At 72.6% G+C, this 56,200-nt stretch carries 48 protein-coding genes and 3 riboswitches; of the genes, 17 read left to right on the top strand and 31 right to left on the bottom strand.

Going from position 1 to position 56,200, the window contains the following annotated elements:
- Positions 1-481: 481 nt before the first annotated feature.
- Positions 482-547, top strand: a riboswitch (guanidine-III (ykkC-III) riboswitch).
- A gap of 18 nt (positions 548-565) precedes the next feature.
- Both AB0G16_RS28255 and AB0G16_RS28260 read left to right on the top strand, forming a co-directional pair.
- Positions 566-889: a multidrug efflux SMR transporter gene (locus tag AB0G16_RS28255; RefSeq protein WP_362811318.1), complete on the top strand. Its 324-nt coding sequence runs from the start codon at positions 566-568 to the stop codon at positions 887-889.
- A gap of 125 nt (positions 890-1,014) precedes the next feature.
- Positions 1,015-1,482, top strand: a complete 468-nt coding sequence (locus AB0G16_RS28260; protein ID WP_362811321.1) for an NUDIX domain-containing protein — start codon at positions 1,015-1,017, stop codon at positions 1,480-1,482.
- A gap of 259 nt (positions 1,483-1,741) precedes the next feature.
- Here the strand turns inward: AB0G16_RS28260 and AB0G16_RS28265 are convergent, their stop codons facing one another.
- Positions 1,742-3,115 (bottom strand): ricin-type beta-trefoil lectin domain protein, encoded by a 1,374-nt coding sequence (locus AB0G16_RS28265; protein ID WP_362811324.1) that lies wholly within the window; start codon positions 3,113-3,115, stop codon positions 1,742-1,744.
- Between the two features lie 1,363 nt (positions 3,116-4,478).
- Between AB0G16_RS28265 and AB0G16_RS28270 the strand changes: the two genes are divergently transcribed.
- Positions 4,479-4,976 carry a replication initiator gene (locus AB0G16_RS28270; protein ID WP_362811451.1) on the top strand — a complete coding sequence of 166 codons (498 nt, stop codon included), beginning with the start codon at positions 4,479-4,481 and terminating at the stop codon, positions 4,974-4,976.
- 454 nt (positions 4,977-5,430) lie between these two features.
- Here the strand turns inward: AB0G16_RS28270 and AB0G16_RS28275 are convergent, their stop codons facing one another.
- The 5 genes from AB0G16_RS28275 to AB0G16_RS28295 all read right to left on the bottom strand — a co-directional run bounded on the left by AB0G16_RS28275 (position 5,431) and on the right by AB0G16_RS28295 (position 10,655).
- Complete coding sequence (locus AB0G16_RS28275; protein WP_362811328.1) at positions 5,431-6,213, bottom strand: ABC transporter ATP-binding protein; 783 nt, start codon at positions 6,211-6,213, stop codon at positions 5,431-5,433.
- Complete coding sequence (locus tag AB0G16_RS28280) at positions 6,210-7,271, bottom strand: iron ABC transporter permease (protein ID WP_362811330.1); 1,062 nt, start codon at positions 7,269-7,271, stop codon at positions 6,210-6,212. Before AB0G16_RS28280 ends, AB0G16_RS28275 begins: the two co-directional genes overlap by 4 nt.
- A gap of 41 nt (positions 7,272-7,312) precedes the next feature.
- Entirely contained in the window at positions 7,313-8,308 is a 996-nt protein-coding gene (locus AB0G16_RS28285; protein ID WP_362811333.1) for an ABC transporter substrate-binding protein, read from the bottom strand.
- Between the two features lie 150 nt (positions 8,309-8,458).
- A riboswitch (cobalamin riboswitch) is annotated at positions 8,459-8,621 on the bottom strand.
- Positions 8,622-8,721: 100 nt separating this feature from the next.
- Positions 8,722-9,105, bottom strand: coding sequence for a (2Fe-2S) ferredoxin domain-containing protein (locus tag AB0G16_RS28290; protein ID WP_362811335.1), 384 nt, complete (start codon positions 9,103-9,105; stop codon positions 8,722-8,724).
- A 446-nt stretch (positions 9,106-9,551) separates the two neighbouring features.
- Positions 9,552-9,679: riboswitch (cobalamin riboswitch) on the bottom strand.
- Positions 9,680-9,743: 64 nt separating this feature from the next.
- On the bottom strand, positions 9,744-10,655 hold the full coding sequence (locus AB0G16_RS28295) for a cobalamin-binding protein (RefSeq protein ID WP_362811337.1): 912 nt from the start codon (positions 10,653-10,655) through the stop codon (positions 9,744-9,746).
- A gap of 279 nt (positions 10,656-10,934) precedes the next feature.
- On the opposite strand from AB0G16_RS28295, the gene AB0G16_RS28300 reads away from it, so the two are divergent.
- The 3 genes from AB0G16_RS28300 to AB0G16_RS28310 all read left to right on the top strand — a co-directional run bounded on the left by AB0G16_RS28300 (position 10,935) and on the right by AB0G16_RS28310 (position 13,821).
- Positions 10,935-11,507 carry a helix-turn-helix domain-containing protein gene (locus AB0G16_RS28300; RefSeq protein ID WP_362811340.1) on the top strand — a complete coding sequence of 191 codons (573 nt, stop codon included), beginning with the start codon at positions 10,935-10,937 and terminating at the stop codon, positions 11,505-11,507.
- Between the two features lie 295 nt (positions 11,508-11,802).
- The gene (gene nhaA / locus AB0G16_RS28305) at positions 11,803-13,170 is read left to right on the top strand and encodes a Na+/H+ antiporter NhaA (RefSeq protein ID WP_362811343.1); all 1,368 of its coding nucleotides are present in this window, start codon (positions 11,803-11,805) and stop codon (positions 13,168-13,170) included.
- A gap of 9 nt (positions 13,171-13,179) precedes the next feature.
- Positions 13,180-13,821, top strand: coding sequence for a response regulator transcription factor (locus AB0G16_RS28310; RefSeq protein WP_362811345.1), 642 nt, complete (start codon positions 13,180-13,182; stop codon positions 13,819-13,821).
- 142 nt (positions 13,822-13,963) lie between these two features.
- On the opposite strand, the gene AB0G16_RS28315 is transcribed toward AB0G16_RS28310, so the two are convergent.
- The 3 genes from AB0G16_RS28315 to AB0G16_RS28325 form a co-directional block, all read right to left on the bottom strand.
- Positions 13,964-15,505, bottom strand: coding sequence for an arabinofuranosidase catalytic domain-containing protein (locus tag AB0G16_RS28315; RefSeq protein WP_362811348.1), 1,542 nt, complete (start codon positions 15,503-15,505; stop codon positions 13,964-13,966).
- Between the two features lie 941 nt (positions 15,506-16,446).
- Positions 16,447-17,028, bottom strand: a complete 582-nt coding sequence (locus AB0G16_RS28320; protein WP_362811351.1) for a ClpX C4-type zinc finger protein — start codon at positions 17,026-17,028, stop codon at positions 16,447-16,449.
- A 130-nt stretch (positions 17,029-17,158) separates the two neighbouring features.
- Positions 17,159-18,442 carry a cytochrome P450 gene (locus AB0G16_RS28325; RefSeq protein ID WP_362811354.1) on the bottom strand — a complete coding sequence of 428 codons (1,284 nt, stop codon included), beginning with the start codon at positions 18,440-18,442 and terminating at the stop codon, positions 17,159-17,161.
- Positions 18,443-18,542: 100 nt separating this feature from the next.
- Here AB0G16_RS28325 and AB0G16_RS28330 point away from each other — a divergent pair, with 100 nt between their 5' ends.
- The gene (locus AB0G16_RS28330; protein WP_362811356.1) at positions 18,543-19,709 is read left to right on the top strand and encodes a TetR/AcrR family transcriptional regulator; all 1,167 of its coding nucleotides are present in this window, start codon (positions 18,543-18,545) and stop codon (positions 19,707-19,709) included.
- Positions 19,710-19,742: 33 nt separating this feature from the next.
- On the opposite strand, the gene AB0G16_RS28335 is transcribed toward AB0G16_RS28330, so the two are convergent.
- Positions 19,743-21,449 (bottom strand): GAF domain-containing protein, encoded by a 1,707-nt coding sequence (locus AB0G16_RS28335; protein ID WP_362811358.1) that lies wholly within the window; start codon positions 21,447-21,449, stop codon positions 19,743-19,745.
- 153 nt (positions 21,450-21,602) lie between these two features.
- Positions 21,603-22,313 carry a CBS domain-containing protein gene (locus AB0G16_RS28340; RefSeq protein WP_362811362.1) on the bottom strand — a complete coding sequence of 237 codons (711 nt, stop codon included), beginning with the start codon at positions 22,311-22,313 and terminating at the stop codon, positions 21,603-21,605.
- A 302-nt stretch (positions 22,314-22,615) separates the two neighbouring features.
- Here AB0G16_RS28340 and AB0G16_RS28345 point away from each other — a divergent pair, with 302 nt between their 5' ends.
- Positions 22,616-23,077, top strand: a complete 462-nt coding sequence (locus AB0G16_RS28345) for a pyridoxamine 5'-phosphate oxidase family protein (protein ID WP_362811365.1) — start codon at positions 22,616-22,618, stop codon at positions 23,075-23,077.
- A gap of 220 nt (positions 23,078-23,297) precedes the next feature.
- Here AB0G16_RS28345 and AB0G16_RS28350 read toward each other — a convergent pair whose 3' ends face one another.
- Both AB0G16_RS28350 and AB0G16_RS28355 read right to left on the bottom strand, forming a co-directional pair.
- Entirely contained in the window at positions 23,298-24,125 is an 828-nt protein-coding gene (locus tag AB0G16_RS28350; RefSeq protein WP_362811368.1) for a putative protein N(5)-glutamine methyltransferase, read from the bottom strand.
- 697 nt (positions 24,126-24,822) lie between these two features.
- Positions 24,823-25,470 carry a disulfide bond formation protein DsbA gene (locus AB0G16_RS28355; protein ID WP_362811371.1) on the bottom strand — a complete coding sequence of 216 codons (648 nt, stop codon included), beginning with the start codon at positions 25,468-25,470 and terminating at the stop codon, positions 24,823-24,825.
- Positions 25,471-25,695: 225 nt separating this feature from the next.
- Here AB0G16_RS28355 and AB0G16_RS28360 point away from each other — a divergent pair, with 225 nt between their 5' ends.
- Positions 25,696-25,899, top strand: a complete 204-nt coding sequence (locus AB0G16_RS28360) for a DUF5999 family protein (protein ID WP_362811373.1) — start codon at positions 25,696-25,698, stop codon at positions 25,897-25,899.
- Between the two features lie 113 nt (positions 25,900-26,012).
- Here AB0G16_RS28360 and AB0G16_RS28365 read toward each other — a convergent pair whose 3' ends face one another.
- From AB0G16_RS28365 to AB0G16_RS28375, 3 genes are all read right to left on the bottom strand, one after another.
- On the bottom strand, positions 26,013-26,624 hold the full coding sequence (locus AB0G16_RS28365; RefSeq protein ID WP_362811375.1) for a dihydrofolate reductase family protein: 612 nt from the start codon (positions 26,622-26,624) through the stop codon (positions 26,013-26,015).
- 249 nt (positions 26,625-26,873) lie between these two features.
- Positions 26,874-27,065: a DUF6203 family protein gene (locus tag AB0G16_RS28370; RefSeq protein ID WP_362811377.1), complete on the bottom strand. Its 192-nt coding sequence runs from the start codon at positions 27,063-27,065 to the stop codon at positions 26,874-26,876.
- Between the two features lie 65 nt (positions 27,066-27,130).
- Complete coding sequence (locus tag AB0G16_RS28375) at positions 27,131-27,958, bottom strand: TetR/AcrR family transcriptional regulator (RefSeq protein ID WP_362811380.1); 828 nt, start codon at positions 27,956-27,958, stop codon at positions 27,131-27,133.
- A 63-nt stretch (positions 27,959-28,021) separates the two neighbouring features.
- On the opposite strand from AB0G16_RS28375, the gene AB0G16_RS28380 reads away from it, so the two are divergent.
- A complete protein-coding gene (locus AB0G16_RS28380) occupies positions 28,022-30,361 on the top strand; it encodes an excinuclease ABC subunit UvrA (protein ID WP_362811383.1) in 2,340 nt (779 codons plus the stop codon).
- A gap of 172 nt (positions 30,362-30,533) precedes the next feature.
- Here the strand turns inward: AB0G16_RS28380 and efeB are convergent, their stop codons facing one another.
- From efeB to AB0G16_RS28420, 8 genes are all read right to left on the bottom strand, one after another.
- A complete protein-coding gene (gene efeB / locus AB0G16_RS28385) occupies positions 30,534-31,808 on the bottom strand; it encodes an iron uptake transporter deferrochelatase/peroxidase subunit (RefSeq protein WP_362811387.1) in 1,275 nt (424 codons plus the stop codon).
- Positions 31,809-31,910: 102 nt separating this feature from the next.
- The gene (gene efeO, locus AB0G16_RS28390) at positions 31,911-33,080 is read right to left on the bottom strand and encodes an iron uptake system protein EfeO (protein WP_362811390.1); all 1,170 of its coding nucleotides are present in this window, start codon (positions 33,078-33,080) and stop codon (positions 31,911-31,913) included.
- Positions 33,081-33,100: 20 nt separating this feature from the next.
- Positions 33,101-33,958 (bottom strand): iron uptake transporter permease EfeU, encoded by an 858-nt coding sequence (efeU, locus tag AB0G16_RS28395; protein ID WP_362811393.1) that lies wholly within the window; start codon positions 33,956-33,958, stop codon positions 33,101-33,103.
- Positions 33,959-34,116: 158 nt separating this feature from the next.
- Positions 34,117-35,391: a lysine N(6)-hydroxylase/L-ornithine N(5)-oxygenase family protein gene (locus AB0G16_RS28400; RefSeq protein WP_362811396.1), complete on the bottom strand. Its 1,275-nt coding sequence runs from the start codon at positions 35,389-35,391 to the stop codon at positions 34,117-34,119.
- Positions 35,392-35,561: 170 nt separating this feature from the next.
- Complete coding sequence (locus AB0G16_RS28405) at positions 35,562-36,596, bottom strand: iron-siderophore ABC transporter substrate-binding protein (RefSeq protein ID WP_362811399.1); 1,035 nt, start codon at positions 36,594-36,596, stop codon at positions 35,562-35,564.
- Between the two features lie 247 nt (positions 36,597-36,843).
- Complete coding sequence (locus AB0G16_RS28410) at positions 36,844-37,872, bottom strand: iron chelate uptake ABC transporter family permease subunit (RefSeq protein ID WP_362811402.1); 1,029 nt, start codon at positions 37,870-37,872, stop codon at positions 36,844-36,846.
- Positions 37,869-38,876 carry an iron chelate uptake ABC transporter family permease subunit gene (locus AB0G16_RS28415; RefSeq protein WP_362811405.1) on the bottom strand — a complete coding sequence of 336 codons (1,008 nt, stop codon included), beginning with the start codon at positions 38,874-38,876 and terminating at the stop codon, positions 37,869-37,871. The genes AB0G16_RS28410 and AB0G16_RS28415 overlap by 4 nt, the downstream gene beginning before the upstream one ends.
- A gap of 137 nt (positions 38,877-39,013) precedes the next feature.
- Complete coding sequence (locus AB0G16_RS28420) at positions 39,014-40,603, bottom strand: helix-turn-helix domain-containing protein (protein WP_362811408.1); 1,590 nt, start codon at positions 40,601-40,603, stop codon at positions 39,014-39,016.
- 540 nt (positions 40,604-41,143) lie between these two features.
- Between AB0G16_RS28420 and AB0G16_RS28425 the strand changes: the two genes are divergently transcribed.
- Positions 41,144-42,490 (top strand): cation:proton antiporter, encoded by a 1,347-nt coding sequence (locus tag AB0G16_RS28425; RefSeq protein WP_362811411.1) that lies wholly within the window; start codon positions 41,144-41,146, stop codon positions 42,488-42,490.
- Between the two features lie 161 nt (positions 42,491-42,651).
- On the opposite strand, the gene AB0G16_RS28430 is transcribed toward AB0G16_RS28425, so the two are convergent.
- The 3 genes from AB0G16_RS28430 to AB0G16_RS28440 all read right to left on the bottom strand — a co-directional run bounded on the left by AB0G16_RS28430 (position 42,652) and on the right by AB0G16_RS28440 (position 44,945).
- Entirely contained in the window at positions 42,652-43,398 is a 747-nt protein-coding gene (locus AB0G16_RS28430) for an SRPBCC domain-containing protein (RefSeq protein ID WP_362811415.1), read from the bottom strand.
- Positions 43,395-44,225 (bottom strand): winged helix-turn-helix domain-containing protein, encoded by an 831-nt coding sequence (locus tag AB0G16_RS28435; protein WP_362811418.1) that lies wholly within the window; start codon positions 44,223-44,225, stop codon positions 43,395-43,397. The genes AB0G16_RS28430 and AB0G16_RS28435 overlap by 4 nt, the downstream gene beginning before the upstream one ends.
- Positions 44,226-44,381: 156 nt before the next feature.
- Positions 44,382-44,945 carry a hypothetical protein gene (locus tag AB0G16_RS28440; protein ID WP_362811421.1) on the bottom strand — a complete coding sequence of 188 codons (564 nt, stop codon included), beginning with the start codon at positions 44,943-44,945 and terminating at the stop codon, positions 44,382-44,384.
- Between the two features lie 58 nt (positions 44,946-45,003).
- Between AB0G16_RS28440 and AB0G16_RS28445 the strand changes: the two genes are divergently transcribed.
- Together AB0G16_RS28445 and AB0G16_RS28450 are read left to right on the top strand one after the other, a co-directional pair.
- Positions 45,004-45,450 carry a MarR family transcriptional regulator gene (locus tag AB0G16_RS28445; RefSeq protein ID WP_362811424.1) on the top strand — a complete coding sequence of 149 codons (447 nt, stop codon included), beginning with the start codon at positions 45,004-45,006 and terminating at the stop codon, positions 45,448-45,450.
- Positions 45,447-46,076 carry a hypothetical protein gene (locus tag AB0G16_RS28450; RefSeq protein ID WP_362811426.1) on the top strand — a complete coding sequence of 210 codons (630 nt, stop codon included), beginning with the start codon at positions 45,447-45,449 and terminating at the stop codon, positions 46,074-46,076. The genes AB0G16_RS28445 and AB0G16_RS28450 overlap by 4 nt, the downstream gene beginning before the upstream one ends.
- A 16-nt stretch (positions 46,077-46,092) precedes the next feature.
- Here AB0G16_RS28450 and AB0G16_RS28455 read toward each other — a convergent pair whose 3' ends face one another.
- Both AB0G16_RS28455 and AB0G16_RS28460 read right to left on the bottom strand, forming a co-directional pair.
- Positions 46,093-46,503: a RidA family protein gene (locus AB0G16_RS28455; RefSeq protein ID WP_362811429.1), complete on the bottom strand. Its 411-nt coding sequence runs from the start codon at positions 46,501-46,503 to the stop codon at positions 46,093-46,095.
- A gap of 166 nt (positions 46,504-46,669) precedes the next feature.
- Positions 46,670-47,701: a LacI family DNA-binding transcriptional regulator gene (locus AB0G16_RS28460; protein ID WP_362811432.1), complete on the bottom strand. Its 1,032-nt coding sequence runs from the start codon at positions 47,699-47,701 to the stop codon at positions 46,670-46,672.
- A 253-nt stretch (positions 47,702-47,954) separates the two neighbouring features.
- Between AB0G16_RS28460 and AB0G16_RS28465 the strand changes: the two genes are divergently transcribed.
- From AB0G16_RS28465 to AB0G16_RS28480, 4 genes are all read left to right on the top strand, one after another.
- Positions 47,955-49,445: an alpha-N-arabinofuranosidase gene (locus tag AB0G16_RS28465; protein ID WP_362811435.1), complete on the top strand. Its 1,491-nt coding sequence runs from the start codon at positions 47,955-47,957 to the stop codon at positions 49,443-49,445.
- Between the two features lie 130 nt (positions 49,446-49,575).
- On the top strand, positions 49,576-50,394 hold the full coding sequence (locus tag AB0G16_RS28470; RefSeq protein ID WP_362811438.1) for a pyridoxamine 5'-phosphate oxidase family protein: 819 nt from the start codon (positions 49,576-49,578) through the stop codon (positions 50,392-50,394).
- A 399-nt stretch (positions 50,395-50,793) separates the two neighbouring features.
- A complete protein-coding gene (locus AB0G16_RS28475; protein WP_362811441.1) occupies positions 50,794-52,737 on the top strand; it encodes a serine/threonine-protein kinase in 1,944 nt (647 codons plus the stop codon).
- On the top strand, positions 52,734-54,692 hold the full coding sequence (locus AB0G16_RS28480; RefSeq protein WP_362811444.1) for a serine/threonine-protein kinase: 1,959 nt from the start codon (positions 52,734-52,736) through the stop codon (positions 54,690-54,692). The genes AB0G16_RS28475 and AB0G16_RS28480 overlap by 4 nt, the downstream gene beginning before the upstream one ends.
- Positions 54,693-54,702: 10 nt before the next feature.
- Here the strand turns inward: AB0G16_RS28480 and AB0G16_RS28485 are convergent, their stop codons facing one another.
- Both AB0G16_RS28485 and AB0G16_RS28490 read right to left on the bottom strand, forming a co-directional pair.
- Positions 54,703-55,785 (bottom strand): hypothetical protein, encoded by a 1,083-nt coding sequence (locus AB0G16_RS28485; RefSeq protein WP_362811446.1) that lies wholly within the window; start codon positions 55,783-55,785, stop codon positions 54,703-54,705.
- An 8-nt stretch (positions 55,786-55,793) separates the two neighbouring features.
- A complete protein-coding gene (locus AB0G16_RS28490) occupies positions 55,794-56,003 on the bottom strand; it encodes a hypothetical protein (RefSeq protein WP_362811448.1) in 210 nt (69 codons plus the stop codon).
- Between the last annotated feature and the right edge of the window lie 197 nt (positions 56,004-56,200).

Consider the following 56,200-nt stretch of genomic DNA (forward strand, 5'->3'; position numbering starts at 1 on the left):
AGATGAAGCCCAGCCCGATCCGGGTGATCGCCCAGACGTAGGCCGCCGGACGCCGGTCGGCCGAAGCGGGGGTGCCACGCCGGTCGGCCGAAGCGGGGGTGCCCTCCATGACCGGCCCGATGTGAGCGCCCTGTGCGCGAGTGGTGGCCATGACGGCTCCCCTTTCGTGGTGATTCGCGGTTTCTCGTACGTCCTCATTCCATCGCCCGGCCGCGTGCCGCCCACAGTGCCGTACGGCATCCCGCGCGGCCCCGAAGGTCCCGCCCCGGTGGGACCTTCGTCCCTGGGTCACCCCGTACGGGCCGGGTTCGCCCCGGTCCCGGTGACACCGGTGACACTGGTGACACCGAGGACACCGAGGACACCGAGGACACCGACGGCACCGACGGCGAGGGCCTCGCAGGGCACCCGGCCGCACCCCTCGGGGAGCCCCGCCTCCGGCGCGGCGGGAATCAGAACGGGACGGCCGCCGTTGTCGCGAATGCGGCTCCGGACGGGATCCGCCCGGACGAGACGCGCCGTACCCGGCCTGAAAAGACGACGCTCCTTGCCGGAGGGAGCCGTCATGGCCTGGATCATGATCATTGTCGCGGGGCTGTTCGAGGTCGTCATGGCCTACTCGCTCAAGCTCAGCGACGGGTTCTCCGTACCGCTGCCGAGCGCCGGTTTCGTCGTCTCGGCCGTTCTCAGCTTCGGCCTCCTCGCGCTCGCCCTCAAGAGCCTCGACGTCGGTACGGCCTACGCCGTCTGGACGGGCATCGGCGCCGTCGGCACCGCGACCCTGGGCATGATCCTCCTGGGCGAGGACGCGTCCCCCATCAAGATCGTCTCGATTCTCCTGATCCTCAGCGGGGTGGTCGGCCTCAACCTGGCGGGCGGCGGTCACTGACCGGCGCCGTCACATCCGTGGCGTAGCCCCGCCGGGGCCGGCGCGGCGAGATCAACTCATCGGCGGTCGAACCCCGTGCCCCTCGCGTAAAGTGATCATCCATGACGGACGCGCACACGCCTGACGTGAAATCCTGCATCACCCGGGGCGGCCGACCGGCCTTCGTGGTGAACGTCGAGGTCTTCCTGAACAGGGACGGCCGCTGGCTGCTCATCAGACGGGGCGCGCGGGAGGCGCACGCCCCCGGCACGCTCGCCGGTGTCGGCGGCAAGGTCGAGCCCGAGGGCGCCGGGGCCGATGCGCTGGAGGAGACCGCCCGCCGGGAGGTCATGGAGGAGGTCGGCGTCGACCTGACGGGGACCGAGCTCACCTACGTGGAGAGCGGTTTCTTCGTGACCGACGACGGCGATCCGGTGATCAACGTGGTGTTCTCGGGCCGGATCCCGGCTCACGTCCAGCCGGTCGCCGCCTCCGCCGAGGAGGTCGCGGGGATCGTCTGGCTCACCACCGCCGAGGCCGAAGCCGATCCGGACTGCCCGCCGTGGATTCTGCGCCCCCTTCGGCGCATGACGTCCAGCGTGTCCGACACGTGATCTCGGTGGTGCGGTGCTCTGCCGGACTCAAGCGGTGGCGAGCCGTCGCGGCCCGCTGCGACAAGCTCGCCGACCGCTACCTCGCGGGCGTCACCGTCGCCTCCCTGCTGCCCTGACTCCGCCACACCGAATCGCCGGACACGCCTCAGGGCGGGCAGACATGCGAAAACGGCCCCGCCGTTGAAGGCGATCCCCCACCGGGACGGTCACTTTCCCCGGTGAGGGATCCCGAAGGTGTCTCAGAGCTCGGAAAAGAGGATCAGCTCCTGGTCCAGCGCTGGTTGCCGGTCCCCAGGCAGGTCCAGATGTGGACCTTGGTGCCGTTGGCGGTGCCGTTGCCGGACACGTCCAGGCACTTGCCGCTGCCGATCGCGGTGATGCTGCCGTCGGTGTTCAGGCGCCACTTCTGGTTGTTCTGGCCGTTGCAGTCCCAGATGAGCACCGCGGTGCCGTTGGCGGTCCCGGCCCCGTTGACGTCCAGGCACTTGTTGCCGTAGACCCGTAGTTCCTGCGCGGCGGTGGAGGTCCACCGCTGGTTGGCCTGCCCGTTGCAGTCCCAGATCTGGGCCAGCGCGCCGTTGGCCTGGGAGGCGCCGTTGACGTCCAGGCACCGGTTCGACCCCCCGCCCCGCAGGGCACTCGTGCTCCCCGGCGTCGCAGAGGGCGACGGGGTGACCGAGGGGGTCGGCGTCGGCGTCGGGTTCGTGCCCCCGAACTGCGAGAAGAAGTTGTACACCACCGGCCCGGTCCAGGACCTCTCGTGGGGGTTGTAGTCGCCGGGGGACCCGTCCCAGGGACCAGGGGTGTGACCTGCGTCGAAAGCGGCCCATGCGACCGGATACCCGGCCCGGCACCCCGAGTAGTAGGTGACGATGTGCGTCAGACTGCCCTGCGCCGGCTCCGGTGGGTTCTGGGGGGTGCAGCCGTTGTTCCTGACGAACCTGTCACGCAGCGACCGGCCCGAGGAGATGTTGAGCGGGTCCCTGAGGCCGTGCAGGCCGATGTACGCGATGGGTTCGGTGCCGCCGCTACATCCGCTGAGCTGCGCGCCGGCGTAGACCGCGACCGCGCGGAAGGTCGTCGCCCGGGCACACGCGAGCGCGTAGCTCATGCCACCGCCGTAGCTGAAGCCCATGGCGAAGCGCTGGGAGGTGTCGACACACAGATCGGCGTCGATCCGCCGGATGATGTCGTCGACGAAGGTGACGTCCTCACCGCCGGAGTTGGCCCAGCCGTTGTTGAGGCCCTGGGGCGCGACGAAGATCGCGTTGCTGTTCGCCAGCGCCCTCTGCCCGTAGTAGGACCAGGGGTATCCGCTGGTTCCGCCCGAGTCGACGTCGCCGGCGGTGCCACCGTTCCAGTGGAACCCGAAGAACACCCGGTAGGGGGTGGTGTTGTTGTAGTTGTCGGGAAGCCTGAGGATGTAGCTGCGATTCTTCCCGCCGGTCGTGATCGACTGCGAACCGCTTCTCAGCGTCGGGGTCTTGCCGCACCCCGCGGTGGGTGCGAGGGCGCCGGCACCCGTGGACGACGTGGTTCCGCCGAGGCTGTTGCTCAGCGCCGCGTGACCCGTGGACAGGACGAGAAGTGCCGCGACCGCGATCGCCCCGAAGAGGGATCCCTTCTTCGACATCACGCGACTCCCTCTGCGGTTCGAACATCGACACGTCTGAATGGGGACACCACTTGGTTCTCCTTCATCGGGGGGTGGGAACCTCAGCCGGCCGGTGTGGCGGCTCGACACCGCTTCGTTGGTCTCCGCGCTGACCACCACGTCCGGCCGGTTCTTGCCGGTGTTGCCGGACAACCGCCGTTGCCGGACAACCGCGTCCTGGTTCGAGGCGGCCGGAACCGTTCGCGTCACCGTCGTGGACGACGATGTCCGGCCTGGCCTCCGTGGCCTCCGGCCTCCGTGGCCTCGGCCGGTACGGCTCAGCCGTGAGCCGCCTGGTGAAGTTCACCTGCGCGATCGGCCTGCCGTCACTGATCCGCGTGGCCATCCTGAAGCCGCCCTCACGGCGGTGGCAGGGCCGGCGAGTACCGTCCCGCACTCGGCACCGGCAGCCGGTGACTCCGGCGCGGGTCGCGTTCGCGTAGCTCGTTCCGATCGCTCACATGATTCTCCAGACATACCGCGGTGTCCGGCGAATGGCACCACGGGGGGATCCTGGGGGACTGCGTGAGTCGAGGCGGCCAGGCCACGACGCACGACCGCCACGGAGTGCCCCACTCCGGACGCGGCCCAGCCGAGGAGACCTCCAACAGGAGGCATCCCGGAGACTTAGCTACTAGTTACGTTCCTCACGCTGAGGCGCGTCAAGGCTTTAAGCCTACTTATTTCTGACTCCTCATCGGGGGTGCCTTGTCAGAGTGAGAGCTCTTCCGAGCATAACTGCAGCTAGGCGGCTCCATCTTTCCCTCCGCCGGTTCAAGGATCCGGCCGGTTCGCCAGATGTATAGCATTCATTTCCGGGCGGAAAGCAGAGATTGATGCTGGTGCCACCCTCAGCTGGTCGTACTCCCCGTGAGCGGAGTGCGCGGGTGGCGCGGACGCGGCGCCGCCAGGACACGCCCGACGCCGTCGCACCGGTCGCCCGCGGCGGCCGGCATGAGCCCCTCGTGCGCCGGCAACGCCCTGCTCGGGAGGGAAGAGAGAGGGGCCGCCCGACCGCCGCAGGAGGGTCACGGGTGAAAGTTTCACCGCGCCGCGCTCCTGGGAAGCAGCGAACACGCTTGGGCGAAAGCAGCTGGGACCCGGTCGTCGAACAGTGGCCCGGGATGCAGGACCCGCCGATTCTTGACAGGCATTCCTGGCTTCGTGTCTACTCTGCCGCACCACCCACAGCCAAGCCCGCCGGGCAGAGGACACGCCTTGATGAACGTATGTGAGCGTTAACAAAGACACTCGACGCGAGCGTCCCGCCCCAGACGCTCTGTCCAGTCCGTTTGACGTAGGAACGTGAGCGTTACCGTCACCGGAAGCACTCCCCGCTGTCCTGGCTCGACAGCTCGACGCGCCTCGTGCTCACCTGCGTGAGGTGTCTGCACCTGTCGTATGCCAGGTCGCCGAGTACCAGGCGCGCGGCCTGGTCCACTTCCACGCGGTGATCCGCCTCGACGGCCCGGACGGCCCTGCCTCCCCTGCCCCGGGCCGGGCGACCGTCCCGCTGCTGGACACCGCGATCCGGCAGGCCGCCGCACAGGTCGTGGTGCCCGCCTCCAAGCAGTCGCCGGACGCTCCTCCGTCGGTCCTGCTGCGCTGGGGTGACCAACTCGACGTGCGACCGGTCTACCTCTCCACCGACCTTGACGGCGTCGGTGACCAGCGAGTGAGATTTTCTCAGGCCGAACGAAGTGGGCGACAGCAGACCTGCGCTACCAGCCAAGACATCTCGGCGAACTTATGGACGGTCCGCCGTTGGCCAGAAATGGGCGTGGAGCCCCCGGTAGATGAGGTCTCATCACAAGATCTTCCGAGACCGGGAACCACGTGATCGCCTACCCTGCCACGCTCGGCGTTTCTCGTGAACTGGTTCGCCACGTCGGAGGACTGCTCTGCAACGAGCGGCTACGTCGCGGCACCCCCACGGGCACCCGACGCCCGACCTGCTTCTACCAAGCACTTTCGCGCTGGTCTGGCTCCGCTGCAAGCCCGACATTCGTCCGCACGGCATCGCCTTCGGATGGTCACGGGTCACCGCCTACCGCTACCTGCACGAGGCCATCGACGTCCTGGCCGACCAATCCCCCGGCCTGCACCAGACCCTGCAGAAAGCCAGAGCCGTCGACATACCCCACCTCATCCTGGACGCTCGTCCTCGTACATTTCGAGCACGGCCGAATCAATTGAGATTCAGTGAGAAAACGTCATCACACGGGAGCTCCGTTCGTGAAAAGCGCACGGCGAGCGAACCGGATGGCGGGTCCGGCCTTTCATGCGAAGGGGGTTCAGTTCGTGAGGCGGCTCCCTCCGGTTCGCAGGCTCACCTGCGGCACCCCCGTCTCCGGGTGGATCGCCACCTCGGCGTCGACCCGGTAGACCTCGGCGAGCAGGGCGGGGGTCAGCACGTCGGCGGGGGTGCCGAGCGCGACGACGCGGCCGGCGTCCATGACGCAGACGCGGTCGCAGAACGCGGCGGCCATGTTGAGGTCGTGCAGGGCGACCACGGCGGTGACGCCGAGGCCGCGCACCAGGTTCAGCGCGTCGAGCTGGTGGCGCAGGTCCAGGTGGTTGGTCGGCTCGTCCAGCACCATCGTGGCCGGTCGCTGGGCCAGCGCCCGCGCGATCAGCGCCCGCTGCTTCTCCCCGCCGGAGAGGCGGTCGAAGGGCGCGTACGCCAGGCCTGCCAGGTCGAGGCGTTCCAGCGCGTCGGCGACGATCGCCCTGTCGGTCGCGTCGTCACCGTCGAAGGCCCGTTTGTGGGGGGTGCGGCCCATGGCGACGACGTCGTACACCGACAGCTCGAAGTCTCCGCCGCTCTCCTGCAGGACGGCGGCCAGCCGGCGGGCCAGGCGGCGGGCGGGCATGCGCCACACGTCCTCGCCGTCCAGCAGCACCCGGCCGCCGGTCGGCCTGCGCGCCCGGTAGAGGGTGCGCAGCAGCGTCGACTTGCCCGCGCCGTTGGGTCCGGCCAGGGCGAGCATCTCCCCCTCGGCGACCTCCAGCGAGACCCGGTGGACCAGGTCACGGCCGCCGACGCGGACCGACACGTCCTCCACGGTCACTGTCATGTGGAGCGCCTCCGCATCAGCCACAGGAAGAACGGCCCGCCGACCAGCGCGGTGACGATGCCCACGGGGACCTCCTCCGGCGCGATCAGGGTGCGGGCGGCCAGGTCGGCCGCGATGAGGAAGACCGCCCCCAGCAGCGCCGTCGCCGGGAGCGCCCGGCGGTGGTCGGCACCGATCAGCAGCCGCACGACGTGCGGCATGATCAGTCCCACGAAGCCGATGGTGCCGCTGACCGCGACGATCGTGCCGACCATCATGGCGACCAGCACGAACAGCGCCGCCCGGAAGCGGTGCACGTCCAGCCCGAGCGAGGCCGCGGCCTCCTCCCCGGCCAGCAGCAGGTTCAGCGGGCGCGACACCCCGAGCAGCACGGCGGTCCCCACCACGACGGTCGCCGCCGGGATCCACACCACCGTCCAGGTGGTTCCGGCCAGGCCGCCCAGCATCCAGCGCACCGCCGCCTGCGTCTTGTGCGGGTCGTTGGAGGTCACCACCAGGAAGCTGGCCACGGCCGACAAGACCTCTGCCGTGGCCACCCCGGCCAGCACCAGCCGCATCGTGGTCATGCGCCCGCCCGAGCGGGCCAGGAAGTAGACCGCCACCAGCGCGGCCAGCGCCCCGAGGAAGGCCGCGATCGGCAGGCTGAACGCCCCGAACACGCTCAGGCCGAACACCACCACGGTGACCGCCCCGACGCCGGCGCCGGAGGAGACCCCCAGCAGCATCGGGTCGGCCAGCGGGTTGCGCACCAGCGCCTGCAGGACCATGCCGCAGACCGCAAGGCCCGCGCCGACCGCGCCGGCCAGGACGACCCGCGGCAGCCGCACATCCATCACGATGGTCTCCCGCACCGGTGTCCAGACCGGTTCGGCCAGGGCGGGATGCAGGTGATGGAGCAGGATGCCCCACACCTGCCCGGCCGGCAGGGCCACCGACCCGGCCGCGACGGCCGCGGTGACCGCACCGCCGAGCAGGAACACGAGCACGAGCATCACGACCGGGTAGGGCGGTCCCGGCCTCCGTGCCGGCAGCACGGCGCCCACGTCCGGTTCGCTCACCTGAAGTGATCTCACTTGAAGCGGTCTCACGTGAAGCGGTCTCACTTGAAGCGGTCGGCGTGCAGCTGCCGGGCCAGCGCCTCGACGGCTCCCGGCGCCCGCACGCCGAGCACCACCGACGACAGCGGCAGCACCGCGAACCGCCTGTTCTTGATGGCCGGCACGTCCTTCAGTGCTGGGTTGGCCAGCAGGAACCTCTCCTTGTCGGCCACCGGCCGGTCGCCGTAGTCGTAGACGACGACCCAGTCGGGGGCACGCTCGGCGACCTGCTCGAACGACACATCCCCCCACACCTTGTCGACGTCGGCGAACACGTTCTCCGCTCCGGCCAGCTTGATGATCTCGTTGCCGACACCCCTGCCCCCGGCGGTGAAGGCGGTCTTGTCACCGCTGTCGTAGACGAACACCTTGACCGGGTCGGCCTCGCCGAGCGTGGTCCTCACCCCGTCGAGGGTCGCCCGCAATGTGGTGATCAACGGTTCGGCCCGGTCGGAGACGCCGAAGATCTTCGCGACGTTGCGGATCTCGGTGTCGATCAGGTCCATCGGCACCGCCCCTTCGGCGCACTCCTCGACGTTCAGGTACGTCTTGATGCCGGCCTTGTGCAGGGTGTCGCGGCTGCGGCCCTCCTTCTCGTCGAAGGTGCTGGCGAAGCCGCCGTAGACGAAGTCGGGCTCCTCGGCCAGCAGGGCCTCGTACGCCGGATACTCCTTCGAGACGACCTTGACGGCGTCGTAGGCCGCCTTGTACTGCGGCAGTACCCTGTCGTCGAGGTAGGCGGTACCGATCATCGATTTTTCCAGGCCGAGCGCCAGCATCACCTCGGTGGCGTGCTGGTTCATCGATATCGCCCGCCGCGGTGGCTGCTCGTAGGTGCTCTTCACACCGCAGTTGTCGAGAGTGACCGGGAAGCCCGCGGGCGCGGAGGCCGCCGGGGCGGCGGCCGGGACGTTCTCAGCCGGGGCGCCGCCGCAGGCGGCCAGCACTCCGGACACCAAGAAGGCGAGCAGGAGGGAGGTGGGGCGTCTGCCCGTCATGACGTGTTCCTCTCACGGAATCTGCACGACGGGGCGGATCTGAAAGAGGGAATGCCACAGGGCTTCTCGGCGCGGCCACCGGCTCGACGGGCACGAGAGCCCCACTCCTCCCCGGGGAGATCCGCCCCAGTTCATCGAGGAGGCGACCGCGTGAGTCTCCTGGCTCTCGGGTCGAGGCTCGTCCCCGCCTTCCCACCCCGGGGAGGGGCAGTGGCGTGGTGGGGATCCGCTCGCCGATCACAGTGGCGGGACCGCGCCGGACTTGCACCGGCTTCCTCGTCCGCGCTCGCCTTTGCACCATCATCACACGAACCGGGCCGGCGCACACGAGCGGGATGCCCTTATCGCGATAAATTCGCATCAGAGTCAAGGTCGCGATAAGCCTGGGCGGACAGGTCTCACCCGGGCCGATGTCACCGGCGCGGGACCGAGGTGTCCATCGTCGGAGGATCGGCATCGCGGGGCGGGAGACGGCGCGGCGGGGTGAAACGGTGCAGTTCGAGGATCGGCGGCAACGGAACCAGGCCTGGACCACCGGCGCGGACCCACTCGGCGACATCGGCCGTGGCGCTCTCGTCGTTGACGAGGGCGAGCCACACCGGACGGCCACCGGCCGCCCGCCCCTCCGGTGTCGGCTGCACGACGAGGACGTTGGCCTGGTCGCACACGTCGAGGCACTCGGTCACGCGTACGTCCGCGACCTCGGCCAGCCGGCGGATCTGCTCGCCGTGGTCGAGGGCGGGCGCCTTCCGCGCACTCCCGCAGCAGCAGTCCCGGCACACGGTGATCCTTTTCATGCGTTCCCCCCTCGGACGGGCCGGCGGCGCGACACGCGACCGTCACATGTACTGACGTGGGCGGCTTTCACGTGCGGGGTGCCGGCGGCCGAAGCCGTCGGTGTGGCTGATGCGGGTCCTCCGGCCTGTCGCAGGAGCAGGGCCCGCTGCTCGCGGCGCGTGCCGGGGCCGGCCGGCGCGCACTCGCCGCAGTCGCCGCAGTCGCCGCCGGAAGGCGGTGGTACGGACAGCAGCCGCGCCGGACGAGGAACGGCTGCCCGGGAGCGGGTTCGACCAGGTCGCCGCTGCCCCGAAGTGCTCCCCGGGTGAGCAGTCCGCGGCCGGGCGCGATGGCCCGCGCGCGGCGGCCGAACCGCCCAGGGCCGGCAGGCCGAGGTCCAGGCATGACGATCACCGTTCCTCTCTTGGGGAGATCCGCCCCAATTTCTTCGAGGTGGCGACCGCGTGAGTCTCCTGGCTCTCGGGTCGAGGCTCGTCCCGGCCTTCCCACCCGTCCTGCGGGCAGTGGCTCGTTCGGGATTCGCTCGCCGATCACAGTGGCGGGACCGCGCCGGACTCACACCGGCTTCCTCGTCCGCGCTCGCCTACGCCGACCATGCTCGCACACCCCTCGTCAGCGACAAAGGGCGCATCAAGCGTCAGACCCGGTGCGCCTCCCCGCGTGCGACGGGAGCGCCGGCGCGCACGCCGTGGAGCACCTGGGCGAGGACCTCCGTCCCCCGCACCACGCGAGGTCCGGGCCTGTTGAAGTACGCCGGGCCGTCCAGCACCCACACCTGGCCCGCGCGGACCGCGGGCAGGTCGGCCCAGCCCGGAAGGAGGGACAGCGAGGACCACTCCGCCCGCGTCCGCTCGGGAGGAAAGCCGCAGGGCATCAACAGGATCACCTCGGGCCGGGAGGCACGCACCCTCTCCCAGTCGACGGCGGTGGTGTGTTCGCCCGCCCCGGCCAGCAGCGGCTCACCACCCGCCGCCCGGACCTGCTCGGGGACCCAGTGACCGGCGGGCCACGGCGGATCCAGCCACTCGATCGCCGCCACCCGAGGCCTCGGCCGGTCCGCGACCATGGACCGCACCGCCGCGAGCCGGTCCTCCAGCTCGGCGACCCGCCGGGACGCCACGTTCGTCACCCCGAGCGCCTCGCCGAGATGCCCGACGGAGTCCAGCACGTCGGGAAGCGTGCGCGGTTCCAGGCTGATCACCCGCGGTCCCGAGTCGAGCAGCCGCACCGCCCGCGACACCCCCGTGTAGGAGACCGCGCACACCTCGCACAGGTCCTGCGTCAGCACCACGTCGGGCGCCAGGTCCGCCAGACGTTCCACGTCGAGCGTGTACAGCGACGAGCCCCGGTGGGCGGCGCCGCCCACCGCGTCGGAGATCTCCCTGCTGCTCATCCGGTCCGCGGCGAACCCGGCCGCCGTGACCACCGCCACCCCTTCCACCACCTCGGGCGGCCAATCACACTCGTGGGTCCGTCCGACCAGGTCACCGCCCAGCCCGAGCACCGCCACGATGTCGGTGGCGGCCGGCAACAACGACACGATTCGCACACCACGACCCTAGCCGCGCCTCGTTCCCGCGCCGTCGTCATGGCGCGCGGAGATCCACATGAGGAGCGGCGCGGGCCGGCCCCGCGCCGATCCGCCGCCGCGACCCCCGCTCGGCCGTTCGTCTGATCAGAGGGCCGGGCGGCAGTGGATCACGACGGGCGGGGCCCCCGGCAATCATCCGGCAAAGTGGAATGACCTGCGCATATGCATTGTTACCCCTCACGCCAGAGCAGTCCTCCGGTCCATCGGGGCTCTGTGACGACAGGGGGAGAGATGACCATGACCGTGCCCGCACGGGCCCACGAGCAGGTGGCCCGGGCGGCGCTCGACCTGTTCGCGGCGAACGGCTACGAGCGAACGACACTGCAGATGATCGCCTCCGCCACCGGCCTGTCCGGCAGAGCGGTCACCGGCCTGTTCCGGACCAAGGACGCGTTGCTCGACGCGGCGCTGGCCCCCCTGCTGGCCGATCTCGAACTGCTCTCCGCGGAGAACGCGTCCGGGAGTGCCCGGCCGCCGCTGGAGGGGTTCATCGGTTTCCTGGTCAAGCACCGGACCGTCATCACCCTGATGGACCGGGACCCCGGGATCCGCACCAGGCCGGTCATCGGCGCGCGGATGGAGCGCTACCGCGACGAGATGCGCGGCCTGTGCGACGACGGGCGCTCCGACCCGTGGGAACGCGTCTACCTGACCGCCGCGCTGGGCGGGCTGATCAGCGCCGCGGCTTCCTTCCCGGAGATGTCCGACGAGGAGTTGCACCGCGGCCTGCGGCTGACCGGTATCCGCCTGCTCGGGCGAGGGCGCAGGACCCCCCGGCCGGCCCCCGCCCTGGTCTCGCAGACGTGGTGAGAACGATAACGGCGGGCACGGGGGCGCCGAAGACGATCACGGCGGGCACGGGCGCCGGCGACACGGGCATGATCACGGCGGGCGCGGGAACGATCGGGACGATCACGGCGGGGACGCGCGACGACGGCCGCGGCGGTCACCGGCAGGACCGCCACGACCTGGGAGAACGCCGGAGATCCGGCCGTACGGGCCCCCTGCCCGGCGGCTTCGGCCGGGCCCACCGATAGGATCGACCCCATAGGTGCGCCGGGAAGTCTGGTCGGCAGTCTCCGACCCGACCCTGAAACGGAGCCCCATGTCCAATCCCCTGTCCGGCGTGTCCAGTCTGTTCAGCCGGGGCTCATGGGCCGAGACCAGCCGTGTGACCGCCATCCTCCGCAGGGAGACCGTCGGCGGGGCCCTGCTCCTGGTCGCCACGGTGGCGGCGATGATCTGGGCCAACTCCCCCTGGTCGGACGGGTACCAGACCCTGCGCGAGGTCACGGTCGGTCCCGCCGCCCTGCACCTGGACCTGACCCTGGCGACCTGGGCCGCCGACGGCCTGCTCGCGATCTTCTTCTTCGTGGCCGGTCTGGAGCTCAAACGCGAGTTCGTCGCCGGCGACCTGCGCCAGGCGCGGCGGGCCGCGGTGCCGGTGGCGGCCGCGCTCGGCGGCGTGATCGTCCCGGCGGTGCTGTACCTGCTGCTCACCCTGAACGCCGGGGACGGCGCGGGGCGGGGCTGGGCGATCCCCACGGCCACCGACATCGCGTTCGCCCTGGCCGTGCTGGCGGTCATCGGCCGTCACCTGCCCTCGGCGCTGCGCACCTTCCTGCTCACCCTGGCCGTGGTCGACGACCTGGTGGCCATCGTCATCATCGCCGTCTTCTACACCGCGCAGCTTTCGGTGCTGCCGCTGCTGGGCGCCCTGGTGCCGCTGGCGGTGTTCGCGGTGCTGGTGCAGCGCCGGGTGCGCCGCTGGTGGCTGCTGCTGCCCCTGGCCGCGGCGACCTGGACGCTGGTCCACGCCTCGGGAGTACACGCCACCGTCGCCGGTGTGCTGCTGGCCTTCATGGTCCCGGTCGTGCGCAGCGAGAAGGCGGGCGGACCCGAGGCGGGGCCCGGTCTGGCCGAGCACTTCGAGCACCGGCTGCGGCCGCTCTCGTCCGCCGTGGCCGTGCCGATCTTCGCGTTCCTGTCGGCCGGGGTGGCCATCGGCGGCCTGAGCGGCCTGGCCGGCGCTCTGTCCGACCCGGTCGCCGTGGGCATCGTCGCCGGGCTGGTGGTCGGCAAGCCCGTCGGGATCCTGGCCGCGACCTGGCTGGTGGCCCGCTTCACCCGCGCCCGCCTGGACGAGGGCCTGGCCTGGGTGGACGTGGCCGGGCTGGCGATCCTGGCCGGGATCGGCTTCACGGTCTCGCTGCTCATCGGGGAACTGGCCTTCGGGATCGGCAGCGAGCGCGACGATCACGTCAAGGTGGCGGTCCTGGCCGGTTCGCTGACCGCGGCGCTGCTGGCAGCGGTGATCCTGCGCCTGCGCAACCGCGTCTACCGGCGTATCCACGAGGCCGAGTCCGTCGACCAGGACCGCGACGGCGTCCCCGACCTCTACCAGACCGGCCGGGGTCACCCCGGGACCGATGGGGACCTTGGCCTCTATACGGCCCGTCCGGACAGCGGCTAGCGTCGGAACATGATTCGCGTTTTCCTGGTGGACGATCACGAGGTGGTACGGCGGGGCGTGGCCGCGCTGCTGAGCTCCGAGGACGACATCGAGGTGATCGGCGAGGCCGGCACCGCCGAGTCGGCCATCGCCCGCATCCCGGCCCTCAAGCCCGACGTGGCCGTGCTGGACGTGCGCCTGCCCGACGGCAGCGGGGTGGACGTGTGCCGCGAGGTCCGCTCGCGGCTGCCGGGGCTGGCGTGCCTGATGCTGACCTCCTACGCCGACGACGACGCGTTGTTCGAGGCGGTCATGGCGGGGGCGTCGGGGTACGTGCTCAAGCAGATCCACGGCTCGGACCTGGTGGGCGCGGTCCGTACCGTGGCCGCCGGGCAGTCGCTGCTGGACCCGCAGACCACCGCCTCCATGCTGTCGCGGCTGCGGGAGAGGTCGCACAGGGAGGACCCGCTGGCGGCCCTGTCGGACCAGGAGCGGCAGATCCTGGAGCTGATCGGCGAGGGCCTGACCAACCGGCAGATCGGCGAGCGGATGTTCCTGGCCGAGAAGACGGTCAAGAACTACGTCTCCAACCTGCTGGCCAAGCTCAACATGCAGCGCCGCACCCAGGTGGCGGCCATGGCGGCGCGGCTGAAGAACGATCACCGGCGGTGAACGGGCCTCGCCCGCGCGGCGGCGACTTCGGGGGCCGTTCACCCGGTGGGACGGGCGGACGTGACGAAGGTTCCATCCGCCGCCTCCGCCGCCGGCCACCCTCTCCCCGTGGGAGCGGGCGGCCGGCGGCGGACGGGTGTGATCAGCGGTACCCGGCGGCGACGACGTCGGCCTGGACGGCGTTCTCCGTGGCGTCGGAGGGATACCCGGCGACCATGGCCCCCTCGTAGAAGGTGCCCGCGCTGAGGTTGGCGCCTCCGTCGGGCTTGCAGCAGTCGCCGCCACTGCCCAGGATGATGGCCCCCTGCTTCTTCATCGGGCTGTAACCGTTGGGAAGCGAGCCGTCGTACAGGGTGTACAGGCTTCCTGACTGCGCGTTACTGCCCTTGATGGCGAACCGGCTCGTACCGTTGTTCTTCAGGGTGGCGGTGACGAACTTGTGGGGGAAACCCCTCTGGTTGGGGTTCCACGACTGGCTTCCACCGGGGAAGAGCCCCCATTCCAGGTCGGCCTGGACCCAGGGGCCGCTGCCCTGGCATCCGCCGAACCAGCACTGGGTGCTGAAGTTGATGGCGTCCATGGCCCCGGCGGCGTCGGCCTTGCGGGTCGTCTCGCTGTTGCCGTAGTCGAAGCAGCAGCCGTTGTTGACGTGGGTGCCGCTGGTGACCATGTACATGCCCTCGGGCGCGCTGCCGGTGGGCACCCCGGTCAGGTGACCGTCCCGCCAGTAGCTGTTGCCGGGGTTGATGTAGAGGGAGTAGGCCTTGCTGCCGCCGACGGTGAGCGACTCGGTGGTCGCGGTCGCGGGCCTGCTCTGCGGGGAGCCGGGGACCACGCTGGACCCCTGGTACCACAGGTCGTTGCCGCGGCCCGACTGGTCGTACACGACCGTGATGACGCACGCGGTACCGGCGCAGAAGGAGTCCTGGGCCGAGGCGTTGGCGACCCCGCCCGCCGTCAGAACGGCGATGTTCCGGGTGGAGTTGTCCGAGGAGCGCCGGACCTGGTAGAGGTTGCCGCTGTAGGAGCCGTAGAGCGCCCGTGTCGTGCTGTGCGCGGCCACGCACGGCGTGCCGCCCGAGGCGTAGATGTCGCACGAGCGCGCGCCGGGCGGCGGCGGGGTGGGTGTCACGGTGGGCGTCGGGGTGGGCTGGGCGCCGGTGGTCCACTTCTGGTTGGTGGCGCCGGTGCAGGTCCAGATGTGGACCTTGGTGCCGTTGGCCGTGCCGAGACCGGAGACGTCCAGGCACTTGTTCGCGCCGACGGCGGTGATGCTGCCGTCGGAGTTGAGACGCCACTTCTGGTTGTTCTGGCCGTTGCAGTCCCAGATGAGCACCGCGGTGCCGTTGGCGGTGCCGGCGGCGTTGACGTCGAGACACTTGGTGCCGTAGACGCGCAGCTCCTGCGCGGCGGTGGTGGTCCACTGCTGGTTGGCCTGGCCGTTGCAGTCCCAGATGAGCACCGTGGCACCGTTGGCCTGGGAGGCGGCGTTGACGTCCAGGCACCGGCCCGAGCCCGTGCCGATCAGCGGGGTGGTCGCCGCCGAGGCCGGTACCGACCATGTCAGGACGGTCGCCAGCAGGGTCGCCACCGCCGCCACGACGGCCGCGACGGTCGCGGCGGCGGCCGGTCGAGGGCCGCACCGTGCCGGACGGCTCGATGGGTGGTCGGGTAAGGGCCGCATGTCGTGCTCCTCGGGGTAGGCATGGCGAAGACGGTCGCGGGCGGGAGGCCGCGGGGCCTCACGCGGGCGGCCGGAGGCGGTGCGGGCTCGTCCGGTCGGCGAGACGGAGGAGGCGCGAAACGCCGCTCGGACGCCGGTCCTCACCTGGTCGAATCGGTTCGCTAAAAGCGGCGGTTCGTCGAGCGGAAAAGAGGGCGTGTAGGGCGAAGCACATACAGGCGACCGACCGCCTGTCAAGTTCCGCTCCTCCCCGCCGGCTTCGAGAACTCCGCCGTACACGGCCTGTGCTGCGACGACGCCGATCGAGGCCGATGAAACGTTCAGCCGCCCCCGGTCCCGGGCGGCGTTCCGGTGCCCGCCCGGCAGGGGCGGACCGGGACCCGACCCGTCGGGAAGGACGTGACCGCCGCATCCGGCCGGACGCCGGGACACGGGCACCGCCCCGTTGTCGCATGCATATCAGTACGACACATGTGAGCGGTTCACGCGATCGAGGCGGCCCGAAGAACCGACTTTCCCGTATAACCACTGGCAGGAGAGGCACAGCGGCCCGACGGCGCACCGAACCGCCGTGTGCGCGTAACGAGATAAGTGTGCTTGGAGTCTTGACAGGTACCGGCGTGACGAACGTAATGGGTAACGAGGTCTCAGGAGGCGGCGCTCCGGAGAGTACCTCCCGGCCGGATCACGAAGGCGAGGTGCGAAACGCGGATCGATGACCTTCGTGTCGTGGCCGGCCGTACGTCCAGGCCTCGTTCGCCACGCGTCCCCGGTGTCGTTCACGGTGAGGCGTGCCGTCTTCCGGAGACACACGTGACCGACCTCCCCCCGCGGACCGGGCCGCTCTGGCTCCGGTGCGGACGTCCCCCGCCCTCGCCGTGACGGCAGGGCACCACGGCGGGGCCTTCACCGGGTGACCGCCCGCGGTCACGCCGGCCGCCTCAGGCGGACCTCTCGCGCCGCTCGCGGGGCACCAGGGTCGGGTTGACCCTGTCGAGGACGGTGTCGCGGCCGACCACGACCCGGGCCACGTCGTCCCGGCTCGGCACCTCGTACATCACGTCGAGCAGGACCTCCTCCAGGATCGCGCGGACCGCGCGGGCGCCGGTGCGGCGCAGCAGCGCCTGATCGGCGATCGCGGCGATGGCCTCCTCGGTGAACTCCAGCTCCACACCGTCCATGGCGAAGAGCCGGCGGTACTGCTCGACCGGCGCGTCGCGCGGCTCGGTGAGGATCCGCGTCAGCGCCGCCTGGACGGCCACCGCGAGCGTTCTGCGGGCGCTCTCCTGGCCGACCACGTACCGGCCGAGGAAGTCGTCGATCTCCCTGGGCGCGGGCGCTCGCGACGGCCCGGCCGGGGAGGGCCCGTCGCGGTCCTCCTCCATGAGCTCGGTGCAGATCCCCACGCACTCGTCGCAGATGTGGACGCCGGCCGGGCCCGCGATCAGCCGCGCGACCTGTTCGTTGCTCTTGTCGCAGAACGTGCACCTCGGCAGGGCGCCTCGGTCACCGGTCCGTGCCATGGAAAGCGTCTCCTCGATGTTCGCGGTCCGGGAAGGGCGCGGCCGTGCCGCCCGGGGACGCCGGGGACCCGACCCCGGACGGGGGCCCCGACACGCGGGAGCCGGCGGTACGGGAACCGGCCCGGTGGGGTCAGAGCCTCACGGGAAGCGAGACCAGGCGCCAGGTACCCGGGTCGAGGGCGCGACCGGCCCCCTCCTCGGGCCGGACGAACGCCAGGTCGGGGAAGCGGCGCAGCAGCCCCGTGAGCGCGACCTCGGTCTCCACCCGGGCCAGCGAGGCCCCCAGGCAGAAGTGCGGGCCGTGGGCGAACCCGAGGTGTCCCGGCGCGCCCGCGGGCCTGGTGAGGTCGAACCGGTCGGGGCCGTCGAACGCGCGCGGGTCGCGGTTGGCGGCGGCGACGACGGCGGTGACGGGCTCGCCCTTGCGCACGCGCGTGCCGAGGAGCTCGACGTCCTCGGTGGCGTAGCGGGGGATCGACAGCAGCACCGGGCCGCACCAGCGGGTCAGCTCGTCGACGGCGCGGGGCATCAGGGAGGGGTCCTCGCGGAGCGCGTCGAGCTGTTCGGGGTGGGAGAGCAGGAACTCCACCGCGTTGGCGATGAGGTTGGCGGGCGTCTGCCCCGCCAGGACGAGATGCCAGACCAGGGTGACGAGCTCGACGTCGTCGAGCCGGTCGCCGTCCTCGGCCTGGCCGCGGATGAGGTCGGAGAGCAGGTCGTCGGCGGGCTCCTCGCGCCGGCGGGCGACCGCCGCCTTGGCGCCCTCGATGATGCCGGGAACGGCCGCGGTGAACTCCGGTCCCATGACCGACGCCACGGTGAGTCCGTACTCGCGCCAGCGCAGGCGGTCGGACTCGGGGATGCCCACCAGCTCGCAGATCACGTCCATCGGCAGCGGCCTGGCGAAGTGCGGCAGCAGGTCCACCGTGCCGTTCTCGGCGTGGTCCGGCAGGGCGTCGAGCAGACGGTCGACGAGCGGCTCGATCCTCGGCCGGAACCGCGCGGCGCGGCGCGCGCTGAACGCCGGCGAGACCAGCCGGCGCAGCCGGGCGTGCTCGGTCCCGTCCATCTCGCTCATGGTCCGCATGTAGGGCACGCAGTCCTCGGGGACGTCGGGCCGCATGAAGCTGCCGGCGGTGATCTCGAAGCGCGGGTCGCTCAGCACCGCCTTGGCGTCCTCGTGGCGGGTGATGGCCAGCATGGGGCCGAAGCCCGGCGCCGACAGCCGCGCCAGCGGTGACCTCTCCCGGGCCCGCCCGTACACGGCGAAGGGATCGCGCATCACCTCCAGGTCGGTGAGCAGGATCTCGGGGATCTCGGGGGCTCCCGGGTTCCCGGCGGCCCCGGCGGGCGTCTCCCCCGAAGATCCCGCGACCTCGGCGGTCTCGTCCCCGTGCCGGTCGGCTGCGGTCATACGTCCTCCCGATTTCGGATGTTCACATCATATGATCTCATCATCTGAGTGGTGACGGTATCTTGGATCGGGACCGACGGCAACGCGAGGCGGGAGGGCGATGGGCCGGCTCAGCAGGGCGCAGTCGCAGGAGCACAACCGCGCCAGGGTGCTGGCCGCGGCCAGGGAGGAGTTCGCCGAGCGCGGCTTCAGGGACGCCAAGATCGACGGCATCGCCGAGCGCGCCGAGCTCACCCGCGGTGCGGTCTACTCCAACTTCTCCGGCAAGCGGGCCCTGTACTTCACGGTCCTGGCCGGCCTGGCGGAGCGTGCCCCCGAGCCGACGCCCCAGGAACCGGGGCTCACCCCCCGCGAGGCCCTCGGCGCGCTGGCCCGCGCCTGGCTGGCCCGGCTCCCCCTCACCACCGACGAGCACCGCGGGCTCGCCCGGCTCGGCATGGAGCTGATGCCCGAGATCCTCTCCGACGAGCGGCTCCGGCCGCCGTTCGCGCAGCTGATGAAACTCGACGCGATCCTGCTCGGGCTGGCCCTGGAGCGGTTGCGCCCGGCCGAACAGGCCGGTGGCCGCCTGGTGTGGATGGCCGAGGCCGCGCTCACCACCCTTCAGGGGGCGAGCCTGATGGCCGCCGCCGCCCCCGGCTTCACCGAGCCGTTCGACATCGTCAGCGCCTGCGAGCACCTGACGGAACTGGATCGCGACGACCGCCGGTTCTCCACCCCGTGGAACACCCGGGCGCGACCGGTCGACGAACCCTGGTCACCGCCCGGGGCGACGGACGCCGTACGTGCCGAGCCCGCCCCGCTCGGCGACGACGGCGTGGTGGCGATCCTCGGCCTGCACCGGCTGGAGGCCGTCGAGGAGGCCGTACGGGCCGCGCCGCCGGGGGCCGCGATCACCGCCGTCCTGGTCACCGGAGGCTCCGACGAGCTGGCGCCACTGGCCCGGCTGACCGTCGCCGACCTCTGCGGCTGCCTGCGCCAGGCCTTCCCGCGATCGGCCTGGCCGCGCCTGCGGGTGGTCTTCGACGAGTCGGGCGCGGTCGCCGCGGCGGCCGGCCTGCCCGTCGTCGGCGAGGGGACCGAGACGGCGGTACGCGTCGAGTCCGGCCGGATCGTGCTCCGCGCCGACGGCCGCGGCGCGTGCCACACGGCCGCCTCGGCCCCCTCGGCCGGCACCACCGGCGGCGACGGCACCGGTACGGGCCTGGCCGGCGACTCGATCCCCCCGGGACGGGCGGGACGTCGCGGCCGACCGGCGGGGCCGTGACGAGGGCCGCCTCCCGCGACGGCCCGTACGCCCTCAGTTCAGCGGTACGCGCCAGGCCAGCCGGGTCCCGCCGGTCGCGTCCGGGCCCGCCTCGAAGGAGCCCCCCAGCGCGACGGCCCGGTCGTGCATGTTGCGCAGGCCGCTGCGCTTGCCCTCGCCGGGCAGCCCGACCCCGTCGTCGGTGACGGTGAGGGTGAGCCGGTCGGCGGTGGCCTCGGTGAAGACGTCGGCCCGGCTCGCCCTGGCGTGGCGCACGATGTTCGACAGCGCCTCGCGCAGCACGGCCAGCAGGTGCTCGGCGACCGGCTCGGGGACCCTGTTGTCGAGCTGGCCCTCCATCCGCAGGCCCGGCATGAAGCCCAGGTGCCCGCGGGCGCCCTCGACCAGCTCCACGATCCGCGCGCGCAGGCTGGGATCGTCGGCCTGACGCGGGGTCTGCAGGGCGAAGATGGTCGAGCGGATCTGGCGGATCGTCTCGTCCAGCTCGTTGATCCCGTGCTGGAGACGGTCGGAGGCCTCGGGGTGCTCGACGAACCGCACGATGCTCATCAGCGTCATGGCCACGGCGAACAGCCGCTGGATGACCACGTCGTGCAGGTCCTTGGCGATCCGGTCGCGATCCTCCAGCAGACCCAGCCGCTCGGCGTCCTGGCGGGCCTCGGCCAGCTCCAGGGCGATCGCGGCCTGCCCGGCGAAGGAGTGCAGGGTGCGCAGCTCGGTGGGGTTGAACGGGATGCGTCCCGGGCGTTTGCCCAGCGTCAGCACCCCGCGCACCGCCCCGGCCGCGCCCAGCGGCACCGCGGCCACCGGTCCCACCGCCAGGTGGTCGGCCAGCGCGTCCGGCAGGCCCGCCTCCGACAGGACGCTGACCATGAGGGGCTCACCGCTTCGCAGCGCCCGCCCGGCCAGGGAGTCCTCCATGCTCACCTCGGCCCGGCCGATCTCCTCGACGTCCAGACCGTCGGCGATCAGCACCCGCAGGGCCTTCCGGCCCCTGTCCGGAAGCATGATCATCGCGATGTCGGCCCCGGCCAGCTCCCGTGCCCGCCTCGCCACCAGCGTCAGCACCTGCTGCGGCTCGGCTCCCGAGAGCAGGCCCGTGGTGACCTCGGCCGAGGCCTGCAGCCACATCTCCCGCCGCCGGGTCTCCTCGTACAGCCGCGCGTTCTCGATGGCCACGCCCGCCGCGCTGGCCAGCGCGGACACGATCGCCTCGTCCTCCTCGTCGAACTCCCCGCCACCGCGCTTCTCGGTGAGGTACAGGTTGCCGAACACCTCGTCGCGCACCCGGATCGGCACCCCGAGGAAGGACCCCATGGGCGGGTGGCCGGGCGGGAACCCGTAGGAGGCGGGATGGTCGGTGATGTGCGCCAGCCGCAAGGTCTGCGGCTCCTTGATCAGCAACCCCAGCAGGCCCAGCCCGTGCGGCCAGTGCTCGATCCTGGCGATCTCCTCCTCGTCCAGCCCCACCGGGACGAACTGCACCAGCGTGCTCTCCTGCCCGACCACGCCCAAAGCCCCGTAGGTTGCGTCGACCAGTTGGGTGGCGGTCTCCACGATCCTGCGCAGCACGACCTCCAGATCGAGGTCGCTGCCCACCGAGACGACCGCCTCGAGCAGCGCGTGCACCCGGTCCCGGGTGGCCAGCACCGCCTCCAGGCGCCCCTGCAACTCCGACAGCAACTCGTCCAGCCGCATGTTGGGGATCAGGGAGCGCGACCCCTTTTCCGTCTCCGTCATACGGGGAAGTCTGGCATCCGGCGCCGCCACGGCCCACTCCGTTCGAGATCCCGGCCCCGCCCGTCCCCCACCACGGACTTCACCGGCACGGACTTCACGGGCACCCGCCTCGAGGCACCCGTCTCACGATCGCGAACCTCACGGGTAAGGGACTCACAGGTACGGAGCCGGGACCCGGGCCAGGTCGTCGGACCGGAAGGCCGGGACGCCCCTGACGTCCACCACACCGTCGATCTCGCGGACGGCCTCCAGCAGCGGCGCGATCTGCGAGCGCCGGGCGACCTGGCCGCCCAGCGTCACGACCCCCTCCTCCACCGAGACCGCGACCTGCCCGTCGGGCAGGCGCAGGCGCCGCAGGCTCAGTTCGACGTCGTGGCGGAGATCCGCCTCCGGGCGCAGGAAGACCTTCAGCAGATCCCGCTGGTGGACGGTTCCGGCCATCCTGCCCGTCACGGCGTCGATGACCGGTAGCTGCTTGATCCGGTGCGCGTGCATGAGCCTGGCCGCCTCCCGGGCCGGGGTCGCCGTCGTCACCGTGATCGCCGGGCTGGTCATGATCTCACCCGCGACGGTCCCCACGGCCTTGCGGCGCTCGTGACGACGCTCCTGACGGTGCCCGAGCCCTCCCAGGAGGCCGCCGGGGAGGCCACGCTCGAAGGGACCGCCGTCCGCCCGCTGCCCGGCCGTCTCCCTGAGCAGGAGATCGTCCTCCGAGACCAGGCCCACCGGGCGGCGGTCGGCGTCGATCACGGTGACCGCGCCGACCTTGAAACGCCGCATCGTGGCGACCAGGTCGGCGAACGAGGCGTCCCGTTCGACCGCGATGGCCACCCTGCCCATGATGTCCTTCACCTGAATCGTCATCGCTGACCTCCTCTTGTCCTCCCAGTGTGGTCGCGGGGACCGGGCCCGCGTCATCGGCGAAGGTCCTCAGGCGATGGGACGTTCGTCTCCCCTGCCGGCCGCGGGCGCACGAGGAAATCGGACCGTCCCGCCGCCCTCGCCCTTCCTCGCCCCGCCCCGTCGCGTCCCGCCCCGCCCCGCCCCGTCTCCGCCGTGTCCCCGCCGTCCCGTCCCGCCCCGGCCGGGCCCGGCGGTAACGTTTCCCCCGAGGGGGCGTTTCCCTCGTGAGGCCGGCGTGAAGGGAATCGATCGTGGAGGAGCGTATGGGCGAGCAGGTTGCGGCCGGCGACGGGCACGGGGGCGTTCCCGGCGCGCTGGAGACGCTCGGCCGCGAGGAGTGCCTGCGGTTGATCAGTGCGGGCGGGGTGGGCAGGGTGGCCTTCAACGACCAGGGCGGGCCGGTGATCCTCCCGGTCAACTACGTGCTGCACGAGGAGACGGTGATCTTCCGTACCGCCGTGGGCGGCCCCTTCGACGCGGGCCTGCGGACCGGCGTCGAGGGCGTCGAATTCAAGATCGCATTCGAGGTCGACCAGCTCGACGCCACCACGAGCCAGGGGTGGAGCGTGCTGGTACGCGGCGGGGTGCACCACCTCTCCACGCCCGACGAGCTGGCCGCCGCGCAGGCCACCGGCGTACAGCCCTGGGCCGGTGGCGAACGGACGCTCTACGTCAGGATCTCCGCCAACGAGATCACCGGCCGCCGCATCGGAAGCGGCCGGTGAGACACGCGCCCACCTGCCCGACGGCCCGCGCCGAACCGCCTGAACCTGACGGGACGAAACAAACCTGAAGCAGGTGAAACAGGCCGGAGCACGCCGAGCCGGGGCGGTCCGCCCGGCTCAGACCGCCCCGGCCCAAACCGCCTCGAACCGCTTCGGTGCGGACCGCCTCGGCCCCCCGGCCCGGGCGGGACCGCCGAGACCACCGCGGCCCCGCGGGTGATCAGCCGTCCCGCCCCGTCCCGGCCGTGGGCCCGGTGCCGATGACGACGGTGGCGTCCAGTTCCTCGGAACGGGCCACCCTCGGCTCCAGCCCGTTGCGGGCGAAGGCCGCCACGGTCCGCGGGGCCTGCCGCTCGCTCGTCTCCACCAGCAGACGACCGTCCGGCGCCAGCCAGCGTGACGCCTCGGCGGTCACCCTCCGCTGGACCTCGACACCGTCCTCGCCGCCGTCGAGCGCCACCAGGGGCTCGTGCACCCGCGCCTCCGCGGGCAGCAGCCCGATCGCCTCGGTGGGGACGTAGGGCGCGTTGGCCACCAGGAGATCGACGCGGCCCCGCAACGCCGCGGGCAGCGGCTCGTAGAGATCACCCTCGTAGACCCGGCCCCCGGCGCCGACGTTGCGTCGGGCGCACCGCACCGCGGCGGGGTCGATGTCCACGGCGTACAACTCGGCCTCACCCAGGGCCGTGGCCAGCGCGGAGCCCACCGCGCCCGAACCGCAGCACAGGTCGACGATCACCCAAGGGCGGCCGGACGGACGGTCCGCGACCGCCAGGGAGGCGGCCTGACGCACGAGGAACTCGGTACGACGACGCGGCACGAACACGCCGGGATCGACCAGGAATCGCGCGCCGTAGAACTCCGCCCAGCCGAGGACGTGTTCCAGCGGCAGGCCGGTGACCCTCCGCTCCACCATCCCGGCGAGATCGGCGGGTGTGCGGGCGTTGGTCAGCAGCAGCTCCGCCTCCTCCTCGGCGAAGACACAGCCGGCGGCACGGAGCCTGGAGACGACGACGGGCAGGGACAACAGAGAGGGAAGAACCGGCATGGAGAACCTTTCGGGAAGCCGACGGGGCTCCCTCGGTCACCTATGCCGGATGAACCGCGCGGATGCGAGAAGGGAGCACCCGACCTGATACAGCGGTAATGGGTCTCACCTCCTCGGTAGGTCCGTTCGGACGGGGCAACACTACCGGATGCGTCTCCGCCACGGAGCTCACGGAGCGAAACACGGGGCACGATCGTTCCGTGGGGGCTCGCCCCCGCCGGCTTCGCTCCCCTGATCCCGGAGGCCCTCCACACCGTGACGGCCCGATGAGCGCGCCATTACAAAGTAGATCAATAGCAATGCCCGAAATAGTGTTAATTGAGAGGAATGACAGGAATGCTCGATATGGGGTAACTCCCGAGCCATGAACGGGGAACATCGGGGGGAGATCGACGTGTCCGGATCCGGCGCGCGTCACACCGATCCGGCCGGAACCCGCTCGACGGGCACCGCCTTGAACGACACCGCCTTGAACGACACCGGCCGGGGTGTCTCCGGCCGGGACACCGTCGGCCCGCACGGGGCCGGCGCGCGCACCCGCCCACGGCCACACCGCTCGACCACGTGACCGGCCGGCCGTCACACCGTCACACCGCCCGGCCGTCACCCACCCGGCCCACCCCACCCGGTCACACCGTCCGCGTCACGCCGTCACACCGTCACGCCGTCACACCGTCCGCGTCACGCCGTCACGCCGTCATTCCGGGCCGGCGGCGGGTGCCGGAGGGTCGAGCCGGGGGGCGGCGGGCGGCTGCCCCTTGAGCTCGTGGAAGGCGGGCGTGCCGGCCACCAGCAGCGTCCCGTCCCACAGGCGGCCCGCCCCCTCCCCCACGGGGACCTCCGAGATCACCGGGCCGAAGAACGCGACGCGCTCCCCGCCCGTGCCGGTGACGGCCACCACGGGGGTGCCCACGTGGTCGCCGCCGATCAGGCCGAGACCCTCGGCGTGCGAGGCGCGTACGGCCTCGTCGTGGGCGGTCGACGCGCCGGCCTCGGCCAGCTCCCGCGGCAGCCCGGCGGCGGCCAGCGCGTCGTGCAGGGACTCGGGCCACTCCTGGCCGCGCCCGCGCCCGGCCGTCCACATCGCGGTGTAGAACCGCGCGAGCGCCTCCTGCCCGTACCGTTCCAGCACGGCGGCGCAGACCCGCACCGGCACCCACAGGTACCCCTCGCTGTCCCCCTCGGGATCGTCGTCGCGCCCCTCGTTGAGCACCGAGAGGCTCATCAGGTGCCAGCGCACCTCGACGGGGCGGACCTTCTCCACCTCCAGCAGCCACCGGGAGGTGAGCCAGGTGTAGGGGCAGGAGGGATCGAACCAGAAGTCCGCGATCGCCTTGTCCGTCATCGCACGCTCTCCACTCGTCATCGCCGGGCCACGACCGGGCCGCCGTGCCCCCCGGCCTGCCGTACCCGGCGCGCCCGGTCTCATCCCCCGGCGGCACGGAACCCCTACTCCGGCACGGAACGACGTTAGGGGTACTTGTACGCGGACCGTCCGCGATCCCGGAGTGATACTGAGAGCGTTCGACGGCGAGCAGCCGTGATCCGAGCCGACCGATCGAGGTCTGCCATGTGTCAGCACGAACCCCGCTGCCCCTCCGGGTACGCCTCCGACCGCGAGGCCGCGCGCCCCGTCGCCTCCCGTCCCGAGCAGGGGTGGACCCTCCTGTGCAACGGTGTCGTCCTGTTCGACGACACCGGTGAGCTCCTGCCCGACGGCCGCGCCGTTCCCCCGCACCGGCCCACCCGGGTCCTTCTGTCCCCGACCACCTGAGCCGTTCCCCGCCGGGACGCGACCGTGCCCCGGCGAGTGCGGCGCCGGGCGGATCGGGCCGGGCAGGCCAGGCCAGGCCGGATCGGGCGGGTCAGGGCCGATGTCCGGGCGGGTCAGGCCGGGCCGGCCGCGCCCGCCGCCGGCTCGACCGGCTCGTAGGTCGCGATCACCACCCCGGTGGTCGTGGTCAGGGAGCCGACGAGCCGCAGGGCGCCGAGGGCGCCCTGCTCCGCGAAGAGGCGCCGTCCGGTTCCCAGCACCAGCGGATGGATCAGCAGGATGTACCGGTCGACGAGCCCGCGGCGCGTCAGCGACCGGAGCAGGTCCCCGCTGCCGAGCACCACCAGGTCACCGCCGGGCTGCTCCCTGAGGCGGGCCACCTCGTCGGTGGCGTCGCCGGGCATGAGGACGGAGTTGGCCCAGGGCAGCGGTTCCCGCAGCGTCCTGGACGCGACGTACTTCGGCGTGGCGGCGAGTACCTCGGTGAAGGGGTTGTCGCGCTGCCCGGGCCAGAAGGAGAAGAAGTCCTCGTAGGTCCTGCGACCGAGCACCAGCGCCCGGGTCCGGCTCATCCCCTCGCCCATCACCCGGCCGGCGACCTCGTCGCCGTAGGGCCGGGCCCACCCCCCGTGCCCGAAGCCCCCGCGCGGGTCCTCGTCGGCCCGGCCGGGCGCCTGCATCACGCCGTCGAGCGACATGTTGTTGACCGTCACGACGATGCTCATCGTCTCTCCGCTTCGGGGTCCCGCCGGCCTCGTGCCGGCGTCTCACCCCTACACGAACGGCCGGCCGGTGGATCGACACCGGCCCGAAAGGAGAGGGGCCCCTTTCTCCCCGCCGGGCCCGTTCCCCCGCCGGCCCCGCACGCCGGACCGATGGCCGGCGCCCGGGGTCCGGCCCTCACCGGCCGGTCCGAGGACTCCCGCGCGACGTTCCGGGCCGCGCGGACGGGCGCCCCGGAGGACGCCCGTCCGTCAGCGGCGCCGCCCCGAACGGACGACGGGCCTGGCCTTGCGCGAACCGTGGGCACGCCGGGCGCCTCGCCCCTGCTCGACCTGGGCGCGCTGCTTGCGCCGGCCCAGCAGCCAGCCCACTCCCAGGACGGCCAGACCGAACGGCGTACGGGCCAGCCAGCGTGCCACCACGACCTTGAAGAACTTTTTCATGACCCCCTTACTGCCCTGCGGGAGGCCGATTAGACGACCGGGACGCCCCCCCGGGGGGTGGATTTTCAGCGAGCTCCGCCGCGGGCTCCCCGCGCGGCCCGCCCGGCGTCGTTCCGGCGTACGGCCGCCTCGACGCCGTCGAGGAACACGCCGAGCCCGGTCGCGAAGGCCTCCCTGGCCTCCCGCTCCAGGTAGGGGACGGTCTCGTCCTCGGAACGGTAGGCGCCCTCGCTCTCCATCCAGGTCACGACGGGGAAGCGCTCGGTGAAGTCGAGGGCGACCTCCTGGAGCAGGGCCGAGCGGGCGTACCACCACTCGTCGTCGGACATCCCGGTCTCGACCGGGGCCCGCCGGGTCTCGGCGATCGTCTGCGCCGCCCCGCGCACGAGGTGCGTCAGCGCGCCGACGACGCGGCGCAGCACGCCGGCCGGCAGCCCGCTCTCGCGGAGGGCGCGCAGCACCGTCTCGAGCATGACGTACTCGTTGGGGCCGAGCACCGGGCGCGCCGGGGAGACCTGCAGCATCCACGGGTGCCGCAGGTAGAACTCCCAGAGGTCCTCGGCCCAGGCGGTCACGGCCGCCCGCCAGCCCGCCGCGGTGTCGTAGCCGGTGGGCAGCTCGGCCAGCGCGTGGTCGTACATCAGGTCGACCAGCTCGCTCTTGCTCGGGACGTAGGTGTAGAGGGCCATGGCGGTGCGCCCGAGCCGTTCGCCCACCGCGCGCATGGACAGGGCGGCCATCCCCTCGGCGTCGGCCACGGCGATGCCCGCCGCCACGATCAGGTCCACGCTCAGCGCGGGCCTGGGCCCGGGACGCACCTGCGGGGGGCCGGGGGCACGCCAGAGCAGGGACATGGAGCGGCGCGCGTCACCCTGTCCGGCGAAGACCACCACTTGCAACTCCTTACGGCATAAACTAATTTGTCCGAGCCATCTCCTTACAGCCTAAGGATATCAATGAGAAGGTTCGCATTCCCGTCCGACCGACCGGTGTCCGGCGGTCGCGCCCGGTGGCGGGCCCGTGTCGCGGACGCCCACGACGTGATCGAGGTCCGCGGCGCCAGGGAGAACAACCTCGCCGACGTCTCCCTGGACATCCCCAAGCGCCGCCTCACCGTCTTCACCGGCGTCTCCGGGTCCGGGAAGTCCTCGCTGGTCTTCGGCACGATCGCCGCGGAGTCACAGCGCCTGATCAACGAGACCTACACGGCCTTCATCCAGTCGTTCATGCCGAGCCTGGGCCGGCCCGACGTCGACTCCCTGCGCAACCTGAGCGCCGCGATCATCGTCGACCAGGAGCGGATGGGCGCCAACTCCCGGTCCACGGTCGGCACCGCGACCGACGCGCAGACCATGCTGAGGATCGTCTTCAGCAGGATCGGCGTCCCGCACGTCGGCACCTCCAGCGCGTTCAGCTTCAACAGCGCCGAGGGCATGTGCCCGGACTGCGAGGGGCTCGGCCGGGTGTCGGACATCGACGTCACCGCCTTCCTCGACGTCGACCGCTCGCTCAACGAGGGGGCGATCATGGCGCCCAACTTCACCGTGGGCTCCTGGTACTGGCAGAACACGGCCCTGTCCGGGTTCTTCGACCCCGACGTCAAGCTCAGGGACTACACCCCCCGGCAGTGGGAGGACCTGCTGCACAGGCCCGCCACCAAGATCAAGATCGGGACCACGAACACCAGTTACGAGGGGCTCCTGGTCAAGATCCGGCGTACCTACCTCGGCAAGGACCGCGAGTCGCTGCAGCCGCACATCCGGGCGTTCGTGGACCGGGCGGTGACCTTCACCGGCTGCCGCGCGTGCGGCGGCACCCGGCTCAACCCCGCCGCGCTGTCGTCGAGGATCGGCGGCCGCGACATCGCCGAGTGCTCGGCCATGCAGATCAGCGACCTGGCCGCCTTCGTCGCGGGCGTCGAGGACGCGTCGGTGGGGCCGCTGATCGCCACCCTGCGCAACACGCTGGACTCGCTGGTGGAGATCGGGCTGGGTTACCTGAGCCTGGACCGCGAGTCCGCCACCCTGTCCGGCGGCGAGGCCCAGCGGGTGAAGATGGTCCGCCACCTCGGCTCCAGCCTGACCGACGTCACCTACGTCTTCGACGAGCCCACGGTGGGGCTGCACCCGCACGACATCGAGCGGATGAACGGGCTGCTGCTGCGCCTGCGCGACAAGGGCAACACGGTCCTGGTCGTCGAGCACAAGCCCGAGACGATCGAGATCGCCGACCACGTGGTCGACCTGGGCCCGGGCGCGGGCACGTCCGGGGGCCGGATCTGCTACGCCGGCGACGTGGCCGGGCTGCGGCGCTCGGGTTCCCTCACCGGCCGCCACCTGGACCACCGCGCCCGGCTGCGCGAGCGGGTGCGCCGGCCCTCCGGGTGGCTGCCGATCAGGGGTGCCGCCCTGCACAACCTCAGGGACGTGGACGTCGACATCCCGCTCGGCGTGCTGACCGTGGTCACCGGTGTCGCGGGCTCCGGCAAGAGCTCGCTGATCCACGGTTCCCTCCCCCGCTCCGAGGACGTGGCCGTGGTCGACCAGAGCCCGATCCGCGGTTCCCGGCGCAGCAACCCGGCCACCTACACCGGGCTGCTGGACCCGATCCGCACCGCCTTCGCCAAGGCCAACGGGGTGCGGGCGGCCCTGTTCAGCGCGAACTCCGAGGGGGCCTGCCCCAACTGCAAGGGCATCGGCCTGGTCTACACCGACCTGGCGATGATGGCCGGGGTCGCGTCGGTGTGCGAGCAGTGCGAGGGCAGGAGGTTCACCCCCGAGGTGCTCACCCACAAGCTGCGCGGCAAGGACATCAGCGAGGTGCTGGCCATGTCGGTGACCGAGGCGCGCGACTTCTTCGGGTCGGGCGCGGGCTCCGGCGCGGCGCGGGCCGTCCTGGACCGGCTGTCCGACGTGGGCCTGGGCTACCTCGGCCTGGGCCAGCCGCTGACCACGCTGTCCGGCGGCGAGCGGCAGCGGCTCAAGCTGGCCATCCGGATGGCGGAGAAGGCCGCGACGTACGTGCTGGACGAGCCGACCACCGGGCTGCACCTGGCGGACGTGGACCAGCTCCTGGCCCTGCTCGACCGGCTCGTCGACGACGGCAACACGGTCGTCGTCATCGAGCACCACCAGGCCGTGATGGCGCACGCCGACTGGATCGTCGACATGGGCCCGGGGGCCGGCCAGGACGGTGGCCGGGTGGTCTTCACCGGCACGCCCGCCGAGCTCGTCGGGCGGGGGGACTCGCTCACCGCCCGGCACCTGCGCGTCTACGTGGGGAAGGACGCCGTCTGACCGGCGGCGCACCGGCCGTGCCCGGTGTCGTGTGACCGGCCGGGACGACGGGCGGACGGCCCCGAAGCGCGCCCGCCCGTACCCGCCGGGCACGGGCGGGGGCGGGCGGGTCAGGCGGGGCACGCGCGCCGGGTCGGACGGGTCGCGGTCGGCCGGACGGGTCGCGGTCGACTCAGGCGAACAGGGCCCGGCCCCAGAAGTCGCCGGCGTCGCGTACGCCCGGCGGGCAGGCGAACAGGGCGCTGGAGACGTGCCTGATGTACTCGTTGAGGGAGTCGGCCCCGGCCAGGGAGCGTTGCACGGTGACGAACTGCCGGTGCGGATTCCGCTGGTAGGCCATGAAGAACAGTCCCGCGTCCAGGCGGCCCAGCCCGTCGGAACCGTCGACGTAGTTGTAGCCGCGGCGCAGCAGCCGCGCTCCCCCGTTGTGGGAGGGGTGGGCGAGCCGTACGTGCGCGTCGTCCTTGACGAGCACCTGCCCGTCGGGACCCTTGAGGGTGAAGTCCATCTCGTCGAACTCGGCCTTGCGGCCCAGCGGGGCGCCCTCGCCCTTGTCCCGGCCGAAGATCTGCTCCTGCTCGGCCAGCGGGGCGCGGTCCCACGTCTCGACCAGCATCCGGATCTTGCGGGTGACCAGGTAGCTGCCGCCGGTCATCCAGTCCGGGCCGTCGCCCGGCGCCACCCAGAGGTGCTCCTTCAGCAGCGCCACGTCCTCCAGCTTGAGGTTGGCGGTGCCGTCCTTGAACCCCATCAGGTTGCGCGCCGTCGCCTGGGAACGCGACGTCGAGGACGTGCGGCCGAAGCCGAGCTGGGTCCAGCGGACCGAGACCCTGCCGAAGCCGATGCGCGCCAGGTTGCGGATGGCGTGCACCGCGACCTGCGGGTCGTGCGCGCACGCCTGCACGCACAGGTCACCGCCGGAGATGTCCTTCAGCAGCGCGTCTCCGGGCAGGTGCGGCAGGTCGGCCAGCGCGGCCGGCCGGCGCGCGGCCAGCCCGAAACGGTCGTCGAACAGCGAACCGCCGAAGCCGACGGTCAGCGTCAGGCCGGAGGCCGGCAGGCCGAGCGCCTCGCCGGTGTCGTCCGGCGGCGCCTCGCGTTCCCCGCCGACCGCGCCGAACACGCCGGCCTCCTCCCCCCGCGTCATCCGGGCCGCGGCGGCGGTCCACTCCTGGAGCAGATCGACCAGTTCGGCCTTCTTCTCGGTGATCACGTCGAACGAGACGAAGTGCAGCCTGTCCTGGGCCGGGGTGACGATGCCCGCCTGGTGCTCGCCGTAGAAGCCGACCGGGTCGGCGGCGGAGGCGGGGCGCGCGGCGGGGGCCGGCTCCCGCCCACCTCCGGTTCCGCCTCCGGTGCCGCGTACCACGAGCGCGCCGGCGCCGGCGGCCGCCGCCCCCGCGGCGCCCATCCCCAGCAGTCCCCTGCGGCTGATCCGTCCGCTCATCGCGCCCCTCCCTCCTCGGGTCCCCGGAGTGACCCGCCGTCCGCCGTCACCGCGACCTGCCGCTCGTCACCGTGACCCGTTCCTCGCCGGTTTGATCCGCCGCTACTTCGCCACGACCGCGGCGATCTTGCTGATCGGCTCGGAGAGCGCGTTGATCGCGTCCGAGAGCTTCCTGAGGTCCTCCTTGGACAGGGCGGTGTGCAGCTTCCAGCCGTCGCCCTCGCGGTGCTCGCCGAGCGCGGCCTCGGCGGCGGCGAACTTCTCGTCCAGCGTCGTGACCAGCTCGGGGGCGCGCTGCTCCAGGACCGGGCGGAGCGCCTGCACCGCCGCCCTGGACCCCTGCAGGTTGGCGTCGAAGTCCCACAGGTCGGTGTGGGAGTAGCGGTCCTCCTCGCCGGTGATCTTCCCGGAGGCGACCTCGTCGAGCAGGCCCTTGGCACCGTTGGCCAGCAGCACCGGCGAGAGCTCGGCGGCGTTGGCCTTCTCCACGATGGTCCTGACGTCGGTCATCAGCTTGTCGGCGATCGGCCCGTCGCCGCCGATGTCCCCGCCGACCCACAGGTCCTTCTCGATGCGGTGGAACCCCGTCCACTTCTCGCCCTCGGCCACGTCGTTCTCGCGGGCGTCGATGGCCGGGTCGAGGTCGCCGAAGATCTCCGCGACCGGTTCGATCCGCTCCCAGTAGGTGCGCGAGACCGGGAAGAGCGCCTTCGCCTTCTTGACGTCGCCCGCCTTGACCGCGTCCACGAACTCCTGGGTCTTGGTCAGCAGGGTCTCGCTCTGCGACTTGATGTAGCGCTTGTAGCCCGCGGTGGCCGCCGCGAGCTCGGCGTCGTCGCTGAGCGGCCTGTGCTCGCCGGTCACCTTGAGCGCCCCGCGGACGCCCTTTCCGATCATGCCGGGCTTGCAGGCGGTCTGGTAGGTGCCGGCGGGCAACTCGACGATCATCTCGCGGGTCAGGCCCGGCACGATGTTCTCCACCTCGCCCATGACCCGGTCGCCGGCCGCGTAGACGTAGAACTCGGTCACCTTGGTGCCGCCGTTGGTGACGGCGAACGTCGAGGTCCCGGCGGGGACCTCGGTGACCGCGACCTTGCACTCGGTGTCGTTGGCGGCGACCGTGACGGGACCGCCCGCGACCGGTCCGCTCGCCGCGGGGGCGGCCCCTTCCCGGCCGGCCCCGGCGTCGTTGGCCGGCGCGGGGTCGGAGGCGCAGGCGGTGAGGCCGGCGAGCGCGAGCGCGCCGGCGGCGATGGAGAGGGAGGTACGCATGGTCGTCCTGTTCGGGAAGGTCAGCCCGCGTGTTGCGGGTCGGTCACGGAGGTCTTGGACACGGGAACCGGGCGGTTCCGCCGCGGCCACAGGAAGAGCACGAGCGTGGGCAGCGCGTAGGCGGCCCACGCCACCGTCTCCAGCACGCTCGGCTGCGGGGTGATGTTGAACATCCCGGCCAGCAGCGTGCCGTACCAGGAGTCGGCGGGAAGCACGCCGCTGATGTCGAAGGCCTGGTCGGACAGGCCCGGCAGGACACCGGCCTCCTGCAGGTCGTGCACGCCGTACTTGAAGATGCCGGCGGCGACCAGGATCAGCAGCAGGCCGGTCCAGGTGAAGAACGTGGCCAGGTCGATGCGCAGCGCGCTGCGGTAGACGCCCCAGCCGAGCACGACCGCGGTGAGCAGGCCCAGGCTGATCCCGGCCAGCGGGACGGCCGTGGTGGCGGCGCCCTGCGCGGAGGCGAAGAACAGCAGCGCGGTCTCCAGGCCCTCGCGCGCCACGGCGAGGAAGGACACGACCACCACCGCGGTCGCGCCGACCTCCAGGGCCTCGCTGAGCCTGGCGCGCAGCTCGCCGGAGAGGGTACGGGCGGCGCGGCGCATCCAGAAGATCATCCAGGTGACGAACGCGGTGGCGAGCAGCGAGGTGATCGCCTCGAACAGCTCCTGCTGGCGGTACTCCAGGTGGGCGACGGTGAAGGTGAGCAGCGCGCCGAACGCGACCGACAGCGCGACGGCGGCGCCGACCCCGGCCCACACCAGGGGGAGCCGGTCCCGCCGGTCACTCTTGACCAGCAGGGCGACGAGCACGGAGACGACGAGGGTGGCCTCGAGACCTTCGCGCAATCCGATGAGATAGCTGGCGAACACCGTCACCCCACGAAACCTGAGAACGACCCGAAGTAAACTTAGGATAACCTTAGTAACCCTGGCCGGACGGCTCACCACCGGGGTACACCCAGGTGGCGCGGGGGCCCGGCGGCGCGCCGGTCACGCCCGCGGCGAGTGCCGGAGGTGGGCCCCCGGGGACCGCGTCACGGTTCGGCGCCCTGCGGCACCTGCGCCGAGCGGCGGGCGATCGAGCGCACGATCTCGCCGGTGCGCACGGCGGTCATGGACAGCAGGGACGAGGCGATGCCGTGGGTGTCCTCGGTGGCGCCCTGCAGGTAGACGCCCCAGCTCTTCTGAGGGTCGACGGCGATCCGGTAGTCGCGCTCCACCAGCAGCTCGCCGGACGCGCCGGTGAGGCAGTGCTCGCGCGCCTCGCCGAGCAGGTCGAGCGGGTTGCGCTCGCGGTAGCCGGTGGCGCACACGACCGCGTCGGCCTCGATCGTGCTCACCTCGCCGGTGGGCAGGAAGCACATCCGGACGCGGGCGACCTCGCCGTCCTCCTCCACGCCGAGCAGGCGGGAGGCGTTCAGTATGCGCAGGCGCTCGACGCCGGCGACCTTCTCGGCGTAGGAGCGCCGGTAGAGCTCGTCGATGAGGTCGATGTCGACCACCGAGTAGTTGGTGTTGCGGGAGTAGGCCAGCAGCATGCGCTTGACCTCCTCGGGGGCGGTGAAGAAGTGGTCGACGGCCTCGGGGTCGAAGATGCGGTTGGCGAAGGGGCTGTCGTCGGCGGGCGAGTAGCCGTACCGGGTGAAGACGGCGCAGACCTCCGCGGAGGCGTAGGTGCGGTGCAGGTGCTCGACGGTCTCGGCCGCGCTCTGCCCGGCGCCGACCACCACGAACCGCCTGGGCTGGCGCCCGCCGAGCCCCTCCAGCCGGGACAGCAGTTCCTCGGTGTGCCAGACCCGCTCGCCGGAGCGCACGCCGCCGGGCAGCACCGGGTCCAGCCCGACCGCGATCACCAGGTTCCGGGTCAGGCAGGTGTGCAGCTCGTCGCCGCGCTGCACGACGACCTCCAGCGTGTCGTCGTCGTGCGGGCGCACCGCCACGACCTCGGAGTCGTAGCGCACCAGGTGCGCGAAGGAGGCCGCGACCCACTCCAGGTAGTCGTGGAACTCCAGGCGGGTGGGGAACATGGTCTTGTGGTTGACGAAGTCGACCAGCCGCCCCTTCTCCTGGAGGTAGCACAGGAAGGAGTAGGGGCTGGTGGGGTTGCGCAGGGTGACCAGGTCCTTGAGGAAGTGGACCTGCATCGTGGCGCCGTCGAGGAGCATGTTGCGGTGCCAGCCGAACCTCGGTTGCCTCTCGAGGAACACCGCGTTCACGCCGGAGCCGTACTCCTCCTCCAGTGCCACCGCGAGCGCGAGGTTGGAAGGACCGAAACCGATGCCCACGATGTCATAGACCGGGCTCGACATGTTCGCCTCTCAGGTGCTGAGGAACGGTCCCCCGTGGCCGGGTGGTCGCGGGGGAGGGTGCGTGCGCGGGACCGGGCGGCCTCCTGCGGCCCGCCCCGGAAGGGGCCGCTCCGGCGGGTCGTTCCCGGGGGCTGCGGGTCGTTCCCGGGGCGGGCCGGAGGAGAGACGCCTCAGGAGGAGTCGGCGGCCTCGGCGGCCTTGGCGAGCTGTGGCACGAGCCGGTCGACCACGTAGGGGATCGCGAGCGGCGTCGGCGTGCGCAGCGGCCAGAACGCCTTGAGGTCCAGCGGCACGTACGAGCCGCGCCTGACCACGTCCAGGCCGGAGAACAGGGCGTTGGCCTCGATCTTCTTCTGGGTGGCGGCGTCGTCGTTGTAGTGGCTGAGCAGCACGTCGACGTCGAGGACCTTGACCTTCTCCATGCTGAGCTCGGCCGCGAAGCCCTCGCCGGGGAGCGCCTTGATCTCCTCGGGCAGCACCATCCCGAACTGGTCGAAGAGCTTGACGCTGATGTCGGCGCCGGACTTCATGACGCCGATGTTGCCGGAGGGGAAGACGCTGGTCAGGGCGTACTTCTTGCCGGCGAGCACGGGGTGGCCGGTCTTCACCGAGGCGATCTTCGCCTCGACGTCGGCGACGAGCTTGTCACCCTCGCCGGCCTTGCCGACCGCCTTGGCGACCTGGCGGGCCACGGTCTGCCAGGAGTCCTCGGCCGGGCCGGTCTCGTAGGCGGTGGTCGGCGCGAGCCGGGAGAGGCCGGCGTACTCCTTGTCGATGTAGTAGTCGCCTCCGGCCAGGATCAGGTCGGGCTTGAGGGCGGCGACCTTCTCCAGCGAGAAGCCGGCCTCGCCGGCCCTCAGCAGCTCCGGCTTGGCGCCGGAGATCTCGGGGGCGGTCCAGGGGGTGAGGCCGTCGGGCTGGATGCCCGTCAGCTCCGCCATCCCGACCGGCTGCACGCCCAGGGCGAGCAGGGTGTCCTGGTCGATCTCACCGAGGGCGACGATACGCTGGGGCGCGGATTCGATCGTGGTGGTGCCGAGCTTGTGCGTGATGGTGACCGGGAATCCGGAGCCGGCCTGGGCCGCGGGCGCGGTGGTGGTGCTCGCGGCGGTCTGCCCGCCACCGCCGTCGCCGCACGCGCCGACCAGGCCGAGACCCAGCAGGAGCGTTCCGGCGGCGCACAGGCGGCGCATCGTGTCGCGCATGGGTATGGATGTCCTTCCAGAGCTCATGGGAGCCCCAACTTTAGGTAAGCCTCACCTAACCTAACAATCTTTGCCCGCTCTGGGAAGCGCTTGGTCACAGGCGTAGCGGATCGCGGCGTCCCCGTGGCCGCTGCCGCTGGGCGGATCGCATCCGTCACGGGGAAGGGACCTCGCCGACCGGGACCCGGCTCGGTCGTCCCGGAGCGTCGTCGCCCGTCGGGACGGGAGACGCGGACGCCCATCCCGCTCAGACCCGCCCTCCGGTCCCCTCGGCCGACAGCAGCCAGACCAGGTAGACGCCTCCCAGCACGCCGGTGACCACACCGACCGGGAGCGGGATCGGCAGGTGCAGCGTCACCAGGTCGCTGCAGACCAGCAGGGCCGCTCCCGTCAGCGCGGCCGGCACGGGCTGCGTCCCCGGACGCCGGGTGAGCCTGCGCGCCAGTTGCGGCGCGGCCAGCGCGACGAACGGGACCGGCCCGACCGCCGCGGTCGCCACCGCGACCAGGCCGACGCCGGTCACCACCAGGGCGGCCCTGGTCCGCTGGACCGGTACGCCCAGCGCCAGCGCGGCGTCGTCGCCGAGCTCCCCCATGCGGAGCCGTCGCCCGAACGCCAGCGCGACCGGGGCCAGCACCACCACGCCGGCGGCCAGCGGCCACGCGTGCTGCCAGTTCCTGCCGTTCAGGCTGCCGGTGAGCCAGAACGCCGCCTCGTACGCCTCGCGCAGCTCGGCGCGGGTGATGAGGTAGGCGTTGAAGGACTCCAGCATCGCCGCCGCGGCGATCCCCACCAGGACCAGCCGGTAGCCGTGCACCCCGCCGCGGTAGGCCACCAGGTAGACGGCGAGCGCGGTCAGCACCGCGCCCAGCATGGAACTGGCCGCGATGGCGGCGGCCCCGCCGCCGACGACCAGGATCTGCAGCAGCGCGCCGGTGGCCGACCCCGTGGTGAACCCGATCAGGTCGGGGCTGCCCAGCGGGTTGCGCGTGATGCTCTGGAAGATCGCTCCGCTCAGGCCGAGGGCGATCCCGGCCAGCAGGCCGGTGACGGCCCTGGGCAGGCGGAGGTCGAGCACGACGAACTCCGTGGCCCGGTCCCCCTGCCCGGTCAGCGCCCCCAGCACCTCGGCGACGGAGAGCGGGAGGTCGCCGGTGCCGACCACGACCACCGCCGCCCCCAGGGCGACGCAGGCCAGGACGACGCAGACCGCCACCGACCGCGGCCGCCATCTCAGGGAGAACGTCCCGGCGCGCAGGACACGGCTCGCGCTCACAGCTGGGGCACCCTTCCGCGGCGGACCATCATCGCCAGCAGGGGGGCGCCCAGGAAGGCGGTGACCAGGCCCGTCTCCAGCTCCGCGGGCGCGGCCACCACGCGGCCGAGGATGTCGGCCCACAGCAGCAGCACCGGTGCCAGCAGCAGCGAGTACGGCAGCACCCAGCGCTGGTCCGGGCCCACCAGCGCCCGGACCGTGAACGGCACCGCCAGCCCGAGGAACATGATCGGCCCCACCGCCGCGGTGGCGGCACCGCACAGCACCACGACGGCCAGCGCCCCCAGCGCGCGGGTCCGGCCGGGCCGCGCGCCCAGCGCCCGCCCGGTGTCCTCCCCCAGCGCCAGCGCGTTGAGCGGTCGGGCCAGCAGGAGCGCCAGCGCCGTACCGGCCAGCAGGAACGGGCCGACCCCGAGGAAGACCTCGAGGTCGCGCCCGGAGAGCGAGCCGACCTGCCAGAACCGGAAACCCCCGAAGCCGCGCGGGCTGAGCAGCATCAGTCCCGCCGTCAGGGAGCTGAACACCGCGTTGATCCCGGCCCCGGCCAGCACCAGCCGGGCGGGTGAGGCACCGGAACGGCCGCGTGTGCCGATCGCGTACACCAGCGCGGCCGCTCCGGCCGCCCCGAGGAACGCCGCCCACACGTAGACGAGGACGTCGTCCACCCGGAACAGGACGATCACCGTCACGACGGCCACCGCGGCGCCTCCGTTGACGCCGAGAAGACCGGGCTCGGCCAGGGGGTTGCGGGTCAGCGCCTGCATGAGCGCGCCCGCCAGGCCGAGCGCCATGCCGACGCTCACGCCCAGCAGGGTGCGCGGCAGCCGCAGCTGCTGGACGATCAGCGCGTTCTCCGAGCCGTCCGGGGCGAGCACACCGGCCAGCGCCTGGCCGGGCGGGATCTGCTTGGCGCCGATCACGATGCTCGCCAGCACGGTGAGCAGCAGCAGCAGGCCGAGCAGGAACAGGCCGGCGGACCGGTGGGGAGGGTACGCGCTTCTCACGGGGGAAGGCGCGACGGAAGAGGACGCGACGGGGGGAGGCACGCGCTTCAAGTTAGCCCAACCCGAGGGCACGGCGACGAACGCGCCACCTCCCCACCGCGGCGTCGTTCACCACGCCGCGGGCTCCACCGCGTCGTTCAGCGCGCTCCCGGCTCCGCGGCGGCGCCGAGTCGCACCGGGATCGCCGGGCCCGACGCCGCGTACCGCGCCGAGACCGGTGACAGCTCGGGGCGCGCCGCGACACCGATGACCTTCAGTGCCCTGAGGTAGGCGTTCCGCTGCCTCTCCGGCGATCCGGCCCTGCCCCACAGGTCACCGATCTCGCGCCAGAGCCGCGCCGACTCACGGTCGACGGCCGAGGCCACCGGAGCGGCACCGGCGGCCGGACCCGCGGAGGGTTCCGCCGCTTCGGCGGAGCCCGCTGACGCGGCGGCGTTCACGGCTTCGGAGGAGTCCTCGGACGCGGTGGACGTGGTGATCTCCGCGGCGCCGACGGGCTCGGCGGCATCGGTGAGCAGCCGCTCCGCCTCCGCCAGCGCCGGGGCGGCGTCCTTGGAGCGTGCCAGGGCGATCTCCGCCAGCGTCACGGACGCCATGGCCGGCACCGTGCCGCGTGCGCCGGCGAGCATGCCGAGCGCGCGCTCCACCAGGGCGGCGGCGCCGTCCACCGGATCGGCGGCCCCCGCCCGGTCCGTACGGCCGGCCCCGGTCGTCCCCTCGGCCCCGTCGACGGCGTTCATCCCGCCGGCGCGCAGCCGGACACGGGAGAGGACGATCAGGCCGCGGGCGTGTTCGGCCGTTTCCGGCGACAGCCGGGCGAGGACCTCGGCGGCCGAGGCCGCGAACTCCGCGGCCCGTGCCAGGCCGGCGCCTCCGGGCCGGGCGGCGACGAGCCACGCCCAGCGTGTCGCGGCGCTCACGTAGCGGGTGGCCGTCCGCGCGGGCCTCCCCGCGGCGAGGGCGTCCTCCGCGAGCACCACGGCGAGCATGGAGTCCTCCCCCGCCAGGGCCACGCTGGCCCGCCACAGTTCGAGGACCTCCGGGCGCGAGCCGGCCGCGGGGGTGCCGGACGCCGCCAGCACCCGCTCCACGTAGGCGAGGTCGATCTCGGTCTCGGCGAGCACCTCGGCGAGGTCGAGGGCCAGGTCCCCCCGGTCCAGCCCGAGCCGGGTGACCTGGGCGAGGGCCTCGGTCCCGAGGTCCCTGGCGCGCAGCGTGTCGCCCGCGCGGTGGTAGCACCGGCAGAGCGCGACGACGACCGGGAGGTCGGCGAGACGTTCGGGATGCGTGGCGGCCTCCCCGCGGAGCCGCTCGTAGGCCTCGACCGCCTCCGCCGTACGGCCCTGTGCCTCCAGCGCGCGGGCCTGGCCGAACCGCGCCTGCGCGGAGAGCGCGGCGCCGTCGTGATCCACGGCCCTGACCACGGCGGCGAAGCCGCTCGACGCCAGGGCCGGGTCGCCGTGGAGGAGCTCCAGCTCGGCGTGGCGCAGGGCGAGCCCGGTGTCGACGCGCTGGTGCGGCTCGATCCCGTGGAGCAGGAACTCCACGGTGCAGCCGAGCCGATCGGCGAGCAGGCGCGTGACGACCGGCGTGGGAGTCCGTTTCCCGGACTCGATGAGCGAGACGTAGCTGTCCGACAGGTCCTGCCCGGCCAGTTGCGCCTGGGACATGTGCTTGTTCACCCGCAGACCGCGGATACGGTCGCCGATGGTTCCTTGACCGGCCATCACCGGAGCCGTTCCGCCGGGGGCACGATGAGATCCACGTCCCACTCCTTACGCACGGTTTACTGCCAATTACACTAGATCGTACTGCTGTTCCTGACCAGCGGCGCCGTGGCGATGGAACGTTTCGAAGCCGTTGCCTGCCGTTGCCTGCCGTTGCCTGCCGTTGCCCGCCGTTGCCCGCCGTGGGCCGCCGTGGGCCGCCGCGCCGGGTCCGGGCCGCCCGCCGGAGCCTCGCCCTCACCCCGCCGTTCCGCCCCACGGCCCCACGGCCCCGCGGCCCCTCGGCCTCCCCCGCCGTTCCGTCGGCCTCCGCCCGCTCCGTGCCGTCGTCACCGCCTCGTCACCACCTCGTCACCGCCTCTCCCCCACCTGCGTCCTCGCCGGGATCCTCGCCGTGGGGAAACGCGCCGGAGCCTCCCAGGCGGGCAGGGCGCTCCCAGAACCTCCCTTTTCACTCCAAGTAGACATCAAGTGGCATCGGATACCTCTTCGATCAACTCGGGTACCTCTTGTATCGCCCCCCTGTGTCAAAGGAGAACGATGCTCCCCTCGTCGGCCGCCCCCATAGCACCGATCGCCGCCCACGACCTACTGGTCTTCCTGCTCCAGATCGGCATCCTGCTCATGCTGGCGGTGGCCCTCGGGCGGCTCGCCGCCCGGTTCGGCATGCCCGCCGTCGTCGGTGAACTGTTCGTCGGCGTGATCCTCGGCCCCTCCTTCCTGGCCTGGGCCGTGCCGGGCGTGCACGGCTGGTTGTTCCCGGCCGTCCCCGAGCAGTACCACCTGCTCGACGCCGTCGGCCAGATCGGCGTGCTGCTCCTGGTCGGCCTGACCGGCATGCACATGGACATGGGGCTGGTCAGGCGCCGCGGCGGCACGGCCGCCGGGGTCAGCGTCGGCGGCCTCGTCATCCCGCTCGGCCTCGGCGTCGGCGCCGGCTTCCTGCTGCCGAAGGCGCTGATCCCGGAAGGCACGGACACCCTGGTCTTCGCCCTGTTCATGGGCGTGGCGATGTGCGTCAGCGCGATCCCGGTCATCGCCAAGACCCTGATGGACATGAAGCTGCTGCACCGCAACATCGGCCAGCTCACGCTGACCGCCGGCATGATCGACGACGCCTTCGGCTGGTTCATGCTGTCGATCGTGAGCGCGATGGCGGTCAACGCGGTGTCCACCGCCACGGTGCTGACCTCCCTGGCCTACCTGATCGCCATCATCGTGTTCGCGCTCACCCTCGGCCGTCCGCTGGTCCGGCACACGCTGCGGATCGCCGCCAGGTCCGACGAGCCCGGCCCCACCGTCGCCGTCGCGGCCGTCCTGGTCGTGCTCGCCGGCGCCGGGACCCACGCCCTGGGCCTCGAGGCGGTCTTCGGCGCGTTCATCTGCGGCATCCTGATCGGGACGGCGGGCAAGGTCGACCCGACCAAGCTCGCCCCGCTGCGCACGGTCGTGCTCTCGGGGTTCGCGCCGATCTTCTTCGCCACCGCGGGACTGCGGATGGACCTCACCGCGCTGGTAAGGCCCGAGGTGCTGCTCGCCGGACTCGCCGTCCTGGCCATCGCGATCGCCGGCAAGTTCGTCGGCGCCTACGCGGGGGCGCGCCTGAGCGGGCTCGACCGGTGGGAGGCGCTCGCTCTGGGCGCCGGGCTCAACGCCCGTGGCGTGATCGAGGTGGTGGTCGCCATGGTCGGCCTGCGGCTGGGGATCCTCAGCGTGGAGGCGTACACCATCGTGATCCTCGTGGCGATCGTGACCTCCCTGATGGCCCCGCCGATCCTGCGGCTCGCCATGGCCAGGGTGGAGCAGACCGCCGAGGAGGAGATCCGCGAGACCGAGCACCGCGCGTGGACCACGCAGCCCGTGGGCGGCGCCGACCCCGTCCTGTGATCTGCCGTCCGGCACGCTGACCTGCCCGGCCGGAGCCGCGACCCGCCTCCGGGGACCGGCCGGTCCCCGGAGTCACGGCGGGTCGTCGAAACCACGGCCGGTCGCCGGCGGGCCGGTGGGTCCGGCGGGCCGGGTCCTCCGGCCCGCCGGACCTCGCGGGCTCATCCGTGCGCGTCGGAGCCGTCCTCGCCCTCCGCGGCCGGGGACGGGAAGGCCCTTCCCCACCAGGCGTTCCAGCGGGATTCGAGATCGGCGAACGCCGCCTCGTCGAGCCCGTACGTGGTGAGCACCATCATGGCGGCGCCGTCCGGGGTGGCGGGCGAGGGAGGGATCCGGGCGGCGATCAGCAGGCCGTCCCCCCAGCCCTCGACGGTGAGCCCGATCTGGTTGGCCGAGCGGAACCACACCTCACCGCGCAGCGGCTCGCCGGCGGGACCGGTCACCTCGTACGGCGTGCCGGGAGCCGCCCCGGCCACCGCCTCGAGACCGGCGGCCTCCAGCAACGGCGTGGTCGCGGCCCCGGAGAGGAAGACCGTGCGCCGGTCGGCGCCGGGGTGGCGCCCCAGCGCGAACGCCAGCTGGTGGACGAAGGTGACCCAGCCCTCGCTGATGTCGTCGTAGTAGGCGTCCCACTCCGGGTCGCCGCCGCGGGGGGCGCGGGTCAGCCGCAGGCGCGTCCGGTCGCCGAGGTCGGTCAGCTCGAACAGGTCGTTGCCCTGGATCTCCAGCCGGTACTCGCCGGGCGACTCGACGGCGCCCTTGAGGTAGATGACCTCGATCTCCTCGTCGAGCCCGTCGAAGTGCCAGCCGTGCCAGCGCCGGATCAGCGCGGGATCGCGCAGGGCGTCCCAGACCTCGCCGACGGGCGCGGCGATGGTGACGTCGACGACGAACGGTTCATCGGTCATTCGGTTGCCTCCGGGGTGGGGGTCGCCGGGGCCGCTGCCCCGGGAAGAGGGTCGGTCGCCCGTTTCCTGCGGGCCGGGGCCGGGTGACCCCCGGCGACGAGGCGGTAGGGCCGCCCGCCGGGGGTGTCGAAGCGTTCCGCGACGCGGGCGAGGGCGTCGGCGAGCGCTCCGGCGAAGTCGTGCACGTCGCCGGGCTCGGCGAAGCGCACCTGAGCCTCCAGCGTGAACGTCAGCAGCCGGACGCCCTGCCGGTCGGCGGCGTCCGCCATTCGGGTGACGTCGCGCACGGTGTCCGCGGCCGCCTCCACGAGATGTTCGGCGGCGTAGCGGTCGGCGACCCGGCGGAACTCCTCGTCGGTCTCGGCGGCGACCTCGGCTGCGACCTCGGCTGCGACCTCGGCCTCGGCACGGGCCGCGTCGGCCCCGCCGTCTTCACCGCTCGCACCGGCCGCGTCGGCCGCGTCGGCCGCGTCACCACTCTGGCCGGTCTCCACCGCCCCGGCGTCCCCGGTGCTCCCGGTGCTCCCGGCGCTCTCCTCCGGCGCGGCGAGCACGCCGGGATCGACGAGGAACGCCTTGGCGGTGACGCGCATGACGCGCTCGACGAAGCCGCGCCGCGGGCGTTCCTCCACCAGCTCGATCAGCCCGGCCTCCTCCAGCACCCTGAGGTGGTAGCCGACCCGCTGCCGCGGCAGCCCGAGATCGGCGGCGAGGCCGACCGCCGAGGCGGGCTCGCGCAGGCGCCCGAGGAGACGGCGGCGGATCGGGGTGAGTGCCAGGCGCAGACGATCGGGCTCGTCCATGAGCGTCATCTCGGTCGCGGGCATGCCCCCATGAGACCATTGGACAAATTAATCTGTCAAATGGGATCGCGGGTGGCGCCCTCGTCGGCCACCCGCGACGTCCCCGGCGGAGTCCGCCGGCCGGAGGACCTCGGAGGACCTCGGAGGACCTCGGAGGACCTCGGAGGACCTCGGAGGACCTCAGTCCCGCGGGGACGCCGTCCCGGACACGGGTGCCCGCACCGGCGCCGGCGCGTCGAGGATCATCCGGCGCGCCACCCCCACCATCCAGACCATCGTGAAGGCGATCACCGTGGGGTTCTTGGCGGAGACGAGGACGGAGAGCACCGTCTCCCTCGCGTCCTCGGGGACCCACGCGCCGATGGCCGTCTCGGGCAGGATGTCGAAGAGCGCGAACGCGGCCCCCAGGAGGAGGAACTGCGCGGCGACGTCCGATCGCCTCCGGCCGGCGAACCTTCCCAGGCGCCTCCAGCGGCCCTCGGCCTCGAACGGCCTCAGGGCGGGGTCGTCGACGATCGCCAGCTTGATGATCATGTAGGCCAGCAGGACACGGCTCGCCGCGGTGATCGCCTCGCCGGTGACGGCGGCCGCGTCCGGGAGGCCGGCCCCCCACCGTATGGAGACGAAGCGCTGAAGCGCCGGGACCATGGAGAGCCCGACGACCAGCCCGGCATGGCGAAGGTAGAAGCGCGCACCCCAGCGCGCCGCGTCACGGCCGAGCCGTGACCCAGTAAGAAGAGTCATACCGCTAAATTATTACACGCAATTGAACTATTCACCAGACTGAACTAATTGGAGTGACATGGACGGCGCCGCCGAACTGGGCTGGGAGCTGAGCACCGCGGTCGTGGTCTTCCACGAGGCCGTGGCGCGGCGGCTGGGACTCAGCGCGATCGACCACAAGGCCCTGGGGATCGTCGCCCGGCAGGGCCCGCTGCCGGCCGGGGCGCTCGCCGGCGAGCTCGGGTTCGGCGCCAGCGCGATCACCGCCCTGGTCGACCGCCTGGAGCGGGCCGGGTACGTGCGGCGCGTCCCCGACCCGGCCGACCGCCGGCGGGTGCTGGTCACCGCCACCTCCGGGCAGACCCCCGACCTCGGCATGATCTTCGCCGACCTCGGTCGCGAGATGGGCGCCTTCCTGGCCGAGTACGACGAGCGCGAGCTGGCGCTGATCCTCGACTACGTGACCAAGACCATCGCGGTCCTGAAGGCCCAGACCGCCCGCCTGTCCTCGGCCGGGGAGGCGTGACGGCCCCGGAGGACCCCGCCGGGACGTTCCCCGAGGACTCCCCGGGGACCGCTCCCGGCCCGCCGGGGTCCGCGTCCCGCCCGTCCGACACGCACGTGGCACGGATCGCCGCCCGGCTGCGGTCGTGGCCCGCCCGCGCCGGCGGCACCCGCGTCCTGGCCGTCGAGGGGCGGTCGGGGGCGGGCAAGTCCACCCTCGCCGCCGCCGTCGCCGCCGAGCTGGGCGCGCCCGTCGTACGGATGGACGACCTCTACCCCGGCTGGGACGGCCTGCTGGGCGGGGTCGACGCGCTGGTCGGGTGGGTGCTGCGGCCGTTGAGCCTGGATCGTCCCGCGCGATGGAGGCGCTACGACTGGGCGGCGGGCGGCTACGCCGAGTGGCACGAGGTGCCGGGCGGCGGGTTCCTCGTCCTCGACGGCACCGGCTCCGGGGCCCTGGCCGCCGCGCCGTACCTGAGCGGCCTGGTGTGGCTGGAGGCGCCCGGCGGGGTGCGCAGGACCCGCGCGCTGGAGCGGGACGGCGACCTCTACGCGCCGCACTGGGAACGCTGGGCGGCCCAGGAGGAGAGGTTCCACGCCCGCGACGACGTCCGGGCCAGGGCGGACCTGACGATCGTCACCGGCTGAGCCGCCGCCGGGAGGGTCAGCCGCGCGGGACGGCGGCGATGCCCTCGACCTCGACGAGAAGCCCGGGGGCGGCGAGCGCGGCGACCACGATCAGCGAGTGCGCGGGCCAGTCGCCCTCGGGGAACCACCGGGCGAACACCTCGCCCTGCGCCGCGCGCACGCCGGCCAGGTGCTCGGTGCCGGAGAGCATGGTGAACAGCTTGACCAGGTGCTCGGGCCCGGCACCGGCGGAGCGCAGCAGGCTCTCGATGTTGGCGAGGACCTGCCGTGCCTGGGACTCGGCGTCCGTCCCCGCGAGGGCGCCGTCCTCCATGACACCGACCTGACCGGATATGACCAGCAGCTCGTGACCGGCGGGCACGGCCGCCAGGTGGCTGTACCGGCCGAGCGGAGCGGCCGGACCGGCGGGGTTCCAGCGGCGGATCATCGGTTCTCCTCGTCGTCCGTCTGCGCGTCCGGCGCGTCCGGCGCGTGCCGCGGGGGCACGGCCGCGTCCCGGGCGGGCCCCGGGACGGCCGTGACCGTCCCCGCCCCCCGGGGGCGTCACCACCCTAGACGCCGCGCCCCGCGCGGCGGAGGAGGGCGTTCGGTGATCAGCCCGGCGCCGGCGCGGTGCTCAGCCGCCGCACCAGTGTCGGCACCACGCGGGGCACGTCGTCGGCGTCGTCCCGCCCGTCCCCGTCCATCAGGCGCAGCAGCGTCTCCACGGAACGGCGGCCCACCTCCTCGTGGTCCGGCCTGACCGTGGTCAGCGGCGGGATCAGGTACCCGGCCTCGGGGATGTCGTCGAACCCCACGACGCTCACGTCCCGGGGCACCCTGACGCCGCGCTCGCTGAGGGCGCGGAGGAGACCGAGCGCCATGTGGTCGTTGGCGGCGAAGACGGCCGTCACGCCCTGGCGCTCGGCCAGCTCGAGCCCGGCCCGGTAGCCCGACTCCGCGCTCCAGTCCCCCGGCACCACCGGGGGCGCGGAACGGCCCGCCCTCTCCAGGGTCGCGCGCCACGCCTCGACGCGCGCCTGGGCGTCCATGCGCTCCCTCGGCCCGGAGACGTGCCACACGGTCGAGTGCCCCAGGCCCAGCAGGTGCTCCACGGCCATCCGCGCGCCCTCGGCCTGGTCGACGCGCACCGTGGGGACCGAGTCGTCGGGGGACGCCTCGACCGCGACGGCGGGCAGCCCCGCGGGCAGGCTGAGCAGCGCGCTGGTGGCCGCCGCCCGGGAGACGAACACGATGATCACCCCCGCCACCGTGTGGCTCGCCAGATCGGTCGTCGCCTTGGCGATGCTGCCGCGGTCGGAGCTGTCCGGGGTGGCGATCGTGACGCCGTACCCCGCGGAACGGGCCGCGCGGCCGATGCCCAGCAACGTGGACGCCGGCCCGAACAGCACCGAGTCGAAACTGATCACGCCGATCGTGTGCGCCTGCCGGCGGACCAGCCCGCGCGCCATCAGGTTGGGGCGGTAGTCGAGTTGCCGGATCGCGTCCAGCACCCGCCTCCGCGTCTCCTCGCGCACGTTGGGGCGTTCGTTGATCACGCGCGACACCGTCTGGTTCGACACCCCGGACAGCCGCGCGACGTCACCGATCACCGCGGGACGCCTGCCCCGCCGGACACCTGCCACCAGCCGTCCTCCCGTGCCGTTTCCGGTGATAACGATATCAGCGGCGCGCGCGACGATGATCCACTCGCTTGATCGGCGGCTCCCCGCCGCCCGGCGCCGTCGGGAGTACGCCGTTTTGCGACAACACCCTGATTCATTACAACAATAAACCCGGCATCGGCATGGCCGAATACCCCTTCGGGGCCTTGACGCACGTAATGATAACGCTAACAATTGCCTGGTTCGTACCTGGCCTAGCCCCTGGAGTCCAGCAGTGCACACGGCACACCTCACGATCGACCCCGCCTTCCGCGTGGCCCCGGTCCGGCGGCGCACCTTCGGCACGTTCGTCGAGCACCTGGGCCGGTGCGTGTACACCGGCATCTACGAGCCGGGCCACGCCACGGCCGACGAGGACGGCTTCCGGCGTGACGTGCTGGACCTGACCAGGGAGCTGGGGGTGTCCACGGTCCGCTACCCGGGCGGGAACTTCGTGTCGGGCTACCGCTGGGAGGACGGCGTGGGGCCGCGCGAGCGGCGCCCGCGGCGGCTGGATCCGGCCTGGCACAGCACGGAGACCAACGAGGTCGGCGTGGACGAGTTCATGCGCTGGTGCGCCAAGGCCGGGGTGGAGCCGATGATGGCGGTCAACCTCGGCACCCGGGGCATCGAGTCGGCGCTGGACCTGCTGGAGTACTGCAACCACCCCTCCGGCACGACCCTGTCGGACCTGCGCGCCGCCAACGGCGCCGGGGAGCCGTACGGCATCCGGATGTGGTGCCTGGGCAACGAGATGGACGGCCCCTGGCAGACCGGGCACAAGACCGCCCACGAGTACGGCAGGCTCGCCGCCGAGACCGCCCGCGCCATGCGCACGGTGAGTCCCGGCCTGGAGCTCGTGGCCTGCGGCAGCTCCAGCTCGGCCATGCCGACCTTCGGCGCCTGGGAGGCCACGGTGCTGGAGGAGACCTACGACGTGGTGGACCTCGTCTCCTGCCACGCCTACTACGAGGAGAAGAACGGCGACCTGGGCAGCTTCCTGGCCTGCTCGACCGACATGGAGTACTTCATCTCCTCGGTGGTGGCCACCGCCGACCACGTCGGCGCGAAGCTGAAGTCCCGCAAGAAGATCGACGTCTCGTTCGACGAGTGGAACGTCTGGTACCTGTCGCGCTTCCAGAACGCCGAGCCGCCCACGGACTGGCCGGTCGCCCCGCCGCTGCTGGAGGACCACTACCACCTGGCCGACGCGGTGGCCTTCGGCGGCCTGCTGATCACGCTGCTGCGCAACAGCGACCGGGTGGCGGCCGCCTCCCTGGCCCAGCTCGTGAACGTGATCGCCCCGATCATGACCGAGCCGGGAGGGCGCGCGTGGCGGCAGACCACCTTCCACCCGTTCGCCCAGGCGTCCGCGCTGGCGGCCGGGGACGTGCTGCGCGTCGAGCCGGTCTCGCCCACGTACGAGACCGCCGAGTACGGCGAGGTGCCGCTGCTGCACGCCGTGGCCACCCACGACGGCGAGGCGACCACGCTGTTCGCGGTCAACCGCTCGCTTGACCGCCCCCTGTCCCTGGAGATCGACACCCGCGCGCTCGGCGGGGCACGCGTCGTGGAGGCCACCACGCTGACCGACACCGACGTCTACGCCCGCAACACCGCCGACGAGCCCGGCAGGATCGCCCCCCGTCTCAACCCCGACGTCCGGCACGACCCGGCGACGGTCCTGCTGCCCCCGGTCTCCTGGAACGTGATCAGACTGGCCTGAAACGGCTCTGACCTGGGCGGATTAGCGACACGCCGGTGCGGGGAGGCCTCAGGTGACGCCGATCGGGGGCGCGGGGCCGGAGGGGCCCCGGACCCGCACCGGCATCGCCGTTCCCGGCAGGAGAAATCCCATGACTGGACGCGTATCGGCCCCCGGTGACCTCGGCCGCCGGATCGCCAGGCGGCGCGAGGACCTCGGCCTGACCCGGGAGGAGTTGGCCCTGCGGGCCGGGATCGACCCCGGGTACCTCGCCTATCTGGAGGAGGCCGTGGCCTCGCCGAACCCCGGCACCGTGAACCGGGTGGCCACCGCCCTGGACACCCGGCCGGAGGAACTGCTCGGAGGGAGCACCGGCCCGCCGCCCGAGCACGGCGCGGTACCCGAGCACGGCGCGGTACCCGGATACGGCCCGGCGCCCGAGCACGGCCCGCTGTCCGAACACGGCGCGTCGCCCGGACACGGCATGTCACCCGGACACGGCACGGCGCCCGGGCCGGGCATGCCGTCCGGGTACGGCCGGCCGGTCTCCGCGTCACTGTCACAGGTCCTCGACAGGGACGAGTGCCTGCGGCTCATCACCCCCGGCGGGGTGGGACGGATCGCCTTCGAGGGCGCCGGCGGACCGGTGATCCAGCCGGTGGACTACGCCCTGCACGGCAGCTCGCTGATCTTCCGTACCGCCTTCGGCGGCCCGCTGGAGGAGACGCCGCGCATCGGCCTGGAGGGCGTCGAGACCAAGGTCGCCTTCGAGGTCGACCGGATCGACGACGCCGGCCGTGAGGGCTGGAGCGTGATGGTGCGGGGCGGGGTCGATCACGTCTCCTCCGCGGAGGACCGGGCCGCTCTGGCGGCGCTGGGCGTACGGCCGTGGACGGACGGCGAGCGCGAGCCGTACCTGCGGATCTGCGCGACGGAGATCACCGGCCGGCGTATCCGGCGCCACCCGTGACACCCGTGACACCCGTGACACCCGCGCGTGGCTCCCGCGCGTGACACCCGTGACATCCGGGCCTGCGCCGGGCGGGGCCGGCGTCCCGACCTTCCGGGACGCCAGGAACCAGGCGCACACCGACACACCGCCCATGAACCGCGAAAGACATATAAAAACGAAACTTGATTAAAATCAAGGGCAGATTACCGGGAAGAGGGTGCCGTTAAATCGGGGAGCCGGAAATACCGTAAGGAATACGCCGGAAACCCGGATCGGGGCCGCCCCGCCCGAGGAGACCGCGCGCCCGCGCACCTCCCGCGATGTTCCCCGTTTTCTCTCCCGTGGATTCTCCACTTTGGACGGTTGAATCTCCATAATTAGTGATCTCGATGGAGTCCTCGGAGAGGAAACCGGACCATGCCTGATATCGGCCCCTTAAAGGCGGGGGATCCCGAGCGCGTGGACCAGTACCGGGTCACGGGCCGGCTCGGCGAGGACGTCTACCTCGCCACCGCCCCCTCGGGTGACCGGGTCGTCGTGCGACTGCTCCCGGCCGACGTCGGCCGCGAGCGGTTCCGGGAGGCGATGGAGCCGCTGCGGGGGACACCCGCCTTCTGCACCGCGCAGGTCCTGGACGACGGGGTCCACGGCGACAGGCCGTACATCGTCAGCGAGTACGTCGACGGCCCCACCCTGCGGGAGGTCGTGACCTCCGAGGGCGTCCTCGACCCCGCCGCGCTGCACCGGCTGGCCGTCGGCACGATGACCGCCCTGGTCGCCCTGCACCAGGCCGGGACGGTCCACGGCGACCTCGACCCGGCCCGGGTGGTGTTCGGCCCCGACGGGCCGCGCGTCATCGATCTGGGCATCGCGCGGGCACTGGAGGCGACCCCCTCGACCACGACCCGCAAGGTCGACGTCCCCGCCTACAGCTCGCCCGAACGGCTCAGGGGCGCCTCCCCCGACCCCGCCGGAGACCTGTTCTCCTGGGGTGCGACGCTGGCCTTCGCGGCCTCGGGCCGCTCCCCCTTCGACGCCGGGTCGATGTCGGGCACGGTGAACCGCATCGTCAACGACGAGCCCGACCTCGACGCGCTCCCCGGCGACCTGCGCGGCCTGGTCGCCGCCTGCCTGGCCAAGGACCCCGCGCGGCGGCCGCGTGCGAGCGACGTCCTGCTCCGCCTGGTCGGCGAGTTCCTCACCTCCGACGTGGCGGCCGCCGCCCGTGGGGTCGCCGGCGCGCCCGTCACCCGCCCGTCGCGGCGCCCGCGCCCGCTGACGCTGGTCGCGGGCGCGCTGGCCGTCGCCCTGGTCTCCGGGGGCGCGGTCTACCTCGCGCTCCCCCGGAGCGTGACCGGCGCGCCCGGCCCGGCCGTGCCGCGCCCCTCGACCGGCACCGCACAGGGCGCGCTCGCCCCGGCCTTCACCCCCCAGCCCGCGCTCAGCCCGAACGTCACCGAGGCCCCCTGGCAGAAGGTGGAGAAGGCCACCAGGGACATCGAGCTGCCCGGGACGGGCATCACCCTGCACGAGCATCCCGGGGACCCGGTCCGGCTCGGCGCCTACCTCTACACCAAGCAGCCGTTCGGCTCGTTCGCCCGGGAGAAGGGCAAGGACACCTTCAGGCAGGTGGGCAGCACGCTGATGGCGGCACTGTCACCGCGGGGCGACCTGGTGGCGCTGAGCCCGATCGGGAAGTTCACCGACTCCTCCCTCGACTACCTGCGGATCTTCGACATGCGCAGCGGCACCCAGTTCACCGTGCCGACCGTCGAGCAGCCGTGGCAGGGCCACACCCCCGTCTGGTCGGCCGACGGCTCCAAGGTCCTGCTGTCGGTGCGGGACCCGGCCAAGGAGGTGAGCGACGGCTTCGTGGTGGTGGACGTGGCGGCGCGCAGGGCCACCCGGGTGCGCACCGAGGCGATCGGCACCGACACGCTGCCCTTCACGTTCGCGCCGGACGGCTCGGTCGCGCGGGGGTACTTCAACGGCAAGGCCCACGGGGTCGACTTCTACGGCCCGGACGGGCGGGTCCTCCGCACGATGCACTGGGTCGGCAAGCCGCGCCACATCTCCTGGTTCTCCCCCTCGGGCGCGCTGTTCGTCACGGTGTGCCCCAAGGAGAAGGACGTGTGCGTGTGGGACTCGGCCAGGGGCACCCGCCGCTACACGGTTCCCGGCGGCGGTGACGGCAGGCGCCTGCTGGGCTGGTTCAACGACCAGCACCTGATCGTGCAGGAACCCTTCAAGAAGGGCTCCAGGATCAAGGTGATCGACTTCTACGGAGAGGTCGTCCGGGTGCTCGCCGACCTGAGGAAGGGCGACACCGCCTTCCTGAGCTTCACCGCGGCGGCCCGGTGACCGGGGTCACGCCCCCGCTCCAGGGCGATCCCGACCGGATCGGGTCGTACCGGATCGTCGGCAGGCTCGGCCGGGGCGGGCAGGGGACGGTGTACCTGGCCGAGTCCCCGTCCGGGACGAGGGTCGCGCTGAAGGTGCTCGGCCGCGGCGAGGCCTCCGGGCGGACCCTGGCGCGCTCCGGCCGGGAGATCGAGCTGGCCCGCCGGGTGAAGCCGTTCTGCACCGCGCGGGTCCTGGAGCACGGCGAGGTCGGCGGCATGCCGTACATCGTCAGCGAGTACGTCGACGGTCCCAGCCTGGCCCAGGTCATCGGGGAACGGGGACCGCTGCGCGGGGCCGAGCTGCGCAGGCTCGCGATCGGGACGCTCACCGCGCTGGCCGCGATCCACCAGGCCGGCGTCGTGCACCGCGACCTCAAGCCCGCCAACGTGCTGCTCGCCCGGGAAGGGCCGCGCGTGATCGACTTCGGTATCTCCCGGGCGCTGGACGCCACCGCGACGGTCTCCGAAGGGCTGGTCGGCACGCCGCCGTACATGGCGCCGGAGCAGTTCGACGGGCGCGAGGCGGGGCCCGCGGCCGACCTGTTCTCCTGGGCCTCGACGGTGGTGTGCGCCGCGACCGGGGAACCCCCGTTCGGCGACGACGCGCTGCCCGCGGTGATCCACCGGATCCTGAGCGGCGAGCCCAGGCTGGGCGCGCTGGACGACGAGCTGCGCGACCTGGTGGGCGAGTGCCTGGCCAAGGACCCGCGGGCACGGCCCACGGCGACGGCCGCGCTGCTGCGGCTGCTGGGCCACCCGGTGGAGCCGCGGCGCCTGCTCGACGAGGGCCGCGAGCAGGCCGTCACCCCGCCGCCGCCCCACCGGACGGCCCGCCCGGTGATCGCGGCCCTGGTCGCGCTGGCGCTCGCCGTCACCGCCGGCGTCGCGGTCCTGGCGGCGAGGACGGGCGAGCGGGAGCCCACCGCCACCGGGCGCGGATCGGTCCCCGGCGCGTCCGGCGCGTCCGGTACGCCCGCCGGCGCCTCCGGCGCGCCGGCCGACGCGGTCGTCGCGACGATGCCCACGACCTCGACGACCGGCGTGCGCGTCCCCGGGACGAGGATCACCCTGCGCGAGAACCCCGCCGACACCGAACGGGTCTCCGTCTACCAGGACCCGCGCGGCAACGCCGGCGGCACGCCCACCTACCTGCGGCGCGGCACCGGAGCCGAGTTCCGGTTCCTGGGGACGTTCATGACCGCGGTCGTCGCGCCGGGAGGGGCGCGCGTCGCCGTCAACCCGGACAACAAGTTCGAGCTCGGCGAGTTCGACCTGGTACGGGTGGTGGACCCGGCCGGCGGCCCGGAGGTCCGGATCAGGACCGTCGACACCCCGCTGAAGACCTTCGATCCGTACTGGGACCCGCAGGGACGCAGGATCCTGCTCACGATCTACGAGAACCTGGAGAAGCCGCGCCACACCCGGGGGTTCGTGATCGTGGACGTGGTCTCGCGCACCGCCCGGATCACCCGGGTGCCCGGTGACGGCGCCGACTCCCCCTACGTGTGGGGGCCGGACGCGACCTCGGTCGTGCACGCCGGGCCCGACGGGTCGGTCCTGGTCCACCGCCTGGACGGCACCCTGTCGCGGACCCTGCCGAAGGTGGGCGCGCTGACCCGGGAGAGCGTCCGGAACACCTCGCTGGGGAAGGTCTTCGTCACCGAATGCCCGGACAAGACCGACGGCATGTGCGTGTGGGACGCCGTCACGGCGGCACGCCGGGCGACCGTGCCGATCCCGAAGGGGACCCGGTTCGGCGGCTGGCTGGGCGACCGGCACTTCCTGGCCACCGTACCGGGGAGGAGGACCACGAAGGTGGTCATGCTGGACCTGCGCGGCAGGACGGTGCGGGTCCTCGCGGACGGCCCCGCCGCGGAACTGGACAAGATCGCCCTCTGGTACACGCCCGTCTGAACGGACGCGCTCACGTCCCGACGGCCGCCTCGCGCCGGTCACCGTCCCCTCGGGAGTCCGGCCCGCGGTGTCCGTCGCCGTCGGCCGCCCGGCGGAGCAGGGCGGCCAGGGCCCGGGTGACGCCCGCCGTGGCGGTGCGGCGCTCGATGGCGGCGAACATCGGCGAGGGGTTGCACTCCAGCACCGCGAACGTGCCGTCGTCGCGCCGCCGCACGTCGATGCCGGTGAACGTCAGCCCGCAGGCCCGCGCAGCCCGCAGGCAGGCGTCGGTCTCGTCCGGGCTCGGCGCGACCGGGAACACGGCCCGCTCGGCCCCCCTGTAGTCCAGCTCCTCGGAGACGATCTCGTAGGAGGCGGCGACCTCGCCTCCCACCACGTACACGCGCAGGTTGCGGCCGGGGACCTCCTCCTGGAAGAGCACCGGCGCGGTGGCGAGCAGCCTCAGCCGCTCGGGACGCAGGTCCTGCGGGGTCACCCGGCGGCACAGGGCGCCTCCCGCGAGCGGCTTGTAGACGATCGGCCCGGCGGCGCGCGCGAAGGCGACGACGGCGTCGGGGTCGTTGGTGGCAAGCGTGCGGGGCACCGGGACCGCGGCCCCGCGCAGCCTCCGGAGCTGTTCGAGCTTGAGGAAGTGCTGGCCGAGGGTGCCGGGAGGGTTGACCAGCGCCGCGCCACCGCACCGCAGCGCGGTGACGAAGGCGAACGTGAACGAGCGGCGTTCACGACCCCCGGCGTACGCCGAGCGCTGCTCGCGCGCCAGTTCCTCCGGGACGGTCCCGCCCCGGCCGCTCTGCTCGTCCCGGCCCTGCCGGTCGCCCCGGGCGAGCCGTCCGTCCCGGTCGTGCCGCTCGGTCTGCCCGAGCGGGAGGGCGAAGGGCAGCGGGAGCGGCATGGAACGCAGGTACCAGGCACGGACCGCGCCGACGTCCACCCCCGGGACCGAGGGCACGCCGTCGAGCAGCGAGAGCCGCGACCTCGCGGGGAACGCCGTCAGGTCGAGGACGACGGGCTCGGCCCCGCGCTCACGGAGAGCGGCGGCCACGTTGGACACCTGCGGATCGTCCGGCGGGCCGATGATCCCCCAGCGGGTCACGTCCGCCCCTACGCGCCGGCGCGACCCCAGCCGTGGTCGTCGCCCTCCTCGCCGAGGGCGTAGGTGGTGGGGTCGTCGCCCTCCTCGCCGATCGCCAGCGTGGTCGGGTCGTCGCCGCCCTCCCACGAGGTGTACGTCATCGCGGCCCCGGAGCCGCGGGAGGTCTCGCCCGCCAGGCCGGCGGGAAGGTCGGTGATGAAGTGCGCGAGCTCTGCCATGGTCTTGTCTCCGGTCCATCCGGCCAGCGGTCGTGACGAAGAGTAACCATATACGCGCGTAGCGTCCGGTGTCACCGAGCGGCGCCGATCCCCGGCCGACGCGGCGCCGGCCGGGGCCCCGGCCGTGGACCCCCGGCCGTGGTGTAGACGGCCTGGGTCTTGGCCCAGTTCCAGTTGTCGATGTTGTAGTCGTTGTA

Origin of the sequence: Streptosporangium sp. NPDC023615 (genome assembly GCF_040640155.1) — a bacterium.
In the GTDB taxonomy this organism is placed as follows: Bacteria; Actinomycetota; Actinomycetes; order Streptosporangiales; family Streptosporangiaceae; genus Streptosporangium.

Coding starts and splice junctions, on each gene's coding strand:
- AB0G16_RS28255 (WP_362811318.1), top strand. CDS start 566: ATGGCCTGGATCATGATCATTGTCGCGGGGCTGTTCGAGGTCGTCATG.
- AB0G16_RS28265 (WP_362811324.1), bottom strand. CDS start 3,115: ATGTCGAAGAAGGGATCCCTCTTCGGGGCGATCGCGGTCGCGGCACTT.
- AB0G16_RS28275 (WP_362811328.1), bottom strand. CDS start 6,213: ATGACAGTGACCGTGGAGGACGTGTCGGTCCGCGTCGGCGGCCGTGAC.
- AB0G16_RS28285 (WP_362811333.1), bottom strand. CDS start 8,308: ATGACGGGCAGACGCCCCACCTCCCTCCTGCTCGCCTTCTTGGTGTCC.
- AB0G16_RS28290 (WP_362811335.1), bottom strand. CDS start 9,105: ATGAAAAGGATCACCGTGTGCCGGGACTGCTGCTGCGGGAGTGCGCGG.
- AB0G16_RS28300 (WP_362811340.1), top strand. CDS start 10,935: ATGACCGTGCCCGCACGGGCCCACGAGCAGGTGGCCCGGGCGGCGCTC.
- nhaA (WP_362811343.1), top strand. CDS start 11,803: ATGTCCAATCCCCTGTCCGGCGTGTCCAGTCTGTTCAGCCGGGGCTCA.
- AB0G16_RS28310 (WP_362811345.1), top strand. CDS start 13,180: ATGATTCGCGTTTTCCTGGTGGACGATCACGAGGTGGTACGGCGGGGC.
- AB0G16_RS28315 (WP_362811348.1), bottom strand. CDS start 15,505: ATGCGGCCCTTACCCGACCACCCATCGAGCCGTCCGGCACGGTGCGGC.
- AB0G16_RS28320 (WP_362811351.1), bottom strand. CDS start 17,028: ATGGCACGGACCGGTGACCGAGGCGCCCTGCCGAGGTGCACGTTCTGC.
- AB0G16_RS28325 (WP_362811354.1), bottom strand. CDS start 18,442: ATGACCGCAGCCGACCGGCACGGGGACGAGACCGCCGAGGTCGCGGGA.
- AB0G16_RS28330 (WP_362811356.1), top strand. CDS start 18,543: ATGGGCCGGCTCAGCAGGGCGCAGTCGCAGGAGCACAACCGCGCCAGG.
- AB0G16_RS28335 (WP_362811358.1), bottom strand. CDS start 21,449: ATGACGGAGACGGAAAAGGGGTCGCGCTCCCTGATCCCCAACATGCGG.
- AB0G16_RS28340 (WP_362811362.1), bottom strand. CDS start 22,313: ATGACGATTCAGGTGAAGGACATCATGGGCAGGGTGGCCATCGCGGTC.
- AB0G16_RS28345 (WP_362811365.1), top strand. CDS start 22,616: ATGGGCGAGCAGGTTGCGGCCGGCGACGGGCACGGGGGCGTTCCCGGC.
- AB0G16_RS28350 (WP_362811368.1), bottom strand. CDS start 24,125: ATGCCGGTTCTTCCCTCTCTGTTGTCCCTGCCCGTCGTCGTCTCCAGG.
- AB0G16_RS28355 (WP_362811371.1), bottom strand. CDS start 25,470: ATGACGGACAAGGCGATCGCGGACTTCTGGTTCGATCCCTCCTGCCCC.
- AB0G16_RS28360 (WP_362811373.1), top strand. CDS start 25,696: ATGTGTCAGCACGAACCCCGCTGCCCCTCCGGGTACGCCTCCGACCGC.
- AB0G16_RS28365 (WP_362811375.1), bottom strand. CDS start 26,624: ATGAGCATCGTCGTGACGGTCAACAACATGTCGCTCGACGGCGTGATG.
- AB0G16_RS28370 (WP_362811377.1), bottom strand. CDS start 27,065: ATGAAAAAGTTCTTCAAGGTCGTGGTGGCACGCTGGCTGGCCCGTACG.
- AB0G16_RS28380 (WP_362811383.1), top strand. CDS start 28,022: ATGAGAAGGTTCGCATTCCCGTCCGACCGACCGGTGTCCGGCGGTCGC.
- efeB (WP_362811387.1), bottom strand. CDS start 31,808: ATGAGCGGACGGATCAGCCGCAGGGGACTGCTGGGGATGGGCGCCGCG.
- efeO (WP_362811390.1), bottom strand. CDS start 33,080: ATGCGTACCTCCCTCTCCATCGCCGCCGGCGCGCTCGCGCTCGCCGGC.
- AB0G16_RS28400 (WP_362811396.1), bottom strand. CDS start 35,391: ATGTCGAGCCCGGTCTATGACATCGTGGGCATCGGTTTCGGTCCTTCC.
- AB0G16_RS28405 (WP_362811399.1), bottom strand. CDS start 36,596: ATGCGCGACACGATGCGCCGCCTGTGCGCCGCCGGAACGCTCCTGCTG.
- AB0G16_RS28420 (WP_362811408.1), bottom strand. CDS start 40,603: ATGGCCGGTCAAGGAACCATCGGCGACCGTATCCGCGGTCTGCGGGTG.
- AB0G16_RS28425 (WP_362811411.1), top strand. CDS start 41,144: ATGCTCCCCTCGTCGGCCGCCCCCATAGCACCGATCGCCGCCCACGAC.
- AB0G16_RS28430 (WP_362811415.1), bottom strand. CDS start 43,398: ATGACCGATGAACCGTTCGTCGTCGACGTCACCATCGCCGCGCCCGTC.
- AB0G16_RS28435 (WP_362811418.1), bottom strand. CDS start 44,225: ATGCCCGCGACCGAGATGACGCTCATGGACGAGCCCGATCGTCTGCGC.
- AB0G16_RS28440 (WP_362811421.1), bottom strand. CDS start 44,945: ATGACTCTTCTTACTGGGTCACGGCTCGGCCGTGACGCGGCGCGCTGG.
- AB0G16_RS28445 (WP_362811424.1), top strand. CDS start 45,004: ATGGACGGCGCCGCCGAACTGGGCTGGGAGCTGAGCACCGCGGTCGTG.
- AB0G16_RS28455 (WP_362811429.1), bottom strand. CDS start 46,503: ATGATCCGCCGCTGGAACCCCGCCGGTCCGGCCGCTCCGCTCGGCCGG.
- AB0G16_RS28470 (WP_362811438.1), top strand. CDS start 49,576: ATGACTGGACGCGTATCGGCCCCCGGTGACCTCGGCCGCCGGATCGCC.
- AB0G16_RS28475 (WP_362811441.1), top strand. CDS start 50,794: ATGCCTGATATCGGCCCCTTAAAGGCGGGGGATCCCGAGCGCGTGGAC.
- AB0G16_RS28490 (WP_362811448.1), bottom strand. CDS start 56,003: ATGGCAGAGCTCGCGCACTTCATCACCGACCTTCCCGCCGGCCTGGCG.